Origin of the sequence: Brevibacillus sp. SAFN-007a (assembly GCF_051967035.1) — a bacterium.
Classification (GTDB): domain Bacteria; phylum Bacillota; class Bacilli; order Brevibacillales; family Brevibacillaceae; genus Brevibacillus.
On record NZ_JBQCKK010000013.1, the window covers coordinates 1 to 56,383 of the forward strand.

The 56,383-nt window shown below is 55.8% G+C and carries 54 protein-coding genes and 3 tRNA genes (1 of these 57 cut by a window edge); 45 read left to right on the top strand and 12 right to left on the bottom strand.

The genetic code is table 11. The features are described 5' to 3' along the window. Positions 1 to 86: 86 nt before the first annotated feature. Entirely contained in the window at positions 87 to 1,028 is a 942-nt protein-coding gene (gene trhO, locus ACTHO6_RS14270; protein ID WP_440242358.1) for an oxygen-dependent tRNA uridine(34) hydroxylase TrhO, read from the bottom strand. A 218-nt stretch (positions 1,029 to 1,246) separates the two neighbouring features. Between trhO and ACTHO6_RS14275 the strand changes: the two genes are divergently transcribed. Beyond that, entirely contained in the window at positions 1,247 to 1,783 is a 537-nt protein-coding gene (locus tag ACTHO6_RS14275) for a dUTP diphosphatase (RefSeq protein ID WP_440242361.1), read from the top strand. 200 nt (positions 1,784 to 1,983) lie between these two features. Here ACTHO6_RS14275 and ACTHO6_RS14280 read toward each other — a convergent pair whose 3' ends face one another. Next, on the bottom strand, positions 1,984 to 2,286 hold the full coding sequence (locus ACTHO6_RS14280; RefSeq protein WP_440242364.1) for a DUF3846 domain-containing protein: 303 nt from the start codon (positions 2,284 to 2,286) through the stop codon (positions 1,984 to 1,986). A 345-nt stretch (positions 2,287 to 2,631) separates the two neighbouring features. Between ACTHO6_RS14280 and ACTHO6_RS14285 the strand changes: the two genes are divergently transcribed. The 5 genes from ACTHO6_RS14285 to ACTHO6_RS14305 all read left to right on the top strand — a co-directional run bounded on the left by ACTHO6_RS14285 (position 2,632) and on the right by ACTHO6_RS14305 (position 8,535). After that, positions 2,632 to 3,699, top strand: coding sequence for a sulfate ABC transporter substrate-binding protein (locus ACTHO6_RS14285; RefSeq protein ID WP_440242366.1), 1,068 nt, complete (start codon positions 2,632 to 2,634; stop codon positions 3,697 to 3,699). A gap of 39 nt (positions 3,700 to 3,738) precedes the next feature. Further along, entirely contained in the window at positions 3,739 to 4,575 is an 837-nt protein-coding gene (cysT, locus tag ACTHO6_RS14290; RefSeq protein WP_440242369.1) for a sulfate ABC transporter permease subunit CysT, read from the top strand. A 12-nt stretch (positions 4,576 to 4,587) separates the two neighbouring features. Further along, on the top strand, positions 4,588 to 5,454 hold the full coding sequence (gene cysW, locus ACTHO6_RS14295) for a sulfate ABC transporter permease subunit CysW (RefSeq protein WP_440242372.1): 867 nt from the start codon (positions 4,588 to 4,590) through the stop codon (positions 5,452 to 5,454). Further along, positions 5,451 to 6,566, top strand: coding sequence for a sulfate/molybdate ABC transporter ATP-binding protein (locus ACTHO6_RS14300; protein ID WP_440242375.1), 1,116 nt, complete (start codon positions 5,451 to 5,453; stop codon positions 6,564 to 6,566). Before cysW ends, ACTHO6_RS14300 begins: the two co-directional genes overlap by 4 nt. A 355-nt stretch (positions 6,567 to 6,921) precedes the next feature. Further along, a complete protein-coding gene (locus tag ACTHO6_RS14305; RefSeq protein WP_440242378.1) occupies positions 6,922 to 8,535 on the top strand; it encodes an ABC-F family ATP-binding cassette domain-containing protein in 1,614 nt (537 codons plus the stop codon). A 93-nt stretch (positions 8,536 to 8,628) separates the two neighbouring features. On the opposite strand, the gene ACTHO6_RS14310 is transcribed toward ACTHO6_RS14305, so the two are convergent. After that, positions 8,629 to 8,820 (bottom strand): hypothetical protein, encoded by a 192-nt coding sequence (locus tag ACTHO6_RS14310; protein WP_440242380.1) that lies wholly within the window; start codon positions 8,818 to 8,820, stop codon positions 8,629 to 8,631. Beyond that, positions 8,805 to 10,496, bottom strand: coding sequence for a PucR family transcriptional regulator (locus ACTHO6_RS14315; RefSeq protein WP_440242383.1), 1,692 nt, complete (start codon positions 10,494 to 10,496; stop codon positions 8,805 to 8,807). The genes ACTHO6_RS14310 and ACTHO6_RS14315 overlap by 16 nt, the downstream gene beginning before the upstream one ends. A 161-nt stretch (positions 10,497 to 10,657) precedes the next feature. Here ACTHO6_RS14315 and ACTHO6_RS14320 point away from each other — a divergent pair, with 161 nt between their 5' ends. The 11 genes from ACTHO6_RS14320 (at position 10,658) to ACTHO6_RS14370 (ending at position 20,027) form a co-directional block, all read left to right on the top strand. Continuing rightward, positions 10,658 to 10,861: a DUF3311 domain-containing protein gene (locus ACTHO6_RS14320; RefSeq protein WP_440242386.1), complete on the top strand. Its 204-nt coding sequence runs from the start codon at positions 10,658 to 10,660 to the stop codon at positions 10,859 to 10,861. Then, on the top strand, positions 10,858 to 12,351 hold the full coding sequence (locus ACTHO6_RS14325) for a sodium:solute symporter family protein (RefSeq protein ID WP_440242388.1): 1,494 nt from the start codon (positions 10,858 to 10,860) through the stop codon (positions 12,349 to 12,351). Before ACTHO6_RS14320 ends, ACTHO6_RS14325 begins: the two co-directional genes overlap by 4 nt. A gap of 100 nt (positions 12,352 to 12,451) precedes the next feature. Further along, entirely contained in the window at positions 12,452 to 12,649 is a 198-nt protein-coding gene (locus tag ACTHO6_RS14330; protein WP_440242390.1) for a hypothetical protein, read from the top strand. Then, the gene (locus ACTHO6_RS14335; protein WP_440242392.1) at positions 12,646 to 13,932 is read left to right on the top strand and encodes a M20 family metallo-hydrolase; all 1,287 of its coding nucleotides are present in this window, start codon (positions 12,646 to 12,648) and stop codon (positions 13,930 to 13,932) included. The genes ACTHO6_RS14330 and ACTHO6_RS14335 overlap by 4 nt, the downstream gene beginning before the upstream one ends. 198 nt (positions 13,933 to 14,130) lie before the next feature. Next, positions 14,131 to 14,988 (top strand): carbon-nitrogen hydrolase family protein, encoded by an 858-nt coding sequence (locus tag ACTHO6_RS14340; RefSeq protein WP_440242394.1) that lies wholly within the window; start codon positions 14,131 to 14,133, stop codon positions 14,986 to 14,988. A 27-nt stretch (positions 14,989 to 15,015) separates the two neighbouring features. After that, positions 15,016 to 15,684 carry a GNAT family N-acetyltransferase gene (locus ACTHO6_RS14345; protein ID WP_440242395.1) on the top strand — a complete coding sequence of 223 codons (669 nt, stop codon included), beginning with the start codon at positions 15,016 to 15,018 and terminating at the stop codon, positions 15,682 to 15,684. Positions 15,685 to 15,730: 46 nt separating this feature from the next. After that, entirely contained in the window at positions 15,731 to 16,402 is a 672-nt protein-coding gene (locus tag ACTHO6_RS14350; protein ID WP_440242397.1) for a GNAT family N-acetyltransferase, read from the top strand. 107 nt (positions 16,403 to 16,509) lie between these two features. Then, the gene (locus tag ACTHO6_RS14355; RefSeq protein WP_440242398.1) at positions 16,510 to 16,755 is read left to right on the top strand and encodes a hypothetical protein; all 246 of its coding nucleotides are present in this window, start codon (positions 16,510 to 16,512) and stop codon (positions 16,753 to 16,755) included. Positions 16,756 to 16,796: 41 nt separating this feature from the next. Beyond that, a complete protein-coding gene (locus ACTHO6_RS14360; protein ID WP_440242399.1) occupies positions 16,797 to 17,756 on the top strand; it encodes a P1 family peptidase in 960 nt (319 codons plus the stop codon). Between the two features lie 147 nt (positions 17,757 to 17,903). Next, the gene (locus ACTHO6_RS14365; RefSeq protein WP_440242401.1) at positions 17,904 to 19,685 is read left to right on the top strand and encodes a M3 family oligoendopeptidase; all 1,782 of its coding nucleotides are present in this window, start codon (positions 17,904 to 17,906) and stop codon (positions 19,683 to 19,685) included. A gap of 99 nt (positions 19,686 to 19,784) precedes the next feature. Next, positions 19,785 to 20,027: a hypothetical protein gene (locus ACTHO6_RS14370; protein WP_440242403.1), complete on the top strand. Its 243-nt coding sequence runs from the start codon at positions 19,785 to 19,787 to the stop codon at positions 20,025 to 20,027. Positions 20,028 to 20,092: 65 nt separating this feature from the next. Here the strand turns inward: ACTHO6_RS14370 and ACTHO6_RS14375 are convergent, their stop codons facing one another. Then, positions 20,093 to 21,007, bottom strand: a complete 915-nt coding sequence (locus ACTHO6_RS14375; RefSeq protein WP_440242405.1) for a C40 family peptidase — start codon at positions 21,005 to 21,007, stop codon at positions 20,093 to 20,095. Between the two features lie 188 nt (positions 21,008 to 21,195). On the opposite strand from ACTHO6_RS14375, the gene ACTHO6_RS14380 reads away from it, so the two are divergent. From ACTHO6_RS14380 to ACTHO6_RS14440, 13 genes are all read left to right on the top strand, one after another. After that, a tRNA-Asp gene (locus ACTHO6_RS14380) sits at positions 21,196 to 21,272 on the top strand. 35 nt (positions 21,273 to 21,307) lie between these two features. Then, positions 21,308 to 21,383, top strand: a tRNA-Thr gene (locus ACTHO6_RS14385). Positions 21,384 to 21,393: 10 nt separating this feature from the next. After that, a tRNA-Leu gene (locus tag ACTHO6_RS14390) sits at positions 21,394 to 21,477 on the top strand. 209 nt (positions 21,478 to 21,686) lie between these two features. Further along, positions 21,687 to 23,534, top strand: coding sequence for a helix-turn-helix domain-containing protein (locus ACTHO6_RS14395; protein ID WP_440242407.1), 1,848 nt, complete (start codon positions 21,687 to 21,689; stop codon positions 23,532 to 23,534). A gap of 90 nt (positions 23,535 to 23,624) precedes the next feature. Then, positions 23,625 to 24,671, top strand: a complete 1,047-nt coding sequence (locus ACTHO6_RS14400) for an ABC transporter substrate-binding protein (RefSeq protein ID WP_440242408.1) — start codon at positions 23,625 to 23,627, stop codon at positions 24,669 to 24,671. A 359-nt stretch (positions 24,672 to 25,030) separates the two neighbouring features. After that, positions 25,031 to 25,648: a VanW family protein gene (locus tag ACTHO6_RS14405; RefSeq protein WP_440242410.1), complete on the top strand. Its 618-nt coding sequence runs from the start codon at positions 25,031 to 25,033 to the stop codon at positions 25,646 to 25,648. Between the two features lie 146 nt (positions 25,649 to 25,794). Further along, positions 25,795 to 26,325 carry a hypothetical protein gene (locus ACTHO6_RS14410; protein ID WP_440242412.1) on the top strand — a complete coding sequence of 177 codons (531 nt, stop codon included), beginning with the start codon at positions 25,795 to 25,797 and terminating at the stop codon, positions 26,323 to 26,325. Positions 26,326 to 26,401: 76 nt separating this feature from the next. Continuing rightward, positions 26,402 to 27,028 carry a fumarylacetoacetate hydrolase family protein gene (locus ACTHO6_RS14415; protein ID WP_440242414.1) on the top strand — a complete coding sequence of 209 codons (627 nt, stop codon included), beginning with the start codon at positions 26,402 to 26,404 and terminating at the stop codon, positions 27,026 to 27,028. Positions 27,029 to 27,311: 283 nt separating this feature from the next. Beyond that, complete coding sequence (locus tag ACTHO6_RS14420; protein WP_440242416.1) at positions 27,312 to 28,217, top strand: C40 family peptidase; 906 nt, start codon at positions 27,312 to 27,314, stop codon at positions 28,215 to 28,217. A 227-nt stretch (positions 28,218 to 28,444) separates the two neighbouring features. Beyond that, positions 28,445 to 30,025, top strand: a complete 1,581-nt coding sequence (locus ACTHO6_RS14425; RefSeq protein ID WP_440242418.1) for an acyl-CoA synthetase — start codon at positions 28,445 to 28,447, stop codon at positions 30,023 to 30,025. 109 nt (positions 30,026 to 30,134) lie between these two features. Next, the gene (locus ACTHO6_RS14430) at positions 30,135 to 30,977 is read left to right on the top strand and encodes a transglycosylase domain-containing protein (RefSeq protein ID WP_440242420.1); all 843 of its coding nucleotides are present in this window, start codon (positions 30,135 to 30,137) and stop codon (positions 30,975 to 30,977) included. A gap of 137 nt (positions 30,978 to 31,114) precedes the next feature. After that, a complete protein-coding gene (locus tag ACTHO6_RS14435; protein ID WP_440242422.1) occupies positions 31,115 to 31,357 on the top strand; it encodes a YuzF family protein in 243 nt (80 codons plus the stop codon). Positions 31,358 to 31,425: 68 nt separating this feature from the next. Beyond that, entirely contained in the window at positions 31,426 to 32,319 is an 894-nt protein-coding gene (locus tag ACTHO6_RS14440) for a manganese catalase family protein (protein WP_005833473.1), read from the top strand. Positions 32,320 to 32,414: 95 nt separating this feature from the next. On the opposite strand, the gene xerS is transcribed toward ACTHO6_RS14440, so the two are convergent. Continuing rightward, positions 32,415 to 33,527, bottom strand: coding sequence for a tyrosine recombinase XerS (gene xerS, locus ACTHO6_RS14445; protein WP_440242424.1), 1,113 nt, complete (start codon positions 33,525 to 33,527; stop codon positions 32,415 to 32,417). Between the two features lie 174 nt (positions 33,528 to 33,701). Between xerS and ACTHO6_RS14450 the strand changes: the two genes are divergently transcribed. The 3 genes from ACTHO6_RS14450 to ACTHO6_RS14460 all read left to right on the top strand — a co-directional run bounded on the left by ACTHO6_RS14450 (position 33,702) and on the right by ACTHO6_RS14460 (position 36,624). Continuing rightward, positions 33,702 to 34,079 carry a (2Fe-2S) ferredoxin domain-containing protein gene (locus ACTHO6_RS14450; protein ID WP_440242426.1) on the top strand — a complete coding sequence of 126 codons (378 nt, stop codon included), beginning with the start codon at positions 33,702 to 33,704 and terminating at the stop codon, positions 34,077 to 34,079. A gap of 392 nt (positions 34,080 to 34,471) precedes the next feature. Next, a complete protein-coding gene (locus ACTHO6_RS14455) occupies positions 34,472 to 35,665 on the top strand; it encodes a glycine C-acetyltransferase (RefSeq protein WP_440242428.1) in 1,194 nt (397 codons plus the stop codon). Continuing rightward, positions 35,662 to 36,624, top strand: coding sequence for an L-threonine 3-dehydrogenase (locus ACTHO6_RS14460; protein WP_440242430.1), 963 nt, complete (start codon positions 35,662 to 35,664; stop codon positions 36,622 to 36,624). Before ACTHO6_RS14455 ends, ACTHO6_RS14460 begins: the two co-directional genes overlap by 4 nt. Positions 36,625 to 36,709: 85 nt before the next feature. On the opposite strand, the gene ACTHO6_RS14465 is transcribed toward ACTHO6_RS14460, so the two are convergent. Continuing rightward, positions 36,710 to 38,314 (bottom strand): S-layer homology domain-containing protein, encoded by a 1,605-nt coding sequence (locus ACTHO6_RS14465; protein WP_440242432.1) that lies wholly within the window; start codon positions 38,312 to 38,314, stop codon positions 36,710 to 36,712. Positions 38,315 to 38,471: 157 nt separating this feature from the next. Here ACTHO6_RS14465 and ACTHO6_RS14470 point away from each other — a divergent pair, with 157 nt between their 5' ends. Continuing rightward, positions 38,472 to 39,449 (top strand): YpdA family putative bacillithiol disulfide reductase, encoded by a 978-nt coding sequence (locus ACTHO6_RS14470; RefSeq protein WP_440242434.1) that lies wholly within the window; start codon positions 38,472 to 38,474, stop codon positions 39,447 to 39,449. 12 nt (positions 39,450 to 39,461) lie between these two features. Here the strand turns inward: ACTHO6_RS14470 and ACTHO6_RS14475 are convergent, their stop codons facing one another. Continuing rightward, positions 39,462 to 39,800 (bottom strand): histidine triad nucleotide-binding protein, encoded by a 339-nt coding sequence (locus tag ACTHO6_RS14475; RefSeq protein WP_440242543.1) that lies wholly within the window; start codon positions 39,798 to 39,800, stop codon positions 39,462 to 39,464. A gap of 209 nt (positions 39,801 to 40,009) precedes the next feature. Between ACTHO6_RS14475 and ACTHO6_RS14480 the strand changes: the two genes are divergently transcribed. The 6 genes from ACTHO6_RS14480 to ACTHO6_RS14505 all read left to right on the top strand — a co-directional run bounded on the left by ACTHO6_RS14480 (position 40,010) and on the right by ACTHO6_RS14505 (position 44,479). Continuing rightward, the gene (locus ACTHO6_RS14480; RefSeq protein WP_440242545.1) at positions 40,010 to 40,450 is read left to right on the top strand and encodes an Rrf2 family transcriptional regulator; all 441 of its coding nucleotides are present in this window, start codon (positions 40,010 to 40,012) and stop codon (positions 40,448 to 40,450) included. Positions 40,451 to 40,705: 255 nt separating this feature from the next. Next, complete coding sequence (locus tag ACTHO6_RS14485; protein ID WP_440242435.1) at positions 40,706 to 41,095, top strand: response regulator; 390 nt, start codon at positions 40,706 to 40,708, stop codon at positions 41,093 to 41,095. Between the two features lie 166 nt (positions 41,096 to 41,261). After that, on the top strand, positions 41,262 to 42,623 hold the full coding sequence (locus ACTHO6_RS14490; protein WP_440242437.1) for an ethanolamine ammonia-lyase subunit EutB: 1,362 nt from the start codon (positions 41,262 to 41,264) through the stop codon (positions 42,621 to 42,623). A gap of 21 nt (positions 42,624 to 42,644) precedes the next feature. After that, the gene (gene eutC / locus ACTHO6_RS14495) at positions 42,645 to 43,478 is read left to right on the top strand and encodes an ethanolamine ammonia-lyase subunit EutC (protein ID WP_440242439.1); all 834 of its coding nucleotides are present in this window, start codon (positions 42,645 to 42,647) and stop codon (positions 43,476 to 43,478) included. A 76-nt stretch (positions 43,479 to 43,554) separates the two neighbouring features. After that, positions 43,555 to 43,761: a hypothetical protein gene (locus tag ACTHO6_RS14500; protein WP_440242441.1), complete on the top strand. Its 207-nt coding sequence runs from the start codon at positions 43,555 to 43,557 to the stop codon at positions 43,759 to 43,761. A gap of 130 nt (positions 43,762 to 43,891) precedes the next feature. Beyond that, positions 43,892 to 44,479: a TVP38/TMEM64 family protein gene (locus tag ACTHO6_RS14505; RefSeq protein ID WP_440242443.1), complete on the top strand. Its 588-nt coding sequence runs from the start codon at positions 43,892 to 43,894 to the stop codon at positions 44,477 to 44,479. Between the two features lie 174 nt (positions 44,480 to 44,653). On the opposite strand, the gene ACTHO6_RS14510 is transcribed toward ACTHO6_RS14505, so the two are convergent. Further along, positions 44,654 to 45,883, bottom strand: coding sequence for an MFS transporter (locus tag ACTHO6_RS14510; protein WP_440242445.1), 1,230 nt, complete (start codon positions 45,881 to 45,883; stop codon positions 44,654 to 44,656). 304 nt (positions 45,884 to 46,187) lie between these two features. Here ACTHO6_RS14510 and ACTHO6_RS14515 point away from each other — a divergent pair, with 304 nt between their 5' ends. After that, complete coding sequence (locus tag ACTHO6_RS14515; protein WP_440242447.1) at positions 46,188 to 48,443, top strand: EAL domain-containing protein; 2,256 nt, start codon at positions 46,188 to 46,190, stop codon at positions 48,441 to 48,443. 70 nt (positions 48,444 to 48,513) lie between these two features. On the opposite strand, the gene ACTHO6_RS14520 is transcribed toward ACTHO6_RS14515, so the two are convergent. From ACTHO6_RS14520 to ACTHO6_RS14530, 3 genes are read right to left on the bottom strand one after another with little or no spacing between them, the layout of a single operon-like run. Continuing rightward, complete coding sequence (locus tag ACTHO6_RS14520; protein WP_440242448.1) at positions 48,514 to 48,651, bottom strand: hypothetical protein; 138 nt, start codon at positions 48,649 to 48,651, stop codon at positions 48,514 to 48,516. A gap of 3 nt (positions 48,652 to 48,654) precedes the next feature. Further along, positions 48,655 to 51,519, bottom strand: coding sequence for a DEAD/DEAH box helicase (locus ACTHO6_RS14525; RefSeq protein WP_440242450.1), 2,865 nt, complete (start codon positions 51,517 to 51,519; stop codon positions 48,655 to 48,657). Beyond that, positions 51,516 to 53,120 carry an SWIM zinc finger family protein gene (locus ACTHO6_RS14530; protein WP_440242452.1) on the bottom strand — a complete coding sequence of 535 codons (1,605 nt, stop codon included), beginning with the start codon at positions 53,118 to 53,120 and terminating at the stop codon, positions 51,516 to 51,518. Before ACTHO6_RS14530 ends, ACTHO6_RS14525 begins: the two co-directional genes overlap by 4 nt. Before the next feature lie 219 nt (positions 53,121 to 53,339). On the opposite strand from ACTHO6_RS14530, the gene ACTHO6_RS14535 reads away from it, so the two are divergent. The 4 genes from ACTHO6_RS14535 to ACTHO6_RS14550 all read left to right on the top strand — a co-directional run. Further along, positions 53,340 to 54,224, top strand: coding sequence for a YitT family protein (locus tag ACTHO6_RS14535; RefSeq protein WP_440242546.1), 885 nt, complete (start codon positions 53,340 to 53,342; stop codon positions 54,222 to 54,224). Positions 54,225 to 54,477: 253 nt separating this feature from the next. After that, a complete protein-coding gene (locus ACTHO6_RS14540; protein WP_440242454.1) occupies positions 54,478 to 55,182 on the top strand; it encodes a DUF969 domain-containing protein in 705 nt (234 codons plus the stop codon). Positions 55,183 to 55,185: 3 nt separating this feature from the next. Next, complete coding sequence (locus tag ACTHO6_RS14545; RefSeq protein WP_440242455.1) at positions 55,186 to 56,139, top strand: DUF979 domain-containing protein; 954 nt, start codon at positions 55,186 to 55,188, stop codon at positions 56,137 to 56,139. Positions 56,140 to 56,223: 84 nt separating this feature from the next. Then, positions 56,224 to 56,383, top strand: the start of a protein-coding gene (locus ACTHO6_RS14550; protein ID WP_440242457.1) for an IclR family transcriptional regulator. 611 nt of this gene lie beyond the right edge of the window; the window shows 160 of its 771 coding nt (coding positions 1-160); it begins with the start codon at positions 56,224 to 56,226; its stop codon lies beyond the right edge, outside the window.

Consider the following 56,383-nt stretch of genomic DNA (forward strand, 5'->3'; position numbering starts at 1 on the left):
GCCTTTGAGGCGCTTGCTTGTAACATGCCCTTATAGGGCTAATGGAAGCCACCGGCTAAGCCGGTGGTTATGACTTATTCGTTTGTTTATGCGTTTGCTCCGGCAGCTTGCAGCTTCGCTTTTTCTTCCTCGACGAAGCGGTTGCGCGGATGCTCGCGGCATTCGTCGGAGCAGGAACGCTTGTATTTTTGCTCGCATTCCGGGCAGCAGAAGTGCTGCTTGTTGCAGAACGGATTGGCGCAGTTCACGTAGCGGTCTTCGACAGTACCGCAGTAGTAGCAGCGGCCGATGACTACGTCTTCTTCGGTGTGGTTGATCGGAACGGAGATGCGCTCGTCGAACACGTAGCATTTTCCGTCCCACAGGCGGCCTTTCACTTCCGGATCTTTTCCGTAGGTGACGATTCCGCCGTGCAGCTGGTACACTTCTTTAAAGCCTTGCTCCAGGAGCACGCCGGTCAGTTTTTCGCAGCGAATGCCGCCTGTGCAATAGGTGAGGACTTTTTTGTCCTTGTATTGGCTCATGTTTTTCGCAATCCACTCAGGGAATTCGCGGGAAGACTCGACTTCCGGACGGATCGCACCGCGGAAGTGGCCCAGATCGTATTCATAGTAGTTGCGGCCATCGAGGATGACGACGTCCTCTTGCTGCATCATTTCGTAAAATTCTTTCGGGTTCAAGTATTTTCCTGTCTTGACGTTCGGATCGACATCTTTTTCCAGACGCCAGGTTACCAGTTCGTTTTTCGCGCGAACGAACATCTTTTTGAACGCGTGGCCGTCCGTCTCATCTATTTTAAACCACATGTCGGCAAAACGCGGGTCTTTTCTCACATACTCCATATAGGCATCCGTCTGCTCGATCGTACCGGATACCGTCCCGTTGATGCCCTCCGGTGCGACGATAATCCGTCCCTTCAACCCGAGGTCCTTGCAAAATTGCAAGTGTTCAGCCGCATACTCCTCATAGTTGTCCACCGGAGTATACTTGTAGTACAGCAAAACGCGGTATGGTTTTTGTACTTGCAAGGTACAATTCCACCTTTCTTTTTTCGTTGTAGTTTATGATGCAACGGTGATTATATCATAATCCGCCTGCAAAAGCGCAGAAAAAGAGAGGAATTTGTGAGCTTTCTATGAAAATGGGCGGAAAACAGGCGGAAAAGCGGCGAGCTTGCTGGATGCAGATTCATCTTGTACACTAGGAAAGGTCAGCGAAAGAGGAGAGAGACGAGGAGAGACGTGAAATGATTCGAATCAATGAGCGCCTGGTTGCCCAGGTGAAACTAAAAAAGCTGCATCCGGATGCCGTGGTTCCGCAATATGCGAAAGCGATGGACGCCGGATTTGATTTGGTAGCGGTAGAAGATACGATCATTGCGCCAGGGGAATCTGTCAAAATCCCGACCGGACTCGCCTTTGCTTTGCCAGAAGGGTATGAGCTGCAAGTGCGCCCGCGTTCCGGCATTAGCGCAAAGACAAAGCTGCGCCTTTCGAATGCGCCGGGTACGGTCGATGCAGGGTATCGCGGAGAGGTGTGCGTGTTGATGGACAACATCCGCATTCCTTCCGGCAAGCTCGGCAACGTATGTCTGGATGCAGGCGAAAAACAGGTGGAAGTGGCGGCGGAAGTGGACGCGCACAGTTACTTCATTAGAAAAGGCGACCGGATTGCGCAAGGCGTGATCGGGCTTACGCCTGTCGCCCGCTTTGAGGTTGTCGACGAGCTGGATGAAACGGAAAGAGGAGCAGGCGGCTTCGGCAGCAGCGGCATCAACGGCTAGCTCCATCCTCCCATAACAAAAAAGGACCCCCAGGAAGCAGCGTGTGCAGCATGAGCGGCACATCGGCTGGCTGATCCGGGGGCTTTTTTCATTGTACAGATTCATAGCGGATATACTTCTTCTTATCCCGTAACGATGCAACACAGGCTACGCCAGCCCTTGGCGCAGCCGCGCTTTCGAAGGCGCTTGCGGCAGTCGCGCTACATTTTCGCCGCAAGAAAGCGGTCGATCCGGACGATGTCTTCCTCGGTGAGCGAACGGCCGTCGGCTTTGACGAACACGCACGGACCATAGACCCAGTCCAAATAGCCGTCCGAGGTGATCGGGAAGTTGTTCCCCAGTACCCCGCGCCCCTCCTCATTCACAATCAAGGAAATCCCTTCCAGAAAATCATCAGTCACCACGTCAAAATCGCCCTCCACCAGATCTCGCAAGGAATCGGTATCGGCGATTTCGAGCTTTTCCGCTTGTTCATGCGGCCGTTTCACATAGACGGTAATCACGTTCCTTCACTCCTTTGCTCCTTCATCATAACCGAAAGCGCAAAAATGCGCGAGACGTACGTCATGCTTTCTGCCGGTTACGCCATGCTGACGCTATCCGCCTATACGGAGGGAAGCGGCCGCCCTCGATGCTAGAAAGGACAAGCAGGGTGGAGCGCATCCTTTTGTGGAAAAAGAAGGGAAAATGCATCTCGGCTCCGCTGTCCCCGCTCACCTCGCCCGCCCATGAGGCATAAAGTGGATGGGAATAGGATTGACAGCAAAAAAAAGGCAGGTATAATCGTAAATAACTAAGTATTCCGAGTAAATTAGTATAGATTAAGCGTGGGGAGTGAAATGACCAGTATGAACACCACAAAGGGCAAGATCCATTCCAGCCTGCAACGCATCGGAATTGTCGCTTTAGCGCTCGCTTTGGGCGGATGCGCCGCTGCGTCGCCAGGGACAGGAACGAGCGGGGGAGAAGCGGGAGGCAGCGCGCAGACCGTCGAGCTGCTCAATGTGTCCTACGACCCGACGAGAGAATTTTATCAGGAGATTAACGCGGAATTTGCCCAGGAGTGGAAGGCGAAAACCGGACAGTCGGTCACGATCAAGCAGTCGCACGGAGGCTCCGGCAAGCAATCCCGTTCGGTCATCGACGGTCTGGAGGCCGATGTCGTCACATTGGCGCTCGCCTATGATATTGACGCCATTGCCGAGCGCGAGTTGATTCCGGCCGACTGGCAAAAGAAGCTCCCGGACAACAGCTCGCCGTACACCTCGACCATCGTTTTTCTGGTGCGCAAAGGAAATCCCAAGCAGATCAAGGATTGGGATGATCTCGTCAAACCGGGCATCTCGGTCATCACGCCGAATCCGAAAACGTCCGGGGGAGCCAGATGGAACTACCTCGCTGCCTGGGGCTATGCGCTCAAGAAAAACGGGGGAGACGAGGCGAAGGCAAGGGAGTTCGTGGCCGCGCTGTTCAAAAATGTTCCGGTCCTCGACTCGGGCGCGCGCGGATCGACGACTACCTTTGTCGAGCGCGGTATTGGCGACGTGCTGATCGCCTGGGAAAACGAAGCGTATCTCGCGGTGAACGAACTCGGCAAAGACAAATTCGAGATCGTCAATCCGTCCATCAGCATTTTGGCAGAGCCTCCTGTCACCGTCGTCGACAAGTACGCGGAAAAGCACAAGACAAAAGAAGTCGCCGAAGCGTACCTGCAATTCCTCTATACGAAAAAAGGGCAGGAGATTGCAGCGAAGCACTACTACCGTCCGCGCTCCGAGGAAGTGCTCAAGGCGCATACACCTGCGTTTCCTGAAATCGAAATGTTCACAATAGACGAACTGTTCGGGGGATGGACGAAGGCGCAGCAAACCCATTTCTCTGACCAAGGCGTCTTCGATCAGCTGTACCAGTCGTAAATGCCAGAAACATATCCTGCCATCAGAGGAGTCAGCTCCATGAAAAAATTATTTGCGCGCAGGGGGTTTTTGCCAGGCTTCGGGATGACGATGGGCTACACCATCATTTACTTGAGTCTCTTGGTGCTGATCCCCCTGTCGGTTCTGTTTTTAAAAGCTTCCACCTTGAGCTGGGAGCAATTCGCGGGCACGATTCTCGATACCCGCGTGCTCGCCTCGATTCGCGTCAGTATTCTCACCTCCTTTTTTGCCGCCTGTGTCAATGCCGTATTCGGCGTGCTGGTCGCCTGGGTACTGACCCGTTATCACTTTGTCGGCAAACGCATCCTGGACGGCATCGTCGATCTGCCGTTTGCCTTGCCAACAGCGGTAGGCGGGATTGCGCTCACCTCGATCTACGCCGAAAACGGATGGATCGGGCAGTATTTGGCGGAGTGGGGGATCAAAGTGGCGTATACGCCGATCGGCATTTGGGTGGCCTTGACGTTTATCGGTCTGCCGTTTGTCGTGCGGACGGTGCAGCCTGTCTTGCAGGATTGGGATTTGCAGATGGAGGAAGCAGCCGCGACGCTGGGAGCGACACGCTTTCGCACGTTCACCCGCGTCATTTTGCCCCATTTGCTCCCGGCGATCATCACCGGCTTTGCGCTTGCCTTCGCCCGGGCGCTTGGCGAGTACGGGTCTGTCGTCTTTATTTCCGGCAATATGCCGCTCAAGACAGAAATCGTGCCGCTGCTCATCATGACCAAGCTGGAGCAGTTCGACTATGCGGGCGCGACGGCGATCGCGACGGTCATGCTCGTTGCCTCGTTTGTCATGCTGCTGATGATTAACTACTTGCAATGGAGGATGAACAAATTCGATGCGGCGCGATAGAGGGTGTGACCAATGAAGCATGTTACGGAGCCAGCCTACGTGCGCTGGAGCTTGATAGCAGTTGCTGTTCTGTTTCTCGGCCTGTTTCTCATCTTGCCGCTGATCGCCGTGTTTACCGAGGCGTTCAAGCAAGGGGCAGACGTGTTTTTCGCCGCCATTTCCGATCCGGAAACACTGTCGGCGGTCAAATTGACCCTGTTGGTCGCCGCCATCAGCGTGCCCTTGAACGTCCTGTTTGGCATTGCCGCCGCCTGGGCGATCGCGAAGTTTTCCTTCCGTGGCAAAAATGTGTTGCTGACGCTGATTGATTTGCCCTTTGCGGTATCGCCTGTCATCGCCGGGCTGATTTTCGTGCTTCTGTTCGGCAGCCAGGGGATCGCGGCGCCGTGGCTGGCTGCGCTTGACCTGAAAATCATTTTCGCCGTACCGGGCATCGTGCTGGCGACGACCTTCGTCACGTTTCCGTTTGTCGCCCGCGAACTGATCCCCGTCATGGAGGCGCAGGGCAAGGACGAAGAGGAAGCGGCTGTGTCGCTCGGGGCGAGCGGCTGGAAAACGTTTTGGCGCGTCACCTTGCCGAATGTAAAGTGGGGCATTCTGTACGGCGTGATTCTCTGCAATGCCCGGGCGATGGGCGAATTTGGCGCTGTTTCGGTCGTTTCCGGCCATATCCGCGGCATGACCAACACGTTGCCGCTGCACGTGGAGATTTTGTACAACGAATACCAGTTCGCTGCGGCTTTTGCAGTCGCGACGCTTCTCGCTGTGTTGGCGCTGGTTACGCTTGTCGTAAAAAGCATCATTGAGTGGAAAACGGAGCGACAGTCTGAAGTGGAAGAGGACTATCACTTTGACGTGTCAGGAGAGAGGGCAGGATGAGTATTGAGGTTGTCAATATTACCAAGTCGTACAAAACCTTTACCGCCTTGAAAAATGTCAATTTGCACATACCCGAGGGGGAGCTGGTTGCGCTCCTGGGCCCGTCCGGCTCCGGCAAGACGACGTTGCTTCGTCTGATTGCCGGGCTGGAGCAGCCGCAGCAGGGGAGCATCCTGTTCGATGGCGAGGACAATACAAATCGGGATGTGCGCGAGCGTCAAGTCGGCTTTGTGTTCCAGCATTACGCTCTGTTCCGTCATATGACGATTTTCGACAACATCGCATTCGGTCTTACCGTCCGTTCCCGCAAGACAAGGCCAAGCAAGGCAGAGATTCGGGAAAAAGTGCACGCCCTGCTCAAGCTGGTTCAATTGGAGGGGCTGGCCCATCGCTATCCTTCGCAATTGTCCGGGGGACAGCGGCAGCGTGTCGCACTGGCAAGAGCGCTTGCGGTGGAGCCGAAATTTTTGCTGCTGGATGAGCCGTTCGGGGCACTGGACACCAAAGTCAGGCAGGAGCTAAGGCGTTGGCTGCGTCATTTGCACGGAAAGCTCGGCTTGACGATTTTGTTTGTGACGCACGACCAGGAAGAGGCGATGGAGCTGGCCGACCGCGTCGTCGTCATGAATGAGGGCAGAGTGGAGCAGGTAGGCTCCCCGGAAGACATTTACCACAGGCCTGCCAATCCGTTTGTTTACAGCTTCCTGGGCCGCGTCAATCTGTTCCGCGGGCGGATTCAGAACGGGCGAATCAAGCTGGGGGAGGCGGAGTTCGAGGCCGAGCAAGCTGGTCTGGAAGGGCCGGCCGTCGGCTACATGCGGCCGCATGATGTAGAAGTGTCGCTGCACCCGCCGAAATCGTCCGCCGCTACAGCCGTTCAGGCGCAAATCGAGCGGATTGCGCTGCTCGGGCCGCTCGTCCGTCTGGAGCTGAAACGGTTGGATACGAAGGAAGCGTTTGAAGCGGAAATGAGCCGCCAGCGCTTCCAGGAGCTGAACGCGATCGAAGGCGGGATCGTCTACGTGACGCTGCACAACGTTTCCATCTTTGTGGAAAATGCGCCAGCCATCAAGCCGTTGCCGGTCTATGTTCCGCAGCAAGTCAGCATTTGACGGCAGGTACGCGACAAGACAGAAGGCAAAACCGGTCTGCGTAAACAAGCAGGCCGGTTTTTGCTGGGAAAGGCACGGTTATTCGCCGCGTTGCTTGGAGCGCGTCTCTTCTTTTCCGACTGTGGTCGAAGAGCGTGTCTGGGAAGGATTTTCTTTGTCGCCTCTCTCGTTCTTGACTCCGTTGTGCTTGGACATCGTATGACCTCTTTTCTGTGTGGGGATGGAAGTACAGGGGTAGTTTTCCCGGTTCCGCCGCCATCCATGTGGAGGGAGCGACGGCATTTCTTTTGCAAAAGCAGGCCGTCTCTGGTAAGATAAGTGTTTGAACGATTCAAAAAAGGCAGGTATTGCGACGATGATAAGCACGCAGAACGTGACGCTGCGCTACGGCAAACGCGCACTGTTTGAAGATGTATCCATTAAGTTTACCCCTGGTAACTGTTACGGCCTCATCGGTGCGAACGGTGCGGGAAAATCTACGTTTCTCAAGATCCTCTCCGGAGAGATTGAACCGACGAGCGGACACGTTTCGGTGACGCCAGGCGAGCGTATCGCCGTGTTGAAGCAGAACCATTTCGAGTTTGACGAGTACGACGTACTGAAAACCGTGATTATGGGGCACAAGCGGCTGTACGAGATCATGGAAGAAAAAGCGGCGCTCTACATGAAAGAAGATTTCTCCGAAGAGGACGGCAACCGCGCCTCCCAGCTGGAAGGGGAATTCGAAGAGTTGAACGGCTGGATGGCGGAAGCGGATGCAGCGAGCCTTTTGATCGGTCTCGGTATCCCGACCGAGCTGCACGGCAAGCTGATGAAAGATTTGTCCGGTACGGAAAAAGTGCGGGTATTGCTCGCGCAAGCGTTGTTTGGCAACCCGCACATCCTGCTCCTGGATGAGCCGACGAACCACTTGGATATCGAGTCGATTCGCTGGCTGGAGAACTTCCTGGCTGATTATGAAAACACCGTCATCGTCGTTTCCCATGACCGTCACTTCCTGAACAAGGTGTGCACGCACATCGCGGACATCGACTTCGGCAAAATCCAACTGTACGTAGGGAACTACGACTTCTGGTACGAATCCAGCCAGCTCGCGCTGAAGATGGCGCGTGAGCAGAACAAGAAAAAAGAAGAGAAGATCAAGGAACTCCAGGAGTTTATCGCGCGCTTCTCCGCCAACGCTTCCAAGTCGAAGCAGGCGACTTCGCGCAAAAAGCTGCTGGAAAAAATTACGCTGGAAGACATTCGTCCATCCAGCCGCAAATATCCGTTCATCAACTTCAAGCCGGAGCGGGAAGCGGGCAAAAACTTGCTGGCGATTGAGGGCTTGAGCAAGACAGTGGAGGGCGAAAAGCTGTTTGAAAACCTCCATCTCGTCATCAACAAAGGAGACAAGGTAGCGTTTGTCGGCCCCAACGAGCTGGCGAAAACGACATTCTTCCAAATTTTGACGGGCGAGGTACAGGCGGACAGCGGAACTTTTGAATGGGGCGTCACCACTTCCCGCGCGTACTTCCCGAAAGACAACTCCGCTTACTTCGACTCGGATTTGAACCTCGTGGATTGGCTGCGTCAATACTCCAAGGAGCAGGACGAGACGTTTATCCGCGGGTTCCTCGGCCGCATGCTGTTCTCGGGCGACGAAGCGCTGAAAAAAGCAAACGTGCTGTCCGGGGGCGAAAAGGTTCGTTGCATGTTGGCCAAAATGATGCTGACTGGCGCCAATGTCCTGATTATGGATGAGCCGACGAACCACCTGGATTTGGAATCGATCACGGCGCTGAACAACGGTTTGATCGACTTCGAAGGAACGCTGCTGTTCGTCTCGCACGACCATCAGTTCGTGCAAACGATCGCCAACCGGATCATCGAGTTCACTCCGAAGGGCGTAATCGACAAGATGATGACGTATGACGAGTATCTCGACAGCGAAGAGATCAAGCGCCTTCGCGAAGAGCACTACGCGTAAAAAAAAAGCGGATGGTTCAGGCCAAAAGCAAAACCCGTGGCTCGCGCACATTTTGTGCCGGACACGGGTTTTTGGCGTGTAAATAGGCGTTCGCTACTGCGGCGACGGCTCGTCCTCCAACAGCTCCACCTTGTTCAAAAACGACTCCCTGCTGGTAAAGATGACCCGTTCCTTGCGCGGAGCGGTAAAAAAGACGACGATGTACTGGTCGTCGACGTATTCGACCGTGCCTCGTTTTTTCGGTCGTTCTTTCGTTTTCACTGGCTTGTTCAACCACTCGTCCATCGTGATCCCTTCCTCCTGCTTCTCTCTCTTGCCATTATACCAGCTTCCGCTTGCGGATACCCAATCGATTGCACGGTCATGGCGATCCGCAAGAGCAACTGGTCATGGCCGTTTTCCGGGTTCAGCCCGGACAGCTCGCGGATGAGCGCCAGGCGATATTTGATTGTATTTTTATGGACGAACAGCTGTGCCGCTGTTTCTGTATGATTGCCGTCTGTCTGCAAAAAGAGCTGGAGGGTTTGCAGCAGCTGGCCGTTTTTTTCCTGATCGTACTCCTTGACACGGCCCAGGTATTCGCCAGCCAAGGCATATGCTTCGGTGCCGGGCTGCTCGGCAAACAGAATGCGTTCCAGTCCCAGGTCGCGGAAATCGACAAGGACGGTCTGCGTGCGGGTGGAGGCAAAACGGCCTTGCAGAGCGGTCCGAAAACTGATTTGCGCTTCGCGGTAGCTATGCACAAGACCTTCCCGTCCCGGGTGAAAACGGCCCAGCCCGACGAACACAGGCTGCTGCCAGCAGAAAGCGCGTACCGCTTCGAGGACTGGCCGCATGCTGTCGGCCGTACTGGCGGTTCCTGCCGCTGTCGGCACGAGCCATACAACGCGGTTGTCCTGATCCAGCCCGAAGAGGATCGTCACGTCAAGGGAGGACAGGACAGGGCGGAGGGCTTCCAGCAGACTGTGGTTTTCGTGCCAGTTCGCGATGCCTGTCCGCTCGTGCGGAGAAACACCTAGGACGATGGCGGTATAATGGTCCGCAAGCTGCCAGCCGACTTCATCCGCTTTTCGCCTAAGTACGTCTTGCGAATGAATCTCGCCGCAGAGAAGCAGCTGCAAAAAATCGTTGCGGAAGCGCTGGTACGTCTCGGTGACGGAGCGCATGCGCTCTATTTCCAGGGACAGCAGGGCCGCGCACTGCTCGATTGCGACTTTCTCCCACGCATGCAGTTCCCGGTCGATTTGGCCCAAAATAATCGCGCCCTGCACCTTCTGGTCGTGGAGCAGCCAGCGAATGTGACAGCCGTCATCGCCTTTGGTGAGCGGGTGCATGCGCAGATGGTGCGAAGCGGTTTGGCCGAACCTTTGCGTGAACGCCCCGGCGGCGGGAAAGGCTTCGGGCGGCGACTCCCATTTCCATTGGCAGCCCGGAACCTGAATGGAAACAGGGGTTTGCAACAGGTCCTGCAAGAGCCCGGCCAGGTTGGAGACCGGGTCTTTCGCGGTCAGATGCCGATGAAACCGCTCGTAGATGGCATGCGTGCGGTTCAGCTCCATGCGCTGTTTGTCGTTAATGTACTGCACGACGGGAACGATGACGTCGGACCATGCCTTTTCCATGGGAAAAGACAGAATCGGCAGCTGCCTTTTTTGCGCGTGAGCGAGGACGGCAGGCGGCACGCTCTCGATGTAGCGGCCCAGCTTGATCGCAAGTCCGGGACTGCCCGTCTCGACCAGCTCGTCGATCAGTCGGATCAGTCCTTCCGCGCACGAATCTTCTTGCGTCAAAAACGGAAACCCGGTCGTCAACACAAATTCCCCGGGCCGAAGCCAGCGATGCCCGTCGGGAGAGTCGAACGAGGTCACCCCGAGCAGCTCTCTGTCGAGAAATTCTTCCCCTGTCAGCACGGCGCCTTCTGCAAAGCCTCCCACCTGGATCAGTTCACGGACTGTAATCATGCTGTTTCCCCCCATGTTCCTTTTTAGCGGCTGAAACAAAACCTTGGTGCGTTTTCTGGTCATTTGGACAAAGGAGAAAAATGAATTTTCCGATAATAATAGAGTACATGTCCAAAGCGGTTGCAGGCAATGGGACAAATCGAGTAAACAGGGGGATTTGCATGAAAGCAAGAGATTGGCTTGGAGTCGTGCCGTTTGTCGGCATGCTTGGCGGGATTCCTTTTGTCAACCGGGTGGAGCCGTACGTGCTTGGGATGCCATTTGTCCTGTTCTGGATTGTGTTGTGGGTGGTGCTTACCTCTGTCTTGATGGCGATTTTGAATCAGATCGATCCGGCGACCAAAGAGGAGGAGAGCTCATCATGAACAGTGCCCTTTTGATTATTTTTGCCTTTCTGCTGCTGGCCTTCTACTCCGGGATTCGCGCACGGCAAGGAAAAGACATGAACATGGAGCAATGGACGGTTGGCGGCAGAGGATTTGGCTCCATCTTTATTTTCCTGTTGGTGGCGGGGGAAATCTACACGACCTTCACCTTCCTCGGGGGAAGCGGCTGGGCCTACTCCAAAGGAGCGCCTTCCTACTACGTCCTGTCCTACATTTCGCTTGCCTACGTCATTTCCTACTGGCTGTTGCCTCCAATCTGGCGCTATGCCAAAGAACATCGGCTCGTCTCCCAATCTGACTTTTTCGTCAGCAAATACAACAGTCCGATCCTCGGCATTCTCGTGGCTGCGGTAGGCGTCATCGCGATCATTCCGTACCTCGTGCTGCAATTCAAGGGACTGGGCATCATCGTCTCGGAAGCCTCCTACGGGACGATCGCGCCGGCAACCGCTGTCTGGCTCGGCGTGATTGCCGTCACGATCTATGTGATGCTTTCCGGCATTCACGGCTCGGCCTGGACGGCAGCGATCAAGGATATCATGATCTTTTTCGTCGTCGTCTTTCTCGGGATTTACTTGCCGTACCACTACTACGGCGGCATTCAGCCGATGTTTGAAGCTGTGCAGGCGTCCAATCCGGGCTTTTTGACTTTTCCCGAAGAAGGATTCAGCATCTCCTGGTACATTTCCACCGTCCTTATTACGGTTTTCGGATTTTATATGTGGCCCCATACGTTCGGCTCGGTCTTTTCGGCCAAAAACGAGAATGTTTTCCGCAAAAACACAGTGATGTTGCCGCTCTACACGTTGATGCTGCTGTTTGTCTTCTTCGTCGGTTTTACGGCGATCCTCCAGGTTCCCGGCTTGCAAGGGGCAGACGGGGATTTGTCCCTGTTGCGCCTGTCGCTCAAGACGTTTGATCCGTGGATCGTCGGCATCATCGGCGCGGCCGGGCTGCTGACGGCGCTCGTGCCCGGCTCCATGCTGCTCATGACAGGAGCGACGCTTTTGGCGAAAAACGTCTACAAAGTGCTGGCCCCGGCCACGACGGATGTCCAGATCGCCCGAACGGCAAAGCTTCTGGTGCCGATTCTCTCCCTGATTTCCCTCTATTTCACGCTGAGCGGCGGCGATACGCTCGTGACCTTGCTTCTGATGGGCTACAGTCTGGTGACCCAGCTGTTTCCGGCGCTGTTGTTCAGCCTGCCAAGAGAGCCTTGGGTGAACAAATACGGGGCGTTTGCCGGCATTCTGGCAGGGGTGGCAACCGTGGCGTATGTCACGGTGGCGAACGTGACGCTTGCGACGATGTTCCCGCATTGGCCGTCTGCGCTCAAGGATTTGAATATCGGGGTCGTGGCGCTTTTCGTGAACATCGTCGTGATGTTTGCCGTGACGGGAGTAACGAGAAGCCTTGCTGTCCGCGAGCCTCAGGCGACGCAAGCGGAAGGGACCCCTACGCTGGAATAGACGCGAAAGCGGCTGTGTGAGCCGTTTGGCAGAAGTCCCGGTGATGGCAGAATTCGCTACTACGAGCAGGACGCGTGGAATACGATGGGGAAAGAGGCGCATGCCCGATATTAGCGCGGCATCCTTGCGGCAGGGGCACCGGACGTCTCCGGTGACCAATCTCCACCTGCTTTTTGGCAATCACGCGGCTGTCATTGCGTCTGCCCCGCACGCGCGCTGCAAGGAGCGAAACGCCGAACAGGCGAGACTGAACGGCGAGATCGTCGGCCACTATCAAAAGGAGGGGGCACAATCATGAACGTAAAAGCGAGGACGCTTACGATCAACGAGGAGCGGCTGCGAAAACGGATCGAAGCCTTGGCACAGATCGGAAAAATCGGGGAGACGGGCGTATGTCGGCTGGCCCTGTCCCTGGAGGATCGCGCTGGCGTGGAGCTGGTGCGCTCCTGGATGGAGGAGGCGGGGCTTTCTACCCGAATCGATCATTTCGGCAACCTGATTGGACGGATGGCAGGCCAAAACCCGGAAGCTCCTGTCCTGATGATTGGCTCGCACATTGATTCACAGCCGTACGGCGGCAGGTATGACGGTGTCATCGGCGTATTGGGCGGTCTGGAGGTCGCGCAAACGCTGCGCGAGCAAGGCATTGTATTGCCACAGCCTGTCGAGGTGGTGGCGTTTTGCGACGAGGAAGGCTGCCGGTTTCAAAAAGGCTTGTTTGGATCGAAGGGAATCCTGGGCCAACTGGAACCCGAGGACCTGGAGCGCACCGACAAAAACGGCGTGACGCGCAGGGAAGCGCTCACAGCGTTCGGCTGCGATCCCGAGCGACTGGCCGAATCGGTCTATCCTGCGGGCAGCATCGGCGCGTATCTGGAGCTGCACATCGAGCAGGGGCCTGTCCTCGACACGGCAAACGAGCCGATCGGAGTCGTGTCGGCCATCTCGGGACCGCTGTGGTGGACGGTCGAACTGACAGGCTTTGCCGGACATGCCGGATCGGTGCCCATGCCGATGCGACAAGACGCGCTGGTCGGAGCGGCCAAAGTCATCCTCGCGGTCAACGAGCTGGCGCGGCTTGACCCGGACGCGCCGACTGTCGGAACGGTAGGGCATCTGGAGGTATTCCCCGATTCCCGCAACATCATCCCCGAGCGCGTGCGCTTTTCCGTCGATTTGCGCGATATGGATCTCGGGCGGCGGGATGAACGGGAAAAAGCGCTTCGCGAGGCGATTGCACAGGCGGCGGCAGAGGGCGGCTTGCGGTACACAATCACGGAGGATACCAACAGCGACCCCCGTTATTGCGCGGACTGGATCAAGGCCATCATGCACGAGGAAAGCCGCGCGCTCGGCATTTCCGCGCGGGAGTTGATGAGCGGCCCGTTCCATGATGCGCTGGCTCTCTCCTATGTGTGCGACTACGGGATGATTTTTGTCCGCTGCAAGGACGGAATCAGCCATAATCCGCAGGAGTATGCATCCTACGAAGACATTGCGCTCGGGACGGAGTTGTTGTACAAGACGACCTTGCGGATGAGCGACGCGAGCAGCGGCATGCCAAAAGCGCGGGCAAGGTGACCGTCTCCGCCGGGCGGCTGCATGGGCGGGGCGGACATGGCTGGCTAACGAAAAAAGAGTCGTTTGCTTCCGATGGCAAGCGACTCTTTTTTCTGTTGGGGTCAACTTTCTGGCGCAGCAGATTGCAAGAGAGACTTTCCCGATCGTTTTTGATATAGTTTAGGCATATGGAAAAAGGAAGAAGAAAGGAAGAATGCTATGAAAATGCGCGTCTCCGCCGTGCAGTACCATCTGCATACGATACATAGCTTTGACGATTTTGCAGGGCAAGTCGAGCATTACGTCCGAAACGCCCAGGAGTACGACAGCGAGTTTCTGCTGTTTCCTGAATTGTTCACCACCCAGCTCATGTCGATCGGGGATGGACAGGGGAATGCCTTGCCGATCACGGCGCTGCCGTCATTCACCGAGCGGTATGTGCAGTTGTTTTCTTCCCTGGCCGCCAAATACGACATGCACCTCATCGGCGGCACGCACATTATCGAGGAAAACGGCAAGCTGTACAACACCGCCTTTTTGTTCTACCCGGACGGACGGGTGGGCCAGCAAAAGAAAATCCACATCACGCCTTGGGAAATCAAAGGCTGGAACATGGGCGCGGGCGACTCGCTGCACATTTTCGACACCGACAAAGGCAAAATCGCGCTGATTATTTGCTACGACATCGAGTTCCCCGAATGGGTGCGCATCGCCAAAGCGCGCGGAGCGGACGTGATTTTCTGTCCGTCCTGCACCGACGACCGCCACGCTTTCCATCGCGTGCGTTACACGAGCCATGCGCGCACGATCGAAAATCAGGTGTACGTCGTCCTGACCGGGACGGTTGGCTCCCTGCCGACGGTCGACTTTATGCGCGCCAACTTCGGACAGGCGGCGATTTTGACGCCAAACGACGTGCCGTTCCCGCCCCGCGGAGTGCTGGCGGAGGGGGAGATCAACCAGGACATGCTGGTGACGGCCGATCTCGACCTGTCGCTTTTGTACGAGGTGCGGGAAAAAGGCTCGGTGACCACCTGGCGCGACCGACGCACAGACTTGTATCCCGACTGGAACTAACATCCCGCGAACGGACGGAGGATGGATATGTACCGCAAAGAGCTGTATGTGTTTGAAGGGGACAAACCGCGCAAGGCCGTCATCCGCAACTACAATCGCTCCGACTTTTTCGAGCTGATCCAGATTCAGGCGGAGAGCTTCCCACCGCCGTTTCCCTCGGAGCTGTGGTGGAACCAGGAGCAGCTCACCAACCATATTACGCTGTTTCCCGAGGGGGCGATCTGCGTGGAGGTGGACGGTGTGCTGGCAGGCTCGATGACGGGACTGCTCGTGTCGTTCGATCCTCTGCACCCGGAGCACAACTGGGCGGATGTGACCGACAACGGCTACATCCGAAACCACGATCCGCAGGGCGACACGCTGTACATCGTCGACATCTGCATCCGGCCGAGCCACCGCAAGCTCGGACTCGGCCAGCAGATGATGCAGGCCATGTACGAACTGGTCGTGCAAAAAGGCTTGAAGCGGCTCTTGGGCGGCGGCAGAATGCCAGGCTATGGCCGCTATGCAGAGGAGTGGACGCCCGAGCAATACGTCGAGCGCGTGGTGGCCGGAGAGGTCAAAGATCCGGTCATCACGTTTCTCATGCGCTGCGGCCGTATGCCTGTGCAAATTGTGGCGAACTACCTGGAGGATGAAGAGTCCCGCAACTACGCCGTGCTGATGGAGTGGAAAAATCCGTTTCTGCCCTCCTAGGCGACGGACGATCCACCGATTTTTCATGACAGGAGGATAAATGACGATGGAATTTGTACGCATTCAACATATCGACAACCCGCTGTTTGCGAAAATGCACCGCTTGATGCAGGAGGTTTTCCCACCGGAAGAGGTTTTGGACTACGACCTGTGGAAGGAGCCGCTCGAAGACCCGGGAATTCGCGTGTTTGTGGCGGTGCATGAAGGAGAAGTCGTCGGGGCCACCGAATACCGTTACTACCCCGACCTGAACGTGGCGATGACCGACTTTACCATCATCGGGCGGGAAGGACTTGGCGTAGGACGTTTCCTGGCCAAAGAGCGTCAGCAAGACCTGCTCGCGCTGGCTAAGGAAAACGGCAAGGAGCTGTACGGCATGTTTGCCGAAATTTACGACCCGTACCGCGTCGAGGAGCACAGCTTTGGCGGCATCAAGCCGATGGATCCGTTCGTGCGCCGCGAGGTTCTCTCCCATTTGGGCTACAAGCGCACGAATATCGCATATGTGCATCCCTCGTGGCAAAACGATGGCGAAGCCGTATCGGGCCTGGACCTCTGCTTCCTGCCGACGAACGACGAGCAGACGAGCCTGCAGGCAGAACTGATCGTTACTTTCCTCAAGCGCTACTACGCCGTGCTGCCGCATAAGCCGCAAGCGTGGCTGGACATGGTGGCAGAACTAGAAGGCAAGGAAAGCGTAGACCTGCTCCCGCTCTAATTCAAAACCGACGGACAGCAAGAACCGACACTCCTGTGCAGCTACTCATCCGGCTTCACGGGAGTTTTTCTTCTCTCATCCGATCGGGCCAGACAGGAGGGAATCGCGTGAATGCACAAAATGTTGCATCGATTCTGCTTTATATGGCCGTCCTTTTCCATCTGCTCGGCATGAGCGGCTGGGTCCCTGCAAAGCTGTCTTCGCCCATCCAGCTTGCTACGCTCGGACTCATGCTGACTTCCTTGTTCGTGCTGCGCAAAAAGAAGCGCAAAACAAGACGCCGGCCGAGAAAGCCGCCAGCCGAAGTGGCTGTCATGCTTGAGCGGGCCGGGGAAGGAGAAGGGCAATCCTAGCGGGCAAATCACAAGGGAACAGGGAAGGGGACTGGTAAGCGATGACAGGAACGATTGTCGATGTACCCGGCATTCGCGTCGGGCATGCGCAGCAGGAAGAAGCGTTGACGGGCTGTAGCGTCATTTTGCTGGAAAAGCCGTCCGTGTGCGGCGTAGATGTTCGCGGTTCTGCTCCGGGGACTCGCGAGACGGATTTGCTGGACCCGGTCAATCTGGTCAGCGTCGTCCACGCAATCTGCCTGTCCGGAGGCAGCGCGTACGGCCTGGATGCGGCTGCGGGCGTGATGCAGTATCTGGAGGAGAAGGGCATCGGGCTGGACGTAGGGTACGGTGTAGTTCCCATCGTCCCAGCCGCCGTCTTGTTCGATTTGGCCATGGGCGATTACCGGGTGCGGCCGGATCGGCAGATGGGCTATCAGGCGGCGCTGGCAGCGACCTCGGAAGCCGTCGCCCAAGGGAATGTCGGGGCGGGGACAGGTGCGTCCGTCGGCAAGCTGAACGGGTTTGCCCATGCGATGAAAAGCGGCCTGGGCAGCGCTTCGCTCGCTTTGCCCAGCGGGTTGGTCATCGGAGCGATTGTGGCAGTCAATGCGCTCGGACATGTTGTGGAGCCGAAGACAGGGACGATTCTCGCCGGGCCGAGGGATGAGCGGGGGGAGATTCGAGACAGTATGGAGATCATGCTCCAGCATGCTTTTTCGCCCATTCCTCCGGGCACGAACACGACGATTGCCGTTGTCGCCAGCAATGCGAAGCTGACCAAGGCCCAGGTGAAAAAAGTAGCGCAAATGGCGCACGACGGGCTTGCCCGCACCATTCGTCCGATTCATACGATGTACGATGGCGACACGATTTTTGCCGTTGCGACAGATGAGGTAGACGCTGCGGTGGATCTCGTCGGGGCGCTGTCGGCAGATGTGCTTGCCGAAGCCGTCGTTCAGGCGGTCAAATCGGCCAAGGAAGCGGGCGGTCTTCCGGCCTGGAGCAGCTATGACCGCTGATGCCAGTCGTATAGGTGCCGTACCGCTTGGCTGCGCCATTGCTTGGCGCAGCCAAGTTTTTCGAATAAAACTTGCTCAATCAATCCGAATGTTTTTACAATAGAGTCTGGTACATCTATAAACAGAGGCAAAAAGGAGGGCGGACCCATGAACATGCGCTGGAACTTGGACGTTTTGTACACGTCGTTTGACTCGCCGGAATGCAAGCAAGACTGGGAAAAACTATGCCGGGAGATGGACGAGGTAAAAAGCTGGGCCGCTTCGCATCTGCAATCGCATGATGATGCCGTCCGGAAGATGGAGACGTACATTACCCGGATGACGTCGATTTTGCAGACACAATCCCGCCTGTACGCGTTTGGCGAACTGACGGCAAGCGTGGACGCGAAAAACGAGAAAGCACTGTCCTTCATCGAAAAAGTGCAGGAGCAATCCGTCGAGCTGGTAGAGCCGGAGGTGCAGTTCCAGAAGTGGCTCGGCCAACTGGACAATGTGAGCGAGCTGATTAGCCAGTCCGAGCTTCTGGAAACCCACCGCTTCATGCTGACCGAATTGGCGGAGAAGAGCAAGTACATGCTCAGCGAAAAAGAAGAAATCATTTTGGCCAAAATGAAAAACACAGGCTCCCATGCCTGGACGAAGCTACAGGAAATACTGACCTCGACGCTTTTGGTGGACATCACCATCGACGGAGAGGCCAAACAGCTTCCGCTGCCTGTCATCCGCAACATGGCGTATGAAAAAGACGCCGAGCTGCGCAAGGCGGCTTACGAGGCAGAGCTTGCCGCCTATCAAAAGATCGAGGAGTCGTCTGCGGCGAGCTTGAACGGCATCAAGGGAGAGGTCATCACCGTTGCCAAGCTGCGCGGCTATGAATCGCCTCTGGAAAAAACGCTGCTCGATTCGCGCATGGACAAGGCGACACTGGACGCCATGCTTGCCGCGATGAAGGAAAGCTTGCCGGCCTTCACGAAATACTTCCGGGCAAAAGCAAAGCTGCTCGGGCACGAGAATGGCTTGCCGTTCTACGATCTGTTTGCTCCGGTGGGCGAAGCCGACATGCGCTTTACGTATCAGGAAGCGCGCGACTTTATTGTCAAGCACTTCGGTAGCTTTAGCGAAAAGCTGGCGAATTATGCCGCCCGCGCTTTTGACAACCAGTGGATTGACGCCGAGATTCGCGAAGGCAAGCGCGGCGGAGCGTTTTGCCACAACCTGCACGTGGTAGGGGAGAGCCGGATCATGGCGAACTTCACGGGCAGCTACAATGACGTGAGTACCTTGGCGCACGAGCTGGGACACGGCTATCATGGCGAATGTCTCGTCCAGGAAGCGTTCTACAACAGCGATTACCCGATGCCGATCGCCGAAACCGCGTCGATTCTGTGTGAGACGATTATTGCCAAAGCCGCTTTGGCTCAGGCGACGCCGGAGGAAGCCTTTTCCATTCTGGAAAACGACATCTCCGGGGCCAGTCAGGTCATCGTCGATATTTACAGCCGCTACCTGTTTGAAACGGCCGTCTTTGCCCGCCGCGCAGAAGGCTCCCTGTCCGTCAACGAATTGAAGGAGCTGATGCTGCAAGCGCAAAAGGACGCCTACGGAGATGGACTTGACCATGCTGCGCTGCATCCGTATATGTGGGTGTGCAAGCCGCATTACTACAGTGCGGACTTCAACTTCTACAACTTCCCGTACGCCTTTGGTCTGCTCTTCGCAAAAGGACTGTACGCGGAATATAGGAAGCGCGGCGAAGCGTTTGTTCAACAGTACGACCAGCTTTTGTCCGTCACAGGCAAACGGAGCGTCGCCGATGTGGCCGCGATCATGGATATCGACGTGCGCTCGGTTGACTTCTGGCGCAGCTCGCTTGCCCTGATTGAAAAAGATATCGAAACGTTTGTGGAGCTGGCAGCCGCGCGTGCATGAGTCCACAGGAAAAAACGTCCGACATCGTGTTGGGCGTTTTTTTGCGCATAGCAACGAGCCGACAGGGAGAAAGTAAGAAAAAACAAATGAGGTGATCACGTGGTAAACGGATTGCAGTTACTCGACCTACTACGGGAAACAGAGAACAAAATGCTGCATCTACATAGAGCCATAGACAGGGTCAGCAGCGAACCGGATTTTAAAGAATCGGTCAGCGTTCTCACCGTGGTTGTGCGCGATTACCAGCTTCAGCTTGACAAGATGAAGCAGGCCTTGGGCAAAATCGAAATAGGGGCCAACCAGACACCTCCCCAGGCCGGCCACAATTCGGAAATTCATTAATACGCACCAACAGGAAACAGCCCACGACCAATAGACTGGTGTGGGCTGTTTGGTTGGGTGGACGGCTACTGGAATTCGGCGTAGCGTTTGACGCCGTAAAACGGATACAGCTTGTGCATGTACTCCACCTTGCCGTAGCGAACGTCATCGCCATTGGCGTGGACGATCGTGCCATTTCCCAAGTAAATCGCCACGTGGGAAACGCGACCTTTTCCAAGCGCATCGTAGAACAAGAGATCGCCCGGCTGTGCTTGCTCCAGTGGAATCGATACTCCTCCGCGGAATTGTTCCTCGGATGTGCGAGGAAGGGTAACTCCAAGGCGGCTGAATACGTATGTAGTAAAGCCGCTGCAATCAAATCCGTCCGGTGTGGTTCCCCCGAGTCTGTACGGAGTGTGGAGCAGAGGCTCCAAGATCGATTCGAGGCGACGCAGGCTCGCGGAATCGACAGTGCCTGCAAACGCAACGTCCGGGGTTAGCACGGGACTCAGGTAAGCGGAGAAGACGTACGCTTCTTCCTCTTCGAATTCGATTTTGGTCCACTCGCTGCCTGTCTCCACGACTTCAACCAGGTCACCAAATTTCAATTTGCCTAAAATTCTTGCGTCCGTCGACGCTTTTTTGCGCACATTCAGCACGTCTACCGTCACGCGCGCTTTTTCGCCAGCTGTCAACTCTGGCTGTGCTGGCTCCTGTTGGGCGGAGTCATTCGGGGCGGCTACGATATCCGCAGGGATCGCGGCTTGACCGCCTGTCGACAGGCTGCCCGCAGGCAAGGACAAAGTCTGGCCAATCGACAATTGATCGCTTTTCAGTTGGTTCACTTGCATGAGCTGGGTCACCGTAGTCTGGTGCTCGCGGGCAATTTTGCTCAACGTGTCCCCTGCTGATACCACATACACTCCAGAGGCGGCGTGAGCAGCAGTAGGCAGCAGAGTGAAGAGGGCGAGGGAGGTAAGTAGCTTCGAAGTAAGTTTCATGTCATCGTCTCCACCAATCTACTATTTTCTGCATGTCTAGCTAAAATTCTAGCGGATTTTCCATGGTAAATCTATGAAAAAATCGGGTGGAAAAAAAGTTTTCGAAAACGGTTGCCAAATGGGTAGAAGCAATGCTATATTACAGAAGTGCCCACGAGAGTGAGCAAAAGTGGAGCAAAAAACCACATGGAGCTGTGGTGAAGTTGGAGTTCACGCCGGTCTGTCACACCGGAGGTCGCGGGTTCGAGTCCCGTCAGCTCCGCCATTCTTCGATCAGGAAGAAGGGCGAATATCAACGATGCCGGTGTAGCTCAATTGGTAGAGCACCTGACTTGTAATCAGGGGGTTGTGGGTTCGATTCCTATCGCCGGCACCACGTTTTATTGGCGGTCGTGGCGGAATTGGCAGACGCGCTAGATTCAGGTTCTAGTGGTGGCAACACCGTGGAGGTTCAAGTCCTCTCGACCGCACTATATCGAGGAATGACAGGTTTTTGGTTTGCTGGTTTCAGCAGATCAAAAACCTTTTTTTGTTCAGTCGCGAGACGCGAGCGTGTGGACGTGCGTGTGCGGGAGATGGCTTCGCTTCGACAAGCTGGCTCGCGTACATAGCGTTGAACAAGTAGTCCCTAAAAACGTCCCTAACCAGACCGTGATGTTTTCAGTCAGGAGAGATTGCCATGTTTCTCAAAAAAACGACCATCCAAAAAAACGGAACCCGCTATACGTACTACCGCATTGTGGAGTCCTATGTGGATGAGAACGGCAAACGGAAGCACCGCCATGTTCAATATGTTGGCCTTCTGACGCCTGAGGAAGCCGAGCAGCTGCGGGCACAATTGCGTCAGCAAAGCCTGGCGGAGCGGCGCTCCAGAAGAAAGGCGATTGCTTTGGAGCATGAACCGGCCGCCAAGCCGCTTCCGGCCGATCCCCAGCCGACCAGACAGATTTATGCGTGGAAGGAAGCGCAATTGCTTTGCTACCCCGCGCATGCGGATAAAGAATGGAATCGGACGGACGCCGACATGCTCCTGCTCGTTCGCGAGGGGCGTGGCACTCTGCAACTGGAAGGGCGCAAGCTGTCCCTGCATCCCGGCGTTGCCGTTTTCTGCCCGGCCGACAGTGGCATGTACGTCATCAATGAGCATGATGTTTCTCTGGTGATCGAGCGCATCGCCTTTGAAAAGCTGGCGCTGTCTGCCGAAGAGGGGGGATACCGGCGCATCCCCATACGGGATATGCCTGCGGGCGTCCTTGACTACTCCTTTCCCCAGCGCGTCCTCCAATGGGCCCAGGAGCTGAGGATCGCCATTGCGCAAAACGAAAACGAGTGGAAGATTCAGTCTCTGTTCCTCCAGGTTCTCTCCGTCTTTTTCCAGCCGAAAACGAACGAAGACACCCAGGAAACGCGGCGCCTGATGGAGCAGACGATCCGGTATATTCAGCAGCATTACCGCGAACCGATTACGAGGGAGCAGCTCGCCGCGCGCATCGGCGTCAGCCCCGAACATTTTTCCCGGGTTTTTCGCAAGGAAACGGGCATGAGCTTCGTCGAGTATCTCGGCCGCGTTCGTATCCGCAAAGGGCAGGAGCTGCTCCAGTTCTCCGCCAAGGATTTGCATGTCATTGCGCAGGAAACCGGGTTTGCCAACGATTATTACTTCAGCCGAAAATTCAAGCAGATCGTGGGTGTCCCGCCGACGGTGTACAGAAAGCAGCCGAAACGGATCGCCGTCCTGATGCCGCATGTCACGGCGTGCCTGCTTGCCTGGGGGATCGTCCCGGTATTTGGCGTGATCGGCTTGTGGATGGAGCCGTGGCTGACCGCGCATTACCGTGAGCGGCTGGATTTATCAGGCTTCAAACAAGGGGAGTGGTACAGCGACAAAACCGTCCAGTGGCTCTCGACGAATCCGCCCGATTTCATCATCGTGTATCGGGAGGAGTATACCGAGAGCTTATGGGAGATCGCCCCGGTACTCGCGATTCCCGAGGAATGCAGCGATTGGCGCGAGGAGTTGCTTATGCTTGCGACAGCTGTAGGGCGTCGCCAGCAGGCGGAACAGTGGCTGAAGCAGTTTCAAGAGAAAGCCCTGGCGCTCCAAACCAGACGGGATGACTTGCGTGGGAGGGGCGATACGTTTCTGATCGTGAAAATCGTCTCGGGCAAATGTTACGTCTACGGCAACCTGACGAGCATGGGCGGGTGCCTGATCTACGACGTGCTCGGGTTGCAGCCGCCTGTTGCCGTACAGCAGAACATTATCGAAAAAGGGCTTCTGAACATCCACGTACCGTTGGAAGACCTGCCCGCTTATGCCGCCGATCATATTTTTTTGTTCCACTATCCCTCCCATTGGCCCGCCGACGAGTGCGAGGTGCTGGAATCGGACGTGTGGCGTAGCCTGCCGGCAGTAAGGAACGGGCGCGTCTACGAGCCGGACCCGAATATTTTTTACGGCTACGATCCTTTGGCGATGGACAAGCAATTGGACTGGCTGACGGAACTGCTGTCACATTTCGAATGAATGTTGGTCATTTGTCTGCATGGACAACCGTTCTGTCCTCTTGATACGCTTTATACGATAATAATTCTCATTTTCATTAGGAGGATCAGCATGTTGAGGACCATGTGCCAAAAACACTTCTGGATCGTTGTTACCAGCCTGCTTTCTCTCGTCCTGCTCAGTGCGTGCGGCGGGATCAAGGAAAGGACACCGCCACAAACCGAGGGGACAGCCCCTTCTGCTTCTGCACCGGCAGCGTCGGCAGGTTCTGACGACAATGCCCCAGCCAAAGAAGGCGCGACGCGCATCGTCAAGACCGTGCTTGGGGATGTCGAGATTCCGCTCCATCCAAAACGGGTGGTCGCGGGCTATTATCACGGAACGCTACTGGCCTTGGACTTTCCGGTCGTGGGAGCCAGCAAGGAATGGTGGATGGGCAGTCCCTTCCTGACAGAGCAGGAGAAGCGCATAGAAGATATCGGTTCTCCGTTGTCGCTGGAAAAGGTCATGGCACTCAATCCCGATCTGATCGTCATCTACGATAGCAATCGGGACGACTATGAATCGTTGTCCAAAATTGCCCCGACCGTTTACATCCCGTATGATTCCAAGCTGGGCATACGCGACGAGGTGCGGCTTTTTGCCGAAATGTTTGGCCGCCAAAAAGAGGCCGAAGCCTGGTTTGCCAAATACGAAAAGGCAGCCGCCAAGGCGAGGGAGCGGTTGAAAAACATCGTCGGGCCGAATGCGACCGCGACCCTGATTCATCCGAACGGGAAAGAGCTTGCCGTGCTTGGCGACAACTTCGGACGGGGCGGGGAAGCGATCTACCACGCGATCGGCTTCAAGGCCAATGAACGGGTGCAGCGCGAAGTGATCGACAGCGGCGTTCAGTATCAGGCGATTTCGCTGGAGCTGCTCCCGGAATATGCGGATGCGGACATCGTGTTTCTCTGCGCCTGGGACCAAACGACCGAGGAGGAGTTGAAGGCGGTAGTCGACAGCGGGGTGTGGAGGCAGCTTCCGGCTGTCCGGGAAAATCGCGTCATCGTGCTGGATTACAAAACCTTTTTCTACTTTGACCCGATATCCGTTCTCGGCCAGATCGAGGCATTGGCCGACGTGATTGAGCGGCACAACGAGGCGAAGAAGCAATGAGGAGCGATCAAAGAAAGTTTTTCGACCAAGGAAGGTTGAAGAACTTTCTTTTTTTCGCTACAATCAGAGTGGTGATAATGAATTTCATTTTCAAAACGAGGCGGAATGGCGACGCAGAGACAGACCGCTGCAACAGGGACGGTCTGCCTTTTTGCGCCGGAAAAAGCGCAGGCGGATGTCCAGCGTCCGCTGCTCACCTGTTCTTTGAAAACGGTCCAAGATTTGCAGGTTGCTTGCCGCGTCAGGCGTGGGATACAGTAGAGTAGCGAGCATTGCGGTAGATTTGCAGCAAATCGCAAGCTATTTTGCGCAAACAAAAAAGAGAGACAGCACGAAGGAAAGCGAGGGGGTAGAGGAGCATGAACAAATTCCGGTTCATGGGCATCCGTGTCATGACAGCAGCCTTCCTGTTTTCAGTGTGTACCACAGTCCTTTCCGCACCTGCATCTGCCTTGGGCACAGCAGAGCTTTCCTCTGGAGAGCAGCGCGAAATGTTTTTGGACAAAATGGACCTCAAAGACCAAGAAGTCCTCGGCTTTTACCATACAACGATGGAAGGCAGCTCTGACGCGCGCAAGCACAATATCAGGAAGGCGCTGAAAAAGATTAACCAGGAAACAGTCAAGCCGCATGCGGTTTTTTCCTTTAATGAAGAAGTAGGCAACGCGAATCGAGAAGAGGACGGTTGGAAAAAGGCAGGCGCCATCCTCAACGGGCAGCTTGTCGAGGACTTCGGAGGCGGAATTTGCCAGGTTTCCAGCACGTTGTACAATGCGGCGCAAGAAGCGGGGATGACGATTGTGGAGCGGCACAATCACAGCAAATCCGTGGGCTATGTGCCGGTTGGACAGGACGCAACGGTCGCGTATGGCGTCCTGGACTTCCAGTTTCGGAATCCGTACGACTTTCCTGTCAACATTAAAGCGAAAGCATACAACGAAAACGATGTCGTCATCGCCATCGTCCGTGCATCATGACAACAGCAACGTAAGCAGGGGGACATCAAGTCGGGATGTGCCTCCTGTTTTTTTGTCCTCTGCAAAAGGAAAAGATTGGAAGTGATGAAATATGTGGGTTTGAGTCAGGCATTCCTGACTATACTGTGTGAAAAAGGAGGTGCGCCATGTACGTACAGGTGACAGGCGATCCGCCGAATCGGCGCGTGATCGTCATGGGAGAGCCTTTGGGGTGTTGCCAGGAAGACGGCTATTATTTTTTGCCTGGAAGGCTTGTCGCAGCGCTAAAGCCGGAAGATTTGCCGATCGGGATCGCGTTCAGGCTTCAGGGCGCTCTGCCTTCGGGATATGGATTTTATCGGGAGGATTCCGTTGTTTTTTGCAGGAAAAGCGATTCCCCCGCTCTTTGGATCGAGGTGACCTCCACGTACGTCCCTTCGGAATGGGACGGTTTGTTCTCGCTGGACGCAACCGTTCAGGCGCGCAGAGCCGTCATTGAGCAGCATCCGCAGCTCGCGTTTGTCCTCTGCGAAACAAAGGAGCAGGTTGTGCGTCTTCGCTACGGGTTTATGTGGTCCGCCGAGGAGGAGACGGATTTGGAGAGCGCGCTGGAAGCGATATGCGATACGGTTTTCGAAGTAGAAGCAAGGGGCAACGCAAGGCTCTGGCCCGGCTATAACAACTGCTTTGACGAGTAGGGACGCGCTGTTTCTCGTCCTCTTTCCCATGATATAGTAAAAGGGAGCGACAAGCCTGCATAAGGGAGAGGACAAAATGGAACCAATTCGCAATATTTACTGCGTAGGACGCAATTACCGGCTGCATGCGGCTGAACTGGGGAACGACGTACCGGAAAAGCCGCTGATTTTTGCCAAGCCGACACATGCTCTGGCTGTGACGAATGGGCAGGAGATTGAGCTGCCCGGCACGCGCGGAGAGCTTCATTACGAAGCGGAGCTGGTCGTGCATCTGGCACGGCCGTATGAGCCGGGCTGCACGCTTGCCGAGCTGGTCGACAAAATCGCGCTCGGCATTGACTTTACTTTGCGCGATGTGCAGAGCGAGTTGAAGAAAGCGGGTCATCCGTGGCTGCTTGCCAAAGGCTTCCCCCATTCCGCAATCCTGACGCCGTTTCACCCGTTTCCAGGGCTTGCGGCGTTGCAGCAGACGGACTTTTCCCTGCTGAAAAACGGTGAGCAGGTGCAGCGGGGAAATATCAGCGATGTCATTTTTGATCTGGAGACGCTCATTGCCTACGTGGCGGAGCATGTTGGCTTGGGTCAGGGCGATGTGATTTACACGGGGACTCCTGCGGGTGTTGGACCCGTCGCTTGCGGCGATGTCCTGACGCTCAAATGGGGCGATGAAGAGTGGGGCCAGTTTACGGCCAGACTGAAATAAAAACGAGCGGTTTTGCAGGCTGACTTCGACCCATCTTCTGTCAGAATCATACAGAAGATGGGTTTTTGTCGGGAAAAACGCCATTGAAAGCAATTCTCAATTACATCTGGTTCTTTGGTACTAAAAGGCAGGAATGGCCTGCTTTTCCCCTTGTTTTTCGATTAGTCCGATGCTACCAATTCCGCGATTGGTAAATTTTACGGTCTTATCCTCCCGTTTCCTCCTGGGGTAATCTGTCCATGTACCCGGACGGGTGCCACAACATGACAAGGAGGAAAAGAAAGTGACGAAACGAGATTGGGTCATGAAATCAACAGTAGCAGTCATACTGAGTACGTCCCTGTTAATGGGTGGTCAAGTTGGACAAGCAGCCGCCAAGACGCAAGATTCGAAACAATCTGATGTGGCGGAAATCGCGAAATCGTTGATTGGAAAAGATTATGAATATAAAGCAAAAGGACCGAAACAGTTCGGTTCTGCAGAGCTGGCTACGTATGCGTACAAGCAAGTGGGCATTTCGATCGGCAGCACGATTTCGAGCTTGTACAAAACAGGCAAAAAAGTCTCCCCAAACAGCGTAGAGCCGGGAGACCTCGTGTTTTTCGCATCCAGTGGAAGCGGAAGCCCCACCTTCATGGGCATTTACATAGGCAACGACCAATTCGTCTATTCCTCCCAAAGCGAGGATGCCGTCGTCCTGAAAAGCTTTTCGGAGTACAGCGGCAAATTCGTAGGGGCACGCCGCATTTTGGAGGAGGCAGGCTCCTCTGACAATTCGGGCAGCAAGCCGGAGCAGCCAGCGAGCGACCTGGCTGACACGATCATCAAGATCGGCGAGAAATACTTGGGTACCAAGTATAAATACGGCTCTAGCAGCAGTACGACCAAGACGTTTGACTGCTCGTCCTTTACGCAGCGCGTCTTCAAGGAAGCGGGAATCACGTTGCCGCGCGACTCCCGCCAGCAATCTACCGTAGGGAAGACGGTATCCAAGAAGGACTTGCAAAAAGGCGACCTGGTGTTCATGAAGGCTTCTGTCAACAGCTCTTCCGACCGGATTACGCACGTGGCGATCTACGCCGGAAACGGCAAAATTTTGCACACGTACGGCAGCCCGGGCGTGACTTACTCCAAATTCGACGGAACGAACTGGGAGAAGCGCGTCGTCAAAATCAAGCGCGTCCTCTAGTTTTTCGAAACGGCTCCATCCAAGCCGTTCCGGCAGGCTCTCGTGCGTGTGCATGGGAGCCTTTGTTATTTTGTTTGACGCACCACAAAGCGAATGGTTACGCGAATGGTGCCTGCCAATTTTTCCAAATCGCCTGATCTATTTGTTCGAATAGAAAATAAAGAGGGAATATTGAAAAAATGTCGAATGTATTTGTTCATCCTTGAAAAAAAGTGGGGGTGTGTCACATGCAATTGACCATGCCAGCGAAATACAATTTCGCCGCACAAGTGGATGAATGGGCTAGAAAAAACCCGGAAAGACGCGCTGTCTGGGAGCTGGACGAACAAGGGAACGAACGAATCCTGACCTACGAGGAACTGCGCCGTTATTCCAATCGGATCGCGAATGCGCTTGCCTCCATCGGGCTTGGCGAAAAGGACCGGGTGCTGGTTCTCGTCTCCCGTGGCACACTCGCCTACGGGCTATACCTCGCCTTGCTGAAGCTGGGCGCCGTCATTTTGCCCGGTTCGGAGATGCTGCGCTTTAAGGATATCGAGTACCGGGTGAACCACGCCCAGGTCAAGGCGGTCATCAGCTTCGAAGGCGGGCTGGACGAGGTGGATCAGACGCGCGGCCATTGTCCCAGTCTGACGCACTACATTACGACCGGGGAAGGAAAAGAAGGCTGGGTCGCCCTGGCCGGCATCATGGAAGGACAGGCCGAGGAATTCACGGTGGCAGACACGGATGCCGATGAGCTGGCGTTTTTGTCCTACACGTCCGGGACGACGGGCGGCCCCAAAGGGGTTATGCACGTCCACGGCTGGCCGTTCGCGCATCTGGCGGTGGCAGCGAAGCAGTGGCTCGACGTGCGCGAAGGCGATTTGGTCTGGGCGACAGCGGGTCCTGGCTGGGCGAAGTGGATCTGGAGTCCGTTCGTCTCCACATTGGGCATGGGAGCGACGGCGTTTGTGTACAAAGGACGGTTCGTTGCGGAACAGTATTTGACGATTTTGCAAAATTACCCGGTATCGGTCCTCTGCGCGACGCCGACCGAGTACAGGCTGATGGCCAAAGTATCCGATCTGGGCCAGTACAAGCTGCAAGCGCTGCGCTCCGCATGCTCGGCAGGAGAGCCGCTGAACCGCGAAGTCATCGATACATTCCGCCGCGAGTTCCAGCTGACCGTGCGCGACGGATATGGACAGACGGAAAGCACGCTTTTGGTCGGCACTTTTGTGGGCATGGAGCCAAAGCCAGGCTCGATGGGCAAGCCTTCTCCGGTGGTGCGCATCGCGATCATCGACGAGGAGGGCCACGAGCTGCCTGTCGGCAAGGTCGGGGACATTGCGATCGACCGCAACCTCGTGGCGCTGTTCAAAGGATACCTGAATGATCCCGAGCGCACCGCGAGAGCGTTCCGGGGCGACTGGTACGTCACCGGTGACCAGGGTCGCATGGACGAGGACGGGTACATTTGGTTCGAGGGCCGTTCTGACGACATCATCATTTCCGGCGGATACACGATCGGGCCTTTCGAAGTGGAGGATGCGCTGGTCAAGCATCCGGCCGTATCCGAGTGTGCGGCAGTCGCAAGCCCCGATCCCGAGCGCGGCCACGTGGTGAAAGCGTTTGTCATCTTGAAAAAAGGCCATGCTCCTTCAGAGGGACTCGTCTCGGAGTTGCAGGAACATGTAAAAACGTTGACAGCGCCGTATAAATACCCGCGCAAAATCGAATTTGTCCAGGAACTGCCGAAAACAACCTCCGGCAAAATCAGGCGAATCGAGCTGCGCCAGCAGGAAGCAAGAACGCTTCAGTCTTAAAAGAAAGCGAGTCTTACGAATTTGTAAGGTTACCGTAAGCCGATTCGATAGGAGAAATCAGGCGCATTCCCTACAATGGAGGTGTCAAGCACGGTAGGGGGAATGCAGCATGAATCAGCTTTCCGTTCGAAGCGTTCGAACAGGAGGAAATGCGAATCCGTATCGAGCCAAAAAGGCCGGGGAGCGTCCGCAAAAACGGGGCGTTTCCTGGAAAGAATGGGCGGGTCTTGCACTCGTCGCCATGCTGGTGGCGGCGAGCCTGTCTCCGCTTGTGCTCACCTGGGCCGGGAGTTGGTGGATGGACGAGCAGAAGCTGGCGGCTGTGCAGCATCCGGCAAGAGGCGTCTATGTCAGGCTGGACGAGATGCCTGATTACGTGTGGAAAGCGTTCGTCGCCATCGAGGACCACCGTTACATGCAGCACTCCGGTGTAGACCCGTACGGACTGGCCCGGGCGATCTGGATAGATGTGCAGAAAGGCGCTTACGTGCAGGGCGGGAGTACGATTACGATGCAGCTGGCCCGCAATCTGTTTTTGACCGATGACAAAACGATGGGCAGAAAAATCAAGGAAATCGCCATCGCTTTGCAACTGGAAACGCGCTATAGCAAAAAAGAATTGCTGGAGCTGTACCTGAATGCGATCTACTTCGGCCATGGACACTATGGCATTGGGGAAGCGGCCCGCTTTTACTTCGGCAAGCCGATTGCCGCCAAGGGGGAGGGTGCATCGCTGACGATGGGCGAAGCCGCGATTCTCGCTGCGTTGCCGAAAGCGCCGGAGACCTACTCGCCCGTGCGGAATTGGGAAAAGGCCAAGGCGCGTCAGCTGGTTGTGCTAGACAGAATGGCCGAGCTGCACGTCATTGACCAGGAGACGCTCAAGCAGGCCAAGCGGGAGCAAGTAGTGGTCAAGGCAGGCGATCAGCCAAGGTCGGCTTGGAAGCCGTAACAGGACAAAAGGTCTTCTGTCGTCATGGCAGGGGACCTTTTGACATCCCGCCATCCGGGACAGCCTGTGCGCTCACCCAAGCGCGGCGCGCTGCATAAGGTAAGGGGAGGAACTACAGGAAGGAGTCCGGAGCCGTCATGAGTGCGTATCCTTACCAACCCCAGTCGGGATCGAACACCCCTTCGATGTCGACGTTGATTGACCCGTTTTTGTATCAAACCTTGCTCGGCGTGGTTCAGCGTGATGTCGTGATTCAAACGACCCAGGGAAACCTCCGCGGCAACGTCGTCAACGTCCTGCCGGATCATGTGGCTTTGCGCGTGGGCGGGTCTATGTTTTTTGTGCGGATTCAGCAAATCGTCTGGGTCATGCCAGGGTAATGGCATGATACAACCCTGCCCCGACATAAAACAGTAAAGGTAGCAGGATGACGGGGGAGGGAATCGCGTTGTTTACACGGATCAACCGATTGGCTATCGAGCTTCCGGAGCCGGAATACGGAGACGCCAACGCCGCTGCGGCCGTCCAGGAGCTATTGGGCGGTCGTTTTGGCGAGATGTCGACATTGAACAACTACTTGTACCAGTCGTTCAATTTTCGCGGCAAGCGCAAGCTGAAGCCGTTTTACGACCTCGTCGCAAGCATTACGGCGGAAGAGGTAGGACACGTCGAGCTGGTGTCCAATGCGATCAATTTGTGCATGAAAGGCATTACCCGGCCAGGTGATCCGGATACGACACCGCTGTCCAACGGCTTGAACAAACGCAATACGTATCATTTCATTGCTTCGGCACAGACGGCGCTGCCCGGGGATTCCATGGGAAAATCGTGGACGGGCGATTACGTTTTCACCAGCGGCAACCTCGTCCTCGATCTGTTGCACAACTTCTTTCTGGAATGCGGGGCGCGGACGCACAAGATGAGGGTGTACCAGATGACCGATCACCCGACGGCGAGAGCCATGATCGGCTACTTGCTGGTCAGAGGCGGCGTGCACATCGTCGCCTACGCCAAAGCGCTGGAAATCGCGACAGGGGTAGACCTGACGAAAATGCTCCCCATCCCCGATCTCGACAATGACCAGTTTGACGCCACCCATCCGTACATTGCCATGGGGCTGAACCGCAAGCTGTTTACGTTCAGCTATCAGGATTACCAGGATATCGCCTTGATCTGGCGCGGTCCATTGCCGGACGGCGGCACAGCCGAGGTCATTCAGGGCGTTCCCGATGGCGGCCCGGTTCCAGACCTCGATGAGCTGCCGGAGGAGTTTGCCCCTGGTGTGTCGCGCGAAGATTTTATCGAGATTGCCAAACGTCTGCAACGATCAGCCGGGCTGTAGGAGCACACGAGCATGGACGCGACCACAAGCAAAAAGACCAATCAGCTCTGCCGCAAAGGGGCGAAAGCTGATTGGTCTTCTCTGTTTTTTCCGGATCAGGTCGTGCGGTTGACCGCTTTTTCCAGCGCGTCTTCCAGAACATGGGCGTACTGCATCGTCGTTTCGATTTTGGAGTGTCCCAGCTGGGCTTGCAGCTGATGCGGGTCCGGATTCAGCCGCAAAAATTGGGTGGCGAAGCTGTGGCGCAGCTTATGTACGGATAAATCGGGAATCCCGAACGCTTTTGCGTATTTTTTGACCAGCTTTTGCACCGAGCGGATCTCGATGCGGTGACCGTATGGCTTCGTCGGCGATACGGCGAGGAAAACGGCGGTCTCTTGCGGGGCCGGCTGGTATTTGTCGCGCACGGCCAGGTAGCGGCTCAAATGCTCCTTCCCCCAGTCGCTGAAAAAGGGGGCGTCTTCCTTCTTGCCTTTGCGCACCATTTTTAACTGGTTTTTTTCCATCACGATGTCGGACAAGTCCAGACTGACGATCTCGGAGACGCGAAAGCCGCCAGAGAGAATCAGCGCGATCATGGCGGTGTCGCGTTCGCGGTTTTGCAGGTGGTACTGCCGCTTTTTTTCGGTGTCGCAGTGGGCCAGATAGCCGTGGTAGACGAAGTCGACAAACGCGTGAATTTCTTCGTCGATCAAAATTTTCGCGCGGATGGCGTGAGCGCGGGCCAACGGCGTCAACTCGGCCGTATCCAGCTCGATTTTCGCGAGTACGTTGCGCTTCAAATACGCCTCGCCGTTTTCATCTTCCGCCAGCGCAGCTAAATAATGAAACAACGACTTCAAGCTGGAAATTTTTCGGCTGATCGTCCGGTCGCTGTATTCTTTTTTGGCGCTGCGCGTCGGCTTGGTGAGCAGAGCGGAACGCTCGTACAAGTGCGATTCCTGCAAATATAAAATGTAGCTTTCCACCGTCTCCTTTTTCAGCTCGTTCAAATCGGAGAGGGGCACGTCCTTGATCTCGGTCGCTGCCGTCAAGCCTTCTGTCATCATCCAGCGAAAGAAAAACGCGATATCGCGCAAATACCCGAGCAAGGTGGAAGGCGAGCTTTTTTTCGTTTTCTTATGGTCGATAAATTTTTCGACATACCAGGGAAACGATCCGACTGTTTGCAAAAGCTGCAAGGCATCTCGCTGTTTGGTTACGGACATGTGATCCACCACCCGTTATTGTTGTCATCGTTGTGTACGAACATATATTCTAGCAAAACGGCAACGTTCTGGGAATTGCCAATTGCGCTATTTACCGTCATGATGGAAATCGTGTATAGTAGGGAGGAACTTAAATCGTATCGATTACGATTTTTGGATGAGGAGGGGTTTTGTTTGGCTACGTGGGATTTGTCCAAGACACGCCACCATGTCTTGCTCTGCAATGGCGGAAGCTGTATGCGCAGCGGGGGAGAGGAGGTTACGCTTGCGATCCGGGAAGCGATCGCCGAGGCAGGACTGGATGATTACGTACATACAAGCCGGACGCGCTGCAACGGTCGCTGCGAGGATGCCTGTGTCGTGATCGTCTATCCGGAAGGCATCTGGTACCGGAATGTAACGCCAGCGGATGCCAAGCTGTTGGTCGAGCAGCATTTTCGCCGGGGGGAGCCGGTCGAATCATTGGTGACGCATCGGTTTTGCGGGGACGGCTTTGTCCGCACCTCGGACTGCAAGCCAGGCATGCTCAAATCGGAAAAAGTCAAAAAGTAGTCCAGGGCCGCGCTCCGTCTGCTAATGGGGGCGTGGTTTTTTGTGCAGATGGAAGGGTGTTATCGAGTAGCGAGTAGTCGTCACAACAGAGCCAGTTTTCCAAGTCGCCGCGGTCAGTGCCGCTGTTTTGTCTAAGATCGCGGCAAAAGGAGAAGGTAATAGAAGAGCGCCTGTGCGCAGGAATGCATGTTTGCTGAAAACGCCATCATTTATGTCTTTGTCATATGGACATTTTAAACAAATGGTGGTAACCTATCTGTAAATAAGGTTGATTTCATGGGATTTATACAAGGAAAATACGTCCGCGTAGGGTGTACATTTGTTTTCGTGGAAATGACTTTCGCGATGGGACAGGTGTAAGGCCCGATGGCTGGATGCTGGAGGGATTCTCGTTGGCGAGCAAAACATTGGAACATTTTTTACAGGAAAATCTGGCTGATTTGAAGAGCAAAGGTCTGTACAACGTCATCGATCCTTTGCAAAGCGCAAACGGCCCGGTCATCACCATTGCGGGAAAAGAGCTGATTAACCTGTCCTCGAACAACTACCTGGGCCTGGCGACAGACCAGCGCCTGGTGGATGCAGCGATTGCCGCTGCCCAAAAATACGGGGTAGGGGCAGGCGCGGTACGCACCATCAATGGTACGCTTGATCTGCACGTGAAGCTGGAAGAAAAACTGGCTGCCTTCAAGCATACGGAAGCGGCGATCGCCTATCAGTCCGGCTTTAACTGCAACATGGCCGCCATCTCGGCCGTCATGGACAAGAACGATGCCATTTTGTCCGACGAATTGAACCACGCGTCGATTATCGACGGCTGCCGTCTCTCTCGGGCGCAAATCATTCGCTTCAACCACTCGGACATCGACGACCTTCGCGCCAAAGCGAAGGAAGCAAGAGAGTCCGGCAAATACAAAAAGCTGATGGTCATTACCGATGGCGTCTTCTCGATGGACGGCGATATCGCCAAGCTGCCGGAAATCGTGGAGGTTGCCGAAGAGTTTGACCTCATCACATATGTAGACGATGCGCATGGCTCGGGCGTGCTTGGAAAAGGCGCCGGAACCGTCAAGCACTTTGGCTTGTCTGACAAAATCGACTTCCAGATCGGTACGCTCTCCAAAGCAATCGGGGTAGTCGGCGGCTATGTAGCCGGACGTCGGGAATTGATCGATTGGCTCAAGGTACGCAGCAGACCGTTCCTGTTCTCGACGGCGCTGACGCCAGCGGATGTAGCCGCTTGCATTACCGCCATTGATATTTTGCAAAACAGCACAGAGTTGCACGACAAGCTGTGGGATAACGGCCACTACCTGAAAAAAGGCTTGAAGGAGCTTGGCTTCCATATCGGCGAGAGCGAAACGCCGATCACGCCATGCATCATCGGCGACGAACAAACGACGCAGGCATTCAGCAAACGCCTCTACGAAGAAGGTGTGTACGCCAAGGCAATCGTTTTCCCGACCGTACCAAAAGGAACAGGTCGTGTGCGCAATATGCCGACTGCCGCTCACACCAAGGAAATGCTGGATCGCGCCCTTAGCATCTATGAAAAAGTCGGGAAGGAAATGGGGATCTTGTCATGAAAAAGATTTTAGTAACGGGAGCATTGGGGCAAATCGGTTCCGAGCTCATCATGAAGCTGCGTGAAGTTTACGGAAACGATCAGGTGGTCGCGACCGATATTCGCCAAAAAGAAGACGATCCTGTCGTGCAGTCCGGGCCATTTGAAATCCTGGATGTGACAGACGCAAAACGCATGTTCGAGCTGGCCAAAGCACACAATGTCGATACGATTATGCACCTTGCCGCGCTGCTCTCGGCTACCGCCGAAGCGAAGCCGCTGCTGGCGTGGAACCTGAACATGGGCGGACTGGTCAATGCGCTGGAAGTGGCGCGCGAGCTGAACTGCCAGTTTTTCACGCCAAGCTCCATCGGCGCTTTCGGACCGTCCACGCCGAAGGACAACACACCGCAGGACACGATTCAACGCCCTACGACCATGTACGGCGTGAACAAAGTATCCGGCGAACTGCTGTGCGACTACTACTATCTGAAATTCGGCGTCGACACCCGTGGCGTCCGCTTCCCTGGCCTGATTTCCTATGTGGCGCCTCCGGGCGGGGGAACGACCGACTACGCGGTCGACATCTACTACAAGGCGATCCTGGAAGGCGCGTATACGTCCTACATCGCCAAAGGCACGTACATGGACATGATGTACATGCCGGACGCTTTGAACGCGATCATCACCTTGATGGAAGCAGACGCATCCAAGCTCATTCACCGCAATGCGTTTAACGTAACGGCCATGAGCATCGAGCCTGAGGATGTTGCCGCTGCGATCCGCAAGCACATTCCGGAGTTTACGCTCTCCTACGACGTCGACCCGGTGCGCCAGGCGATCGCGGACAGCTGGCCAAACTCGATCGACGCGACCGCAGCCATGAAGGAATGGGGCTTCAAAGCGGAGTACGATCTGGACAAAATGACCGAAGACATGCTCACCAAACTGCGGGGAAAGCTGCTGCAGCACGTCGGCTAAGCGAATAGCATACTCACGGCATGAAAACGCCGCTTTGCACAGCCTGCAAAGCGGCGTTTTTTGTGGCTGTTTCAGAAGCAAACGTTCAGGACAGTTTTGCCCGCACCTGCTTGAGCTTGATGGCGTTGGCGATGGCGGTCCACATGTCGGAGGACTCGGAGCCGACGTACCAATACGCCAGTCCGGCGATTGGCCACTGCAGGCTCGCCTGAACCTTGAGCCCCATCGAACGGCTTTCTTCCAGCCAGATCGTATGGGAGACGCCTTGCTTTTGGTAGGTCGAGCGGTATTGCCCCAGGTTCGCCTCCCAGACCGTGCTTGCCCTGTACTGGGAGAGCAACTGATAGGAGGCCGGGATCGTCAGGTCGGTCGATTGCAGGCTGCCTTTTGCCTGATACCAGTCGCGGGTATAGAACGGCAGGCCGACGATCAGCTTCTGGGCCGGAACTTGGTTCAGCAGGTCGACGATCACTTTTTTCAACCATGGCAGCGAAGCGACTGAGCCTGCCTGAGCGCCCCCCACCCAATGTTCCTCGTAGGCCATGACAACCAAATAGTCCGCGGATTTTGCCAGTTTGGCAAAGTCGTAAGGTTCACTCCAATCGGTCTTGGTATCGGGCGGAATGTCGACGGAGACGACAGCGCCTTTGGCGTGCAGCGCCGCCGACAGCTCCTGGATGAACAGGGTGAAGTTGTTGCGGTCGGCCGGGGAAAAGCCTTCAAAATCGACGTTGATCCCGTCCAACTGGTACTTGTCCACGTAGGCGGACAACTTCGCGACGATGGCTTTCCGCTTTGCCGCATCCGCGAGCATGGCATGCGTGGCAGCGGAGTCAAAGCGGTTCCCGAACAGCGGCCACACCTGCTTGCCGTTTGCATGCGCCCAATGGATCAGGGTCGCGTCGGACAAATCGCTGACTGTGCCGTCATTTTGCAGGAAGTACCAGCGCGGCGACAGCGTGTTGACGCCGCTTTGCTTGACCTGCGCGATGAACTCGCCGGTCGTGGACTGGTATTGCCAGCCGAGCGAAATCAGCGGTTTGGCAGCCGCGCTTTGCGTCTTCAGCTCGTCCAGGATACGCTGCAAAATCACGGCTGTCTCTTCCCGCGACAGCGCTTTTTGCGGGCGGAAGCTGCCTTGGTAGCCGACGAGCCATTTTTTCTCGAGCGCTTTGGCGACAGACGCTTTTGCCCAGCCGGAGACAGAAGCGGCATCTTGCACGGCGGGCGTCGCCTGTGCCGAAACGTTTTGCTCCAGGGCGCGCACGAGAAACGCGGCGGCTTCCTCACGGGAGATTGTCCGCTTCGGCCCGAACGCCGTGGGGCTGATCCCGTTGGCGATGCCGAGTGCCGCCGCAGCCTGTACGGACCCGTACGCCCACGAGTTTTTCGGGACGTCGGCATACGCCGAGATCGTGGCCGCCACAGGCTGGATGCCGAGCGTCCGCGTGAGCATCGCGACGAATTCGGCGCGCGTCACTGGCCGCGTCGGATGGAAGTAGCCGTTTTCATCCCCCGCGATCACGCCTGCCTTCTGCAAGGAGCGAATCTGCTCTTTGGCGTAGCTGTTGGCAATATCCTTCAGGCTGTTCGTGGATGCCGTGGACGCGGGAACCCCGACGGCCAGCGTGAGGCAGTATGTCAGAAATGCCAGAGAAACCAACCAAATATGTATGTTTTGTTTTTTCATCATACATCCAGTATAAGGAGGTAGAACCCATCTTTCATTGGACATTTTTTGGTAAGAGGCAAATGTGCCGCAACACACGGAAATTAATTAGGGGGGAATTCCGATATGGTATGATAAGATTGAAACGAGAGAGAAACAAAAGCGAGGCGGAAGAGAAATGGAAGACGTACTGATTATCGGCGGAGGTCCTTGTGGTCTGGCGGCAGCGATCGCCTGCAAAAGAGCGGGACTCGATCCGCTTATCATTGAAAAAGGATCGCTGGTGCATTCGATCTATCGCTACCCGACGTACATGGTGTTCCACAGCACACCGGATTTGCTGGAGATCGGCGGCATTCCTTTTACGACCGCCAACGAAAAGCCGACACGACAGGAAGCGCTCCAATACTATCGGCTGGTGGCTGCTCGCGAAAAGCTGCGGGTCCATCTGTACGAAACGGTGACGGAAACGAAAAAGACGGCGGATGGCTTTCAGGTTGCGACGATCGACCGCTTTTCCCAGACGCATCTGTATCAGGCGAAGAAGCTGGTCATTGCCACGGGCTACTTTGACAATCCGAACCGGTTGAACGTGCCGGGCGAGGATTTGCCGAAAGTCTCATCTTTTTACAAGGAAGCGCACCCATATGCGGGATTGAAGGTCGCCATCGTCGGCGGAAACAACTCTGCTGTCGATGCCGCAATGGAGCTGGAACGGGCAGGGGCGCAGGTGACGGTCATTTGCCGCAGAACCGAGCTGTCCGACAAAGTGAAGGCGTGGACACGGCCTGTCTTCGAGAGCCTGGTCAAAAAAGGGCGCATCCAGATGTTTTTCGGCGCCACTGTCGCTTCGATTGAAGAGCGCTTCATCCACGTCCAGACAGCGGAAGGGCAGATCGCGCTTGAAAACGACCATGTCTTCGCCCTGATCGGCTATCGGCCTGACCGGACATTCCTGCATTCGCTCGGGGTGCAGATCGATGGGGAGACGGGCGTTCCGGCGCATGATCCGGACACGATGGAGACGAACATTCCCGGCCTCTACATAGCCGGAGTGATTGCGGCGGGCCACCACGCCAATGCCATTTTCATCGAAAACGGCCGATTTCACGGAGAAGCGATTGCCCGCCACATCGTCTCGCAAGGAAACGTTTAGGTTTTTTCTAGCCTAGAACTTCCACTCCAACTGTCTGCCGCCAATGAGGTGGTAGTGCAGGTGGAAAACCGTTTGCTGTCCATGCTGTCCGGTGTTGGTCACGACGCGGAAGCCTGACTCGGCTACTTCCATGATTTCGGCTACCTTTTGCAACGACAGGTGCAGGTGGCCGATCAGCTCCTTGTCTTCAGGCTGAATCGCCAAGACCGACTGGATATGCTTTTTCGGGATGACCAGAACATGCACGGGTGCGACAGGATTAATGTCGTGAAAAGCCAGCACGTGCTCGTCCTCGTACACTTTTTTGGAAGGGATATCTCCAGTTACGATTTTGCAAAAAAGGCAGTCCATTTGTTTCGTCATCCTTTCTCCATCATGCCAAGGTATATAGCTTATTTCGGCATGGGAGCAGGCTTTACCTGTTTGGAGGCGAGAGTTTTTGCTAAAGAGATGGCGGGGAGAATTCACAAATGCGCCACAGGCGAAAGCGGGACGGAACGGGCAACTTGACTTCCAAACTGAGCTGTAACTATAATCATTACAGCAAAGGGGTGACCGACTTGAAAATCAGCAGCCGTTTCTCGATTGCGGTTCATATTTTATCTCTGCTTTCGATTGATGCCACTTCTCATCATACATCGGAATGGATTGCGAGTAGCGTGAACACCAATCCGGTAATTATTCGCCGCGTGCTCGGGCAGTTGAAAAAAGCGGGGTTTGTCCACGTCCGGGCCGGAGCGGGCGGCGCAACGCTAGCGAAGGGGCTGGAGCAAATCACATTGCTGGATGTCTATCGCGCGGTGGAAGTCGTGGGGGAAGGCCAGCTTTTTCATATCCATGAACAGCCCAATCTTTCCTGTCCGGTGGGCGCCAATATCCAGTTCATCCTGGAGCTGATCCTGCATCGCGCCCAGCATGCGATGGAAGCGATTTTGCAAAGCGTAACGATGCACGAGCTGGTCAACGACCTGCGGCAAAAAATAACCGAACAAGCCCGCTAAAGCCGACCGCCTGCCCGCTTCGCCCGATGATTGCGTGAAAAAGCGGCATCGAGTCAGACAAACGGGAAAAGCCGCTTGCCATCGGCGAAGGGGACAAGGGGGCGAAGGACAGGATTCAGGGTGGAAATAGCGAAAAAGAACGGATATAATAAAACTATTCGAAAAGCTGTGAAAAAACCGACAACGGCGTCGGTGCAGGCTTGACATGTTGGTGAGCAGTCGGCACGTCCATTCTCTTTGCCGGGAGGTGGAGTATTGCGTCATCGTTTTCGAATCATCATCATAGACGACGACCCGATCACGCGAATGGACCTGGGCGAGATGTTGCAGGAACAAGGCTACAACGTTGTGGCGGACGGGAAGAACGGCGAAGAGGCCGTTTCCTTGACGCAGCGGTGGGACCCGCACCTCGTCATCATGGATGTAAAAATGCCCGTCATGGATGGATGGACGGCTGCCGGGATGATTAAAAGGCAATCGGATGCTTCCATTCTGCTGCTGACGGCGTACAGTCCAAAAGACCTGGAGACCCAGGCGAAGACAAATGGCGTCTGCGCCTACCTGGCCAAGCCCGTCATGGAGGAAGAGCTGCTGCCCGCCGTAGAGTCGATCCTGCTGGAAAAACAAACGAGGCTGGAAAAGTGAATCGCAACAAAAGCAATGGCGCTTGAATGAGACGAATGGCCGTCTCCTGTTTCAAGCGCCTTTTTGACGTATACGAGCGAAATAAAGCGCCAGAGCGCGCGCGAACAACTCCCCGCTACATCCTCACCAGACCCGTGTGGGGGCACGAGAAAGCGAGTGAAGCGAGATGAAATTGGCATGCGTCATCCGGAAAGAACAGTACCAGTTTACCTCCGTTCGCGATGTATTGGCGAAAGCGAGCGAAGAGAAATCCGGCGACCAGATGAGCAAAATCGCGGCCGGCTCCGCCCTGGAGCGGATGGCGGCCAAAGTCGTTTTGAGCGAGATGCAGCTTGCAGACATCTACGAAAATCCGGTGATTCCGTACGAAACCGACGAAGTCACCCGCGTGATTTACGACGATCTGAATTTGTCGATTTACAACGAGATCAAAAACTGGACGGTCGGGGAGCTGCGCGAGTACATCTTGTCCTTTTCGACGGGCATGCCGGAGCTTACCCGGATCAGCCGCGGCTTGACCAGCGAAATGATTGCCGCGACCGCCAAGCTGATGTCGAGCATAGATCTGGTGATGGCCTCGCAAAAAATGAGACACCAGGCGTACTGCAACACGCTCATCGGCGAGCCGGGCAGACTGGCGTTCCGGTGCCAGCCGAACCACCCGACTGACGATCCGGAGGGCATTCTCGCTTCGATGAAGGAAGGGCTGTCCTACGGCTCCGGCGATGCCGTCATCGGGATCAATCCGAACAACGACACGGTTGAAAGCGTTGCCAAGCTGCTCCAAATGACCCACGATTTCATGCAAAAATGGGAGATTCCGACGCAAAACTGCGTCCTCGCCCACATTACCACCCAGATGCAGGCGCTGCGCGGCGGAGCACCGATCTCCTTGCTGTTCCAGAGCCTGGCTGGCTCGCAGCGGGCGAACGAAGCGTTTGGCGTCTCCACAGATTTGCTGGATGAAGCGATGGAGCTGATGCTGCGAAACGGCACGGCTTCGGGGCCGAACGTGATGTACTTTGAAACCGGGCAAGGCTCGGAGGTGTCGCTGGACGCGCACGAAGGCGTGGACATGCAGACGCTGGAGGCGCGGACGTACGGCTTTTGCCGCCACTGGAAGCCGTTCATGGTCAACAACGTCTCCGGGTTCATCGGGCCGGAGACGCTGTACGACGGCAGACAGATGATCCGCGCTGACCTGGAGGATTTGTTCATGGGCAAGCTGCACGGCTTGCCCATGGGAATTGCCCCGACCTACACGAATCACATGCACGCGGACCAAAACGACCAGGAGATTGCCGGGATGCTGACGGCGCTTGGCGGAGCGAATTTTTACATGGGCGTGCCCGGCGGCGACGACGTCATGCTGAGCTACCAGGATACGAGCTACCATGATGATGCCAGCTACCGCGAGCTTTTGGGCTTGCGTCCGTTGCGGGAATTTGAAAAATGGCTGGAAAAAATGGGACTGATGGAAAACGGACGGCTGACAGAGCGGGCAGGCGATTTATCGGTGTTCGACTAACGAGCGGGGAGGGCACACGCGATGAAACAGATCAACATGGAGGAGCTGATCCAGCGGGTCATGGAGGAGCTTGCCAAAAAGACGGGGGAAGTGATTCCCTTTCCCGCGCAAAAAGTGCGCGGCGTAGAAAATCCGCACAATCCGGAAGCGCTGGAGCGGGCGATGGCGAGAACGCCGGCGCGCATCGGGATCGGTCGGGCCGGCACCAGAATGAAGACGACGAGCTACTTGCAGTTTCGCATCGACCAGGCGGCCGCACACGATGCCGTCATGAAAACGATCAGCCCGGAATGGTTGCAGCGGTTGCAGCTTCCGGAGCTGTATTCGCGGGCGACGAGCATGCAGGAGTATTTGATGAACCTGGACGCGGGGCGTATGCTCTCGGATGAGTCGGCCAAGTGGCTGGAGCTGCACGGCGACAAGGGCAAAGACGTGCAAATCGTGATTTCGGACGGACTGAGTACGTCTGCTTGCGAAGCGACGATCCCGGATTTGCTGCCCGCTCTGCAACAAGGGCTAGCGATGCGCCACATCAGCGTGGGTCGGCCCGTGTTCATTCACAGGGGACGGGTATGGATACAGGACCAGGTCGCCCGAATCGTGGGCTGCCAAGTCGTCCTCTCCCTGATTGGGGAAAGACCAGGGCTTGCGACAGCAGAAAGTCTCAGTGCTTACATGATTTACAAACCGGACGCCCATACGGTAGAATCAGATCGTACGGTTATTTCTAATATTCATCGGGGCGGGACTTTGCCGATTGAAGCGGGAGCCTATCTTGCAGAGCTTCTGGAGGACCTGTTGAAGTACCGGGCGAGCGGAGTCACATACAGGAAGCTTCGCGCCCAACACGGGTAGATTTCTACTGGCCCCTCCTCCTGCCTTGCACGAGAATACATAGCAGATGACCAATTTCTATGAGGAGTTGCTACGCATGACGGAGCCAAATCAAAACGAACAGGAAACAAAAGCGGAAAAGCCGAAAATCAGCCTGCAGGAAGCGATGAGACGCAAACTGGCCGAAAAGAAGCAGGCCCAGGCACAAGCGAACAACCCGGTAAACCAGAAGGTGAAAAACCAGTCGATGAAAAGCCAGTTGACCAAAAAGCCAAACAACCAGCGCAGGCGTATGGGCGTCTAGCATTCTTTCCGAGAGGCAAGGTGGACAAAGGAGAATTTGCAGCATGGACGATGGCTGCGGATTCTCCTTTTTGCGCAAGCAAAGCGTCTGGAGAAAAGAACAGGCAACAGGGAGGAGTCCAACAACGTACATGGATGGATTGACAAATATCGAAGCAGTGGCGGAATGGATTCGCTCTTGGGGAATGCTCGGGGTCATCGGCAGTATTTTGCTGAATATCGTCATCAGCGTCGCAGGCATACTGCCGTCCATTTTTTTGTCCGGAGCCAACGCCGTTGTGTTTGGCTTGTACGGAGGTTTTTTCATTTCCCTGACAGGGGAGGTGCTCGGTGCGGGCATCGCTTTTTTATTGTATCGCTATGTCATTCAAAAAGCCGATCGGCGAAAAAAGCTGGCAAAGGTCAAATGGCTATCGGCTTTAAACGGCGCGACCCGCGCAAGAAAGGGGCTTGCCGTCGTCTTGCTGCGGCTGAACCCGCTAATTCCCTCCGGGGTCATCAATCTCGGAGCGGCGATGACGAACATCTCGTTGGCTGATTTTCTCCTCGCGACACTCGTGGGCAAAATCCCTTCGATGGCCTTTGAGACATTCGTCGGGCACGATCTCGTCTATTTTGGCGAAAACAAGTTTCGGCTGTTGGTCGCGCTCGCGGCAGGCGCACTTGTTCTCCTGCTGTTCTGGAAGCGGGGAAAAGGACAGGCCAACCAGGCGGAATGAAAAGCAAAAGGAAATCCGGACAGGTCGAAGCGTTCGCGGGCAGACGATGAGCGATAATCGGGACTGCGAACGCGGCAGGCGGCTTCGTCCGAAAGAGAGCAGAAACTCCCGTTCGCTGTCGGCAGACAAGACACGTATGGTCTGACGAAACGAACGGGAGTTTTTTGCCGCGTGTCATTTGGTTGCCAACTGCGGATCGGAAGACGTCGGCTGTACGTGCTTCCCGGTCTGGCCCGGCTTTTTTGTGCGAATGTGGATAGCCGTAGCGAGCAAGGCGATCCCGTTGAGGAGAAATACGTACCGGATCGGGACGACTCCGCCAAGCACGCCGCCGATGACAGGGCCGAGCATCGTCGCGAGCTGGTTGGCGGATTGGTTCAGGCTGAAGGCTCTGCCGCGAAACGCGGGATCGGTGACCTTGACAATCATCGCGTTGATCGAAGGGTAAACCGCTGCAAAAAACAGGCCGTAGGCGAAGCGCAGGATGCCGAAGCCGTACAGGTTGGTGAAAAAAATTTGCAGCAGGTTGCCGAGCGCTCCGCCCAGCAAGCCGATGAACAAAATTTTCGTGTAGCCGAGCTTGCCGCCGAGCTTCCCCCATTGCGGGGCAGCGATGACCGTAGCAATCCCGACGGCAGCGAAAATGATTCCGGCGCTGAGCGAAGCTTCCTGCTGCGAGGCGCCGAGCTGCAGCACGTAGACGGTCAACAGCGGCTCCAGCAGCATGACGGAGATCGTGACCATCAGGCTGAGGCCGAGAATTGTCATGAGCGAACGATTGGCGATGGCAGCCCGCAAGTCTTCCCGCACGTTGGACCGACTGCCTGAGCGGTTCATGCTGGTTTCCTTGACGAGGAAGGTAGCGATGAGCGCCGCTACGAGCACGACACAGCCGGAGAAAAGAAAAGCCTCTCTGTTTCCCCAGAGATGGCTGACGACTCCCCCGACCAGCGGCCCGACAATCCCGCCCGTCGCTCCGGAGGTGGCCATGACTCCCAGCGCATAGCCGACGTGTTTTTCCGGCGTATTCGTCGCGACCAGCGCAATCGCGGCAGGCACGTAGCCGGCCAAAAGCCCCTGAAACACACGCAACACCAGGAAAAGGTAAGGATCTGTAATCAAGTAAGTCAGAAAGTACAACAAAGCCAGGCTAAAGCCGGAGCGCATCAGCATCGGCTTTCGCCCGTATTTGTCGGCGAGAGAGCCCCAATACGGCGAGATCAGGGCGCTGGCCAAAAAGGTAATCCCGAACGAGATACCAGACCAGGCTTCCAAATGCTCGTGAACACCCAAAGAGGTATGGAGGAAGATAGGCAAAAAGGGAATGGAGATCGAGTAGGCTGTGCTGCAAAAGAAGACGCCGGCCCATAACACAAACAAATTACGCTTCCAGGAAAAATCCATCGTTCCGTCACAACCTTTGCAGTAACAAGCAGGGAATTTGTTATGGATTATTCTAGCATTGGTTTTGGGTGCTGACTAATCAAGAAATGTGATGGGACTATTGCAAAAAGGAAATAAGGAAAAGCGTCGAGGGGAGCACAAGCAATCAGATGCCTTCCAGCGCGGGAGCGGTTTGCGCGATTTGCTTCTCTGGACAGGGTGCGCATTCTTCCTATAAAGTAGGAAGAAAGGAAGTGTCAGAATAGTTCGGAATTCCAGACCGTGCTGTCGCTGCCCCGCTTGATGGCAAACTTTTAGGAGGGACGTGGTTCGTATTCAGACAATCGACCAGGATGAACTGGATCAGACCGATGAAGATTTGTATCAAGCCATTGTGAACCAAGAGCTCACACTCTATTACCAGCCTTTTTTCGATTTGCGCACAGCAGGGATGACAGGGGTGGAGGTCCTGGCTCGCTGGCACCATGCAAAGTGGGGACTGTTGCCGCCACAGGCACTGCTGCTGCTTGCCAAAAGAAGCGGCGTGATTCGTTTGCTGGAGGAGTGGGTCCTGCGAGCCGCGTGTACGCAAGGCAAAGCGTGGATCGACATCGGTTTCGGGCCGTTGGTCGTATCGGTCAACTTGTCCGCGTATGCGTTCGCGTCTGTCGGATTCGCGGATACGATCCAGAAGATTCTGTGGGAAAGCCAGCTGCCTCCGCGCTATTTGGAGCTGGAAGTAACGGAATTGGCCGAGGAAGACGCAGAGCGCACGCTTGGCGTCCTCGCACAGCTCAAGCAGCTTGGCGTTCAGGTGAGTCTGGACGATTTTGGAAAATATCCCGTTTCCATCCCGTATTTGTCCCGCGTTCCAGCCGACAAGCTCAAGCTCGATCCAGCCATGGTCCAGCAAGCCATGACCGATTCTGCCCAGGAAGTCGCGGTAAGAACGGCATTGGCGATCGCGCGAACGATGGGCCGGCAGGTGACGGCCGCAGGAGTCGAAAGCCGCGAGCAAGCAGAGTTATTGGGACAGCTTCAGTGCGATCTTGGGCAAGGAAATTACTTTTGCGAGCCGCTGTTGGCCGATCAGCTGGTCCTGCGGATGCGCTCGCAAGGCAAGGCGATCGTCCCTGCGACAGCGCGTGCGGAGCAAGAAGCGAGCGAGAATCGGATCGGATTATCGGAGGTGCTGGGCCATCAGCAAGGAATGACGTTCGGGTTTCGCAAGCAGGACGGAAGGTTTATCCATACGTTTTGCGCGGGGGAATTGCTCCACCGCATCGGGCTGACGCCGGAGCAGGTCGTCGGAAGCGAGCTTTGCGACATCGTGCCTTTGCCGGAAGCATGGCGCAAGACTGCGTATTACGAGCGAGCTTGGAACGGCGAAGAAAACGTTACCTATGAGGGTGCCATCCATGACGTTTGCTATCTGGCGACCTTGCGTCCGGTTTTTCGCGAGGGACAGGTGGAGGAAGTGATCGCTTCTTGCGTCGACATCACGGAGCTGAGAAAGGCAAAGGAGACCCAGCGGGTGAGCGAAGCCGCATACAGGCTGATGGTGGAAAACATATCCGATATCATCGTTCTTATCGATTGCCACGGATATGTGACATACGTGTCGCCATCCGTTCGCGACGTGCTGGAGGTATCTCCGGAGACGTTTTTGCATCGGCATCTGCAAAGCGTTCTGTCGAGCGAACAGCTTCAACGGGTCTGGCAGACATTCCAGGAAATCCGGGAATGGAAGCTCCCCAGGGCGACTATGTTTTCCTGTTCCCATCGCAATGGCAGCAAGCTGATTTTGGAAGCAACAGGCTCCCCTGTGCAAAACGAGCAGGCCGAGGTGGAGCAGGTCGTCTTCCTCATTCGCAATCGGACGGCGCAGGTGCACGCCGAGGAATTTTTGCGCAAAATGGACAAGCTCAGCGTCGTCGGACAGCTGGCAGCAGGAGTGGCCCACGAGATCCGTAACCCGATTACCGCGATCAAAGGCTTCGTGCAGCTATTGCGCCGTGACGAGTGGAAAAGCGAATATTTCGATATTATGCTCGCGGAGTTTCACCAGTTGGAAAGCATTTTGCGCGAATTCGTCTTTTTGACCCAGCAGCGGTCTCATTCGTTCGAATGGCAAAATTTGGCGCAGTTGCTGCAGAGCATCGCGCAGGTCGTCCAGGCCCAAGCGCCGACACACCAGCTGATGCTTGCTATGGACGATGTCGAAGAGACCTGGCTGTGGTGCGATCAAGGCCAGCTCAAGCAAGTGTTTATCCATCTGCTCTCCAATGCAGTGGAGTCCATGCCGGACGGTGGAGCGATACGGATCAGAGCCCTGCGGTCGGGACACGATCAGGTCATGATCCAGATTGCGGACAGAGGCTGCGGCATGTCCGAAGAAAGGCTGAAGCGGTTGGGGGAGCCTTTTTACAGCACGAAAGAAAAAGGGACAGGGCTTGGTCTCATGATGACGTATAAAATGATTCATGATCACGACGGATCGATTCATTTTTCCAGCGCTCCCGGCAAAGGCACGACGGTGGAAGTGTATTTGCCGTTGAACAGGCCGGCGGGTACAGCTTGAAGCGCTGGCGGCAAGAGCAACAGAAAAGGTCCGATCTGCTGACGAGGTGGATCGGACCTTTTTCTATCGGTTATTCGGCTGGTGGCTTCTGCTCGGAGAAGCGGGTTTGGACCGCCTGCAAAAAGCGTTTCCACGCGTCGGGCAAGTCTTTTTTCTCGTGCGCGACGGCTTGGGAAGAGGCGGGTTTGGCTTCGTTCAAAGGCTCCATCTGTCAGTCTCCTTTCGCATGGGTCCAGTCGTGGCGCAGGGCGAACAGTTCGCGAAGCTCGGCCGTTGACAGCTCGGTGATCCAGCTTTCTCCGCTGCCGACGATCTGCTGGCTGAGCGAGAGCTTTCTCTCCATCATCTCGTCAATCCGCTCCTCGATGGTGCCGAGCGAGATAAACTTGTATACCTGGACGTTCCGCTGCTGCCCGATCCGGTGGGCCCGGTCGGTTGCCTGGTTTTCCACGGCAGGGTTCCACCAGCGATCGACGTGAATGACGTGGTTGGCTTCCGTCAGGTTTAAGCCTGTGCCGCCTGCGCGCAGGGACAGAATGAAAATGGTGCCGCGCTCCTCATCGGGGAGGGAGGCATCCTGAAAACGGGCGATCATCTCGTCCCGTTTTTCTTTTTTGGTAGCGCCGTTCAAAAAGAAAACGGGACCGTAGCCTTCACGCGTCAGCACGCGCTGGAGCAGATTGCCCATTTCGATGTATTGGGTAAAGATCAGGCAGCGCTCCTTTTTTTGCCGAATCTCCTCGACCAGCTCCAGCAGTCGCTCCAGTTTGTAGGAGCGGCTGGCTTCATCGGCGGTGGTGATCTCGTTCAGGAGAAGCGCCGGATGATTGCAAAGCTGCTTGAGCCGCGTCAAGGTTGTGAGAATGAGGCCGCGGCGTTCCATGGCGGAGGTGTTTTCCATCCGCGCAAACATATCCTGGATTGCGGTTTCGTAGAGGGCGCCTTGCTCGGCGGTCAACGGCACGTACTCCTTGCGCTCGTTTTTCTCCGGCAGGTCCAGCTGAATCGCCGGGTCCGTCTTGGTGCGGCGCAAAAGGAATGGCTGAATGAGCCGCTGCACTGTTTGGATCAGCGCTTGATCGCGGTCGCGCTCGATTGGCTGGACAAAGCGATGGGTAAAATCGCCGAGGCTGCCCAAATAGCCGGGATTGAGGAAATCGAAAATCGACCAAAGCTCGCTCAGGCGGTTTTCGATCGGTGTTCCGGTGAGCGCGATCCGGTGCCACGCCTTTAGGTCTCTGACGGCGGATGCCTGCTTCGTATAGGCGTTCTTGATGTTTTGTGCCTCGTCCAGACAGACGGTACTCCAGGTGACGGAGGATAACTCCGGTTCATCGAGGTGAGACAGCGCGTAGGACGTAATGACCAGATCGGCTCCCGCGATGGCGGGAATAAACGTTTCTTTTTTCGGCCGCGTGCTTCCATAGTGGATGAACACCTTCAAGGATGGGGCGAACCGCTGCAATTCCTTTTGCCAGTTGCCGATCACGGAGGTGGGGCAGATGAGCAGCGAAGGCGACTGGGCGGTTTCTTTTGCCTTCACATGCAGCAAATACGTGATAAACTGCACGGTTTTGCCCAAGCCCATGTCATCGGCCAGACAGGCTCCCAGACCGAACTGGCGCAAAAACAGCATCCACGAGCTGCCTTCCAGCTGGTACTTCCGCAACGTGCCGCAGAACGTGTCCGGCTGGGGAAGAATCGGGATGTGCTTCGTTTCCTGCAGACGGTGCATCAGTTCCCGCAAGTGCGCGTTGAGCTGGACTTCCACTGTCAGCGGATAAGGCTCATCCCGCTCGTCGTCGCCAGCGTGCGCCTCGGTTTCGACCTTTGTCGTGAAGTACATGTTCATCACGTCGCGCAAGGTCAAGCCATTTTTGGCGTTCGTTTTTTTCAACGCCTCCTGCAGCTCGGCGAACAGGTCAGGGGTGAGCTGTACCCAGTGCCCCCTGATTTTGAGCAGGCGCTGTTTTTGGCGAAGCAGCTGCGCAAATTCTTCCTCACTCAGCTCGACAGGACCGAGCGCGAGCTTCCATTCGAAATCCATGACCTGCGAGATGCCCAGAAAAGACTGTCTGCTTGCGCCGACGGAGGACGAGACTTTCGCCCGCAGCTTCGGTCTGACTCTGCGCACTTGCTCCCACCACGCCGGCAAAAAGACGTGAATGCCGGCCTGGACGAGTTGCAGACTGCAGGACGAGAGGAACATCCAGGCTTCCTCGTTGGTAAGCTGGGTGCGCAGTGCGTGTGGTTCGTCCGCGCCGGAAGCCTGCCACGGAAAAATCTCGCGGCATTTGACCAGGTCGCTTTGAAAGCGCCGCCAGTGCTCCTTCCATTCCAGCGGGATTCGCGCGGTAGTTGCGCTCGGAGCCGCCAGCTGATGCGGCTCGATCATGAACAGCCGATCCGGTTCTTCCCGGTCTTGCAAATACACCTGGAGCAGCCATTCGCTGGCAGAATGGGCGGGCTCGACCAGTTGCAAACAGGTGCGAAACGGCGTCACATCCGGCAGCCAGCCAATCGATTGCAGCCATTCCGTCTCCTGCAAATGGACAGACAGCTCGTCGCCCATGATGGTAAGCGCCGGAAATTGCGCGGCAAGCTGGTCCCAGGCGCGTCCGACTTCACCGGAAGCGTGGACAGCCTCCTCGAGAACGCGCGAGAGCCACCTGTTGCCGTAGGGCGGAAGCGAAGCGGGCGCATGCGCCGCCCTCCAGCCGAAGCGCCCTTGTTTCCACTCGGCAAAATCCGGGATGATCGCGCCTGCGGCCAGCGTTTTTTGCAGGAAAACGGCGACGTCCCGGTATTCGGAAAAACGTTGGTCAACGGAATACGCCCGGTGCAAAAGCCATGGCGGCGAGGCGAAGAAGGACAGCGCCTCTGTCGGCCCCAGCAGCAAGCCTCGCTCGTCTTTCTCCACGAACGTGCCGTAGTAGGAGGCTTCATCCCAGGCAAAAAGCGCTCCGGCGAGCTCTTCCGGATCGACGGCATGCCCGTCGGGGTCCGTCCCTGCAACGAGGAAACGGCCGTCCGATTGAAGCTCTGCCGCAAGCACGATGGTTGTCACAGTGTTCATAGGTTCAGATTTCCTCTCCTTAGCTCCTCCTGAAACGCCCGCAGACGATTGTACTTGGCGGACAATTTGTCTACGAAGCGCTCCCAGTCGGACTCCTGCTCCGCTTTCGCGTAAGCGGCACGCGCTTTTTTCAACAGCTTGATCGCCTCTTTATAGGCGGTGCGATTGCGCTCGCGAATCAAACGATTGATCTCGCGAACATAATACGGATACATGAGGGACGGATCGGCGTCCTCGATTTCCTTGAGGTGAGCGGGCGAGATATCGGCAAGCGGCACCTGATAAGACATCTGCAAATCGATCCACGACTTGAACTGCTTTTCCTCGAACAAATGCAGCGCGTATTCGGAGTAGCTGCTTGGCAGGAAGTGTTTCAGCAGGGACCCGCACTCAGCGGAGCGTCCGACCTGCTTCATCGCTTCCTGCCAGATGGCGATGACCAGACGGTACTGCTGGGATTGCGCCGCCCCGATCAAATCGGTCAGGGACTCCGTCCAGAAGAGAACGCGCTGCCACTCCTGCTGGCGGGCGAAAGCTTTTATGTACGGCAAATAAAAAGAGAGCGGCAGGCGGCGAATGGACTTCCACACCGTAAGAGCACGTTCGTCCTGTTTTTCCATGACAGAAAAGTGGGCGCGCAGCAGACGGTATTTTTCGATGTCCGCTGCGGGGGCGTCTGGCGTCAGCATGGCGCTCTCCAGTTCTGCCACCTCTTGCTTGATCCAGTCGGAGTCGGTGAAGAGCGACCACCACAACATGCGATAGGCGTGTACCCAGTACAGAGAAGAGGCGTCGTTTTCCTTCCATTTTCGAATGATTGTCACGGTCTCAGTCAGGGCAGGGCGATGATCGGCCAGCAGCGCCTGGCGATCCGCGAAATAGATGGCGCCTTCCAACTGCTCCAGCAGCCGTTCGGCCGTCTGTGCCAAATCCGGATACCAGTTGGACTGGCGGTAGCTGTTGACGTATTGCTGCAATTTTTGCAGATGAAACAAATTGGCGTGGATGTGGAACAACTGGGCCCGTTCTCGCGGCCATGCCGAAGCGACCGACAGGACGTTTTGATAGCTGGAAAACATTTCCGAAGAAGCGCGGTACGCATCCATCGCGGATAACAAATTGCGTGTCCAGCTTTCGAAAAAGCTCCACCAGTCGTAGACGGAGCTGGCTGCGGTAAGCGGGGAGGAAACGGGGGCCGTCTCGCTTTCGTGCAGCTCGCTTGCGACTGGCCGATAGCTCGGGATGAGCATGGCCGAAGAGAAGCTCAGACGGCGCGGCTTTAGCGCCTTGCTCAGAAAGGGGCGCGGATTTTCAAAGACGCTGTACATCTGAAAAAACGTGGCGGCGATATGCTTGCAAAGACGGGTGTAAGGACAGGTACAGGTGCTGTTTTGTACGTTTTCCAGATCGAGGCGCACACGGTATACCCGGGTGCCTTGCACATCGCTTTCCAGGATGCGATGGTTTTCCACGCGCGTATTAAACACAACCCCATCGGAAAAGTACGTATAGCCGCGTTCGATCACCGCCCCTTCTACCTCTTGCAGGATTTGCTCTCCCGCCGCTACAGCCTGTTCCCGTGTCAACTCTCTTTGCAACATGTGCGTTGGTCCTCCGAACGAAGTGTTATCCCTCCATTATAACGCAAAAGTCGGGGAATGGAAAAAGCAAGAAGGAGGACGAGGCTTGCAAAGCAGCGCCTCACCTGGCTGATCCCGGTTGACCAGGATCGGTTTGCGGGCGAAAAACAGGCTGGCTATTTTTGGGACAGCCGGGGAAAGCTGAAAGCAGAGAAGAAAAAAGGGGCAAGGATGATGGGGATGGAAGCTGCAAAAACAGGTCCGATTACCCACAAGCGGGCCAAAAAACGAAGAATCGTCACCAGGGCTCTCGCCATTGTCGTAGGAGCGATGATGGTGGCCGTCGGGTTGGAAATTTTTCTCGTGCCGAACAAAATTATCGACGGCGGCGTCACCGGTCTGTCGATCATGATGTCTCACTTGACCGGGATCAAGCTGGGGATTTTCCTCTTTCTGTTCAACCTGCCGTTTTTGCTGATCGGCTACAAGCAGATCGGGAAAACGTTCGCGATCTCGACACTGTTTGGTGTGGCTGTCATGTCGCTCGGGACGAGTTTTTTGCATCATGTCCCCAGCTTGACCGACGACTTGCTTTTGTCTGCCGTGTTTGGCGGAATCATCATCGGATTTGGGGTCGGACTGGTCATTCGTGCAGGCGGATCGTTGGACGGCACCGAGATTGTGGCGATTTTGCTGACGCGGAAAAGTCCTTTTTCCGTCGGGGAAGTCGTGATGTTTTTCAATATTTTCATCCTCGGCAGCGCGGGCTTTATCTTTGGCTGGGATCGGGCGATGTACTCGCTGATCGCCTACTATATCGCCTACAAAATGATTGATTTGACGATGGTTGGCCTCGAAGAATCCCGCTCGGTCTGGATTATTAGCGATTATCCGAACGAGATCGGGGACGCCCTGTCGGCCAGATTGGGACGCGGGATTACGTATTTGAGCGGCGAGGGCGGTTACTCCGGAGAGGGGAAGAAAGTCATTTTCTGTGTTATCACCCGACTGGAGGAAGCCAAGCTCAAATCCATCGTGGAGGAGATCGACGCTTCCGCTTTTCTCGCGATCGGCCATATTCACGACGTATCGGGCGGGCGTTTCAAGAAAAAGAATATCCATTAAGCGAAGGGGACAACTTGGCTGCGGCGATGAATGGCGCAGCCAAGGGTTCGAACCCCTGTAGCAAGCAACCGATTTTCTTTTCAGAAACTTCGAAATGATCTATTGATTTTTACACATGCTGAACGTATGATGGGGATACAAAATATGAAACTATTATTCCGAAATTCGGAACAAAACAAACGGCGGGGAAAGACAGGGGAAGAGCAGTTGCCATCCGCTTTCGGACACGCTTATGAGAAAGGAGACTGCCAACATGGTTTTGATCGGAGTTGCCATCGTCATTATCGGCTTCATCGTGCGGCTCAACCCGCTCCTGGTGGTGACGGTCGCAGGACTTGCCACTGGGCTGCTCGCCAAGCAGCCGCTGTATGAGATCATCGAGCAATTCGGCAAGGCATTTGCCACCAACCGCTATATGGCTATTTTTATCGCTACCTTGCCCGTCATCGGGCTATTGGAACGATACGGTCTGCGCGAGCAGGCGGAAGCGCTCGTCTCCAAAATCAAGGCCGCCACGACAGGCCGAATCCTCAATGTCTATTTCGTCATTCGCGAGGTCGCTGCCGTGTGTGGCCTGACCTCGATCGGGGGACATGCGCAAATGGTACGGCCGCTCGTCGCCCCGATGGCAGAAGGAGCGGCGGAGGTGAAATACGGCAAAGACCTCCCGGACGACGTGCGGCAAAATATCCGGGCGCATGCAGCGGCAGCCGACAACATCGGCCTGTTTTTTGGCGAGGACGTCTTTATCGCGATTGGCGCGATTTTGTTGATGAAAGGCTTTTTCGACCAGAACAACATTCCGTCCGATCCGCTGCAAATGGCAATGTGGGCCATTCCAACCGCGATTGCCGCGCTCGTCGTACATAGCATCCGCTTGGTCATGCTTGACCGCAAGCTGGATCGGCAGCTGCGGCAGCAGAGCGGCCATCAGTCGTTGACAGGCAAGGGGGAATAACCGATGTGGATTTCGCTGGAAGCGATCTATGTGTTTCTCGGTGTCATTACGCTTGGCGGCAGCTTGTTTACGTTTGCGGACAAGAAAAACCCGCGCCGCTTCACCTCCGGCCTGTTTTATGCGCTCTACGGAATGACCTTGCTGCTCGGCGGAATCATTCCGCCTTTTGCCATGGGACTTTGCGTGATTGTCATGGTGCTGATCGTCGGATTCGGCGGCTTGAAGGCAGGAAGCTACGGCGAAGCCTCCAGTGAGGAACGCCAGCAGAACCGCAAACGGTTGGGCAACTGGCTGTTCGTTCCCGCCTTGATGGTCCCGCTTTTGACGATTGTCGGCAGTCTCGGCTTGAAGGGGGTGAAGGTCGGCGAGTGGTTCGTGCTGGACCAGAAAAACATCACGCTCGTCTCCTTGGGAGTGGCGACACTCCTGTCCCTGATCGTCGGGATGGCGCTTACCAAAAGCAGTCCGTTGACACCTGTCAAAGAATCGCGGCGTTTGCTGGAGGCAATCAGCTGGGCGGCTGTGCTGCCGCAGATGCTGGCTACGCTTGGCACGATCTTTACCAGCGCGGGTGTCGGTGCGGTCGTCTCTGATCTGGTTGCCGGAATGATTCCGACGCATTCCTTGTTCTGGGTCGTATTTGCCTACTGCATAGGGATGGCGCTGTTCACGATGATTATGGGCAATGCGTTCGCCGCCTTCCCTGTGATGACAGCGGGAATCGCCATTCCTCTGTTGATCGGCCAGTTCGGCGTGGATGCGAACCATCTGGCGGCCATCGGGATGTTCGCCGGCTACTGCGGCACGCTCATGACGCCGATGGCCGCGAACTTCAACATCGTTCCCGCCGCGCTGCTCGATTTGAAAGACAAAAACCACGTCATTCGGGTACAGTTCCCGACGGCGTTGATTTTGCTTGCGTTCAACATCGCCCTTTTGTACCTCATCTCGCTGTAGGCAAGCCATCTGTTGGTTTTTTCTGAGGGGCAGCAATGATAAAATAGGGACAAAATCAAACAGATCGCGGGGATGGGAAGGTTCATGATACAAAACCGGAACAAAACGGTCGTGAAGTCGATGGAGCTGCTTCATCTGTTCATCGACCACGACAGATTGAGCTTGCAGGAGATGGTCGAGCTGACGAACATGCCGAAAACGTCGATTCATCGCATGATCGGCTCGCTCGAAGGAATGGGCTTTT

Excerpts from the sequence above, each read along its gene's own strand:
- ACTHO6_RS14275 (WP_440242361.1), top strand. The coding sequence starts at position 1,247 with ATGATTCGAATCAATGAGCGCCTGGTTGCCCAGGTGAAACTAAAAAAG.
- ACTHO6_RS14285 (WP_440242366.1), top strand. The coding sequence starts at position 2,632 with ATGAACACCACAAAGGGCAAGATCCATTCCAGCCTGCAACGCATCGGA.
- cysT (WP_440242369.1), top strand. The coding sequence starts at position 3,739 with ATGAAAAAATTATTTGCGCGCAGGGGGTTTTTGCCAGGCTTCGGGATG.
- cysW (WP_440242372.1), top strand. The coding sequence starts at position 4,588 with ATGAAGCATGTTACGGAGCCAGCCTACGTGCGCTGGAGCTTGATAGCA.
- ACTHO6_RS14300 (WP_440242375.1), top strand. The coding sequence starts at position 5,451 with ATGAGTATTGAGGTTGTCAATATTACCAAGTCGTACAAAACCTTTACC.
- ACTHO6_RS14305 (WP_440242378.1), top strand. The coding sequence starts at position 6,922 with ATGATAAGCACGCAGAACGTGACGCTGCGCTACGGCAAACGCGCACTG.
- ACTHO6_RS14310 (WP_440242380.1), bottom strand. The coding sequence starts at position 8,820 with ATGGACGAGTGGTTGAACAAGCCAGTGAAAACGAAAGAACGACCGAAA.
- ACTHO6_RS14315 (WP_440242383.1), bottom strand. The coding sequence starts at position 10,496 with ATGATTACAGTCCGTGAACTGATCCAGGTGGGAGGCTTTGCAGAAGGC.
- ACTHO6_RS14320 (WP_440242386.1), top strand. The coding sequence starts at position 10,658 with ATGAAAGCAAGAGATTGGCTTGGAGTCGTGCCGTTTGTCGGCATGCTT.
- ACTHO6_RS14325 (WP_440242388.1), top strand. The coding sequence starts at position 10,858 with ATGAACAGTGCCCTTTTGATTATTTTTGCCTTTCTGCTGCTGGCCTTC.
- ACTHO6_RS14330 (WP_440242390.1), top strand. The coding sequence starts at position 12,452 with ATGCCCGATATTAGCGCGGCATCCTTGCGGCAGGGGCACCGGACGTCT.
- ACTHO6_RS14335 (WP_440242392.1), top strand. The coding sequence starts at position 12,646 with ATGAACGTAAAAGCGAGGACGCTTACGATCAACGAGGAGCGGCTGCGA.
- ACTHO6_RS14340 (WP_440242394.1), top strand. The coding sequence starts at position 14,131 with ATGAAAATGCGCGTCTCCGCCGTGCAGTACCATCTGCATACGATACAT.
- ACTHO6_RS14345 (WP_440242395.1), top strand. The coding sequence starts at position 15,016 with ATGTACCGCAAAGAGCTGTATGTGTTTGAAGGGGACAAACCGCGCAAG.
- ACTHO6_RS14350 (WP_440242397.1), top strand. The coding sequence starts at position 15,731 with ATGGAATTTGTACGCATTCAACATATCGACAACCCGCTGTTTGCGAAA.
- ACTHO6_RS14360 (WP_440242399.1), top strand. The coding sequence starts at position 16,797 with ATGACAGGAACGATTGTCGATGTACCCGGCATTCGCGTCGGGCATGCG.
- ACTHO6_RS14365 (WP_440242401.1), top strand. The coding sequence starts at position 17,904 with ATGAACATGCGCTGGAACTTGGACGTTTTGTACACGTCGTTTGACTCG.
- ACTHO6_RS14375 (WP_440242405.1), bottom strand. The coding sequence starts at position 21,007 with ATGAAACTTACTTCGAAGCTACTTACCTCCCTCGCCCTCTTCACTCTG.
- ACTHO6_RS14395 (WP_440242407.1), top strand. The coding sequence starts at position 21,687 with ATGTTTCTCAAAAAAACGACCATCCAAAAAAACGGAACCCGCTATACG.
- ACTHO6_RS14400 (WP_440242408.1), top strand. The coding sequence starts at position 23,625 with ATGTTGAGGACCATGTGCCAAAAACACTTCTGGATCGTTGTTACCAGC.
- ACTHO6_RS14405 (WP_440242410.1), top strand. The coding sequence starts at position 25,031 with ATGAACAAATTCCGGTTCATGGGCATCCGTGTCATGACAGCAGCCTTC.
- ACTHO6_RS14410 (WP_440242412.1), top strand. The coding sequence starts at position 25,795 with ATGTACGTACAGGTGACAGGCGATCCGCCGAATCGGCGCGTGATCGTC.
- ACTHO6_RS14415 (WP_440242414.1), top strand. The coding sequence starts at position 26,402 with ATGGAACCAATTCGCAATATTTACTGCGTAGGACGCAATTACCGGCTG.
- ACTHO6_RS14425 (WP_440242418.1), top strand. The coding sequence starts at position 28,445 with ATGCAATTGACCATGCCAGCGAAATACAATTTCGCCGCACAAGTGGAT.
- ACTHO6_RS14430 (WP_440242420.1), top strand. The coding sequence starts at position 30,135 with ATGAATCAGCTTTCCGTTCGAAGCGTTCGAACAGGAGGAAATGCGAAT.
- ACTHO6_RS14435 (WP_440242422.1), top strand. The coding sequence starts at position 31,115 with ATGAGTGCGTATCCTTACCAACCCCAGTCGGGATCGAACACCCCTTCG.
- xerS (WP_440242424.1), bottom strand. The coding sequence starts at position 33,527 with ATGTCCGTAACCAAACAGCGAGATGCCTTGCAGCTTTTGCAAACAGTC.
- ACTHO6_RS14460 (WP_440242430.1), top strand. The coding sequence starts at position 35,662 with ATGAAAAAGATTTTAGTAACGGGAGCATTGGGGCAAATCGGTTCCGAG.
- ACTHO6_RS14465 (WP_440242432.1), bottom strand. The coding sequence starts at position 38,314 with ATGAAAAAACAAAACATACATATTTGGTTGGTTTCTCTGGCATTTCTG.
- ACTHO6_RS14470 (WP_440242434.1), top strand. The coding sequence starts at position 38,472 with ATGGAAGACGTACTGATTATCGGCGGAGGTCCTTGTGGTCTGGCGGCA.
- ACTHO6_RS14475 (WP_440242543.1), bottom strand. The coding sequence starts at position 39,800 with ATGGACTGCCTTTTTTGCAAAATCGTAACTGGAGATATCCCTTCCAAA.
- ACTHO6_RS14490 (WP_440242437.1), top strand. The coding sequence starts at position 41,262 with ATGAAATTGGCATGCGTCATCCGGAAAGAACAGTACCAGTTTACCTCC.
- eutC (WP_440242439.1), top strand. The coding sequence starts at position 42,645 with ATGAAACAGATCAACATGGAGGAGCTGATCCAGCGGGTCATGGAGGAG.
- ACTHO6_RS14500 (WP_440242441.1), top strand. The coding sequence starts at position 43,555 with ATGACGGAGCCAAATCAAAACGAACAGGAAACAAAAGCGGAAAAGCCG.
- ACTHO6_RS14505 (WP_440242443.1), top strand. The coding sequence starts at position 43,892 with ATGGATGGATTGACAAATATCGAAGCAGTGGCGGAATGGATTCGCTCT.
- ACTHO6_RS14510 (WP_440242445.1), bottom strand. The coding sequence starts at position 45,883 with ATGGATTTTTCCTGGAAGCGTAATTTGTTTGTGTTATGGGCCGGCGTC.
- ACTHO6_RS14520 (WP_440242448.1), bottom strand. The coding sequence starts at position 48,651 with ATGGAGCCTTTGAACGAAGCCAAACCCGCCTCTTCCCAAGCCGTCGCG.
- ACTHO6_RS14525 (WP_440242450.1), bottom strand. The coding sequence starts at position 51,519 with ATGAACACTGTGACAACCATCGTGCTTGCGGCAGAGCTTCAATCGGAC.
- ACTHO6_RS14530 (WP_440242452.1), bottom strand. The coding sequence starts at position 53,120 with ATGTTGCAAAGAGAGTTGACACGGGAACAGGCTGTAGCGGCGGGAGAG.
- ACTHO6_RS14535 (WP_440242546.1), top strand. The coding sequence starts at position 53,340 with ATGGAAGCTGCAAAAACAGGTCCGATTACCCACAAGCGGGCCAAAAAA.
- ACTHO6_RS14540 (WP_440242454.1), top strand. The coding sequence starts at position 54,478 with ATGGTTTTGATCGGAGTTGCCATCGTCATTATCGGCTTCATCGTGCGG.
- ACTHO6_RS14545 (WP_440242455.1), top strand. The coding sequence starts at position 55,186 with ATGTGGATTTCGCTGGAAGCGATCTATGTGTTTCTCGGTGTCATTACG.